The 57,671-nt window shown below is 43.6% G+C and carries 60 protein-coding genes; 11 read left to right on the top strand and 49 right to left on the bottom strand.

The window, feature by feature from the left end:
• Positions 1–122: 122 nt before the first annotated feature.
• The 10 genes from AC4G46_RS32370 to AC4G46_RS32325 form a co-directional block, all read right to left on the bottom strand.
• Positions 123–830, bottom strand: coding sequence for an ATP-dependent DNA ligase (locus AC4G46_RS32370; RefSeq protein WP_491129088.1), 708 nt, complete (start codon positions 828–830; stop codon positions 123–125).
• Positions 831–1,830: 1,000 nt separating this feature from the next.
• Positions 1,831–2,286: a hypothetical protein gene (locus tag AC4G46_RS32365; RefSeq protein ID WP_491129087.1), complete on the bottom strand. Its 456-nt coding sequence runs from the start codon at positions 2,284–2,286 to the stop codon at positions 1,831–1,833.
• A 283-nt stretch (positions 2,287–2,569) separates the two neighbouring features.
• A complete protein-coding gene (locus AC4G46_RS32360) occupies positions 2,570–2,941 on the bottom strand; it encodes a DUF6618 family protein (protein ID WP_491129086.1) in 372 nt (123 codons plus the stop codon).
• 69 nt (positions 2,942–3,010) lie between these two features.
• A complete protein-coding gene (locus AC4G46_RS32355; RefSeq protein WP_491129085.1) occupies positions 3,011–3,550 on the bottom strand; it encodes a hypothetical protein in 540 nt (179 codons plus the stop codon).
• Between the two features lie 305 nt (positions 3,551–3,855).
• Positions 3,856–4,035 (bottom strand): hypothetical protein, encoded by a 180-nt coding sequence (locus AC4G46_RS32350; protein ID WP_491129084.1) that lies wholly within the window; start codon positions 4,033–4,035, stop codon positions 3,856–3,858.
• Between the two features lie 331 nt (positions 4,036–4,366).
• Positions 4,367–4,798, bottom strand: coding sequence for a hypothetical protein (locus AC4G46_RS32345; protein WP_491129083.1), 432 nt, complete (start codon positions 4,796–4,798; stop codon positions 4,367–4,369).
• A 118-nt stretch (positions 4,799–4,916) separates the two neighbouring features.
• Complete coding sequence (locus tag AC4G46_RS32340) at positions 4,917–5,522, bottom strand: recombinase family protein (protein ID WP_491129082.1); 606 nt, start codon at positions 5,520–5,522, stop codon at positions 4,917–4,919.
• A 298-nt stretch (positions 5,523–5,820) separates the two neighbouring features.
• Complete coding sequence (locus tag AC4G46_RS32335; protein WP_491129081.1) at positions 5,821–6,300, bottom strand: YhjD family protein; 480 nt, start codon at positions 6,298–6,300, stop codon at positions 5,821–5,823.
• 751 nt (positions 6,301–7,051) lie between these two features.
• A complete protein-coding gene (locus tag AC4G46_RS32330) occupies positions 7,052–7,462 on the bottom strand; it encodes a hypothetical protein (protein ID WP_491129080.1) in 411 nt (136 codons plus the stop codon).
• 158 nt (positions 7,463–7,620) lie between these two features.
• Positions 7,621–8,049 (bottom strand): hypothetical protein, encoded by a 429-nt coding sequence (locus AC4G46_RS32325; RefSeq protein ID WP_491129079.1) that lies wholly within the window; start codon positions 8,047–8,049, stop codon positions 7,621–7,623.
• 330 nt (positions 8,050–8,379) lie between these two features.
• On the opposite strand from AC4G46_RS32325, the gene AC4G46_RS32320 reads away from it, so the two are divergent.
• Complete coding sequence (locus tag AC4G46_RS32320; protein WP_491129078.1) at positions 8,380–8,907, top strand: hypothetical protein; 528 nt, start codon at positions 8,380–8,382, stop codon at positions 8,905–8,907.
• Between the two features lie 1,016 nt (positions 8,908–9,923).
• Here the strand turns inward: AC4G46_RS32320 and AC4G46_RS32315 are convergent.
• The 21 genes from AC4G46_RS32315 to AC4G46_RS32215 form a co-directional block, all read right to left on the bottom strand.
• Positions 9,924–10,766 (bottom strand): hypothetical protein, encoded by an 843-nt coding sequence (locus AC4G46_RS32315; RefSeq protein ID WP_491129077.1) that lies wholly within the window; start codon positions 10,764–10,766, stop codon positions 9,924–9,926.
• A 12-nt stretch (positions 10,767–10,778) separates the two neighbouring features.
• Complete coding sequence (locus AC4G46_RS32310) at positions 10,779–10,976, bottom strand: hypothetical protein (protein WP_491129076.1); 198 nt, start codon at positions 10,974–10,976, stop codon at positions 10,779–10,781.
• Positions 10,977–10,980: 4 nt separating this feature from the next.
• Entirely contained in the window at positions 10,981–12,054 is a 1,074-nt protein-coding gene (locus tag AC4G46_RS32305) for a Fic/DOC family protein (RefSeq protein ID WP_491129075.1), read from the bottom strand.
• Positions 12,055–12,089: 35 nt separating this feature from the next.
• Entirely contained in the window at positions 12,090–12,722 is a 633-nt protein-coding gene (locus AC4G46_RS32300; RefSeq protein ID WP_491129074.1) for a hypothetical protein, read from the bottom strand.
• Between the two features lie 51 nt (positions 12,723–12,773).
• A complete protein-coding gene (locus AC4G46_RS32295; RefSeq protein ID WP_491129073.1) occupies positions 12,774–12,938 on the bottom strand; it encodes a hypothetical protein in 165 nt (54 codons plus the stop codon).
• Positions 12,939–12,979: 41 nt separating this feature from the next.
• The gene (locus tag AC4G46_RS32290; protein ID WP_491129072.1) at positions 12,980–13,315 is read right to left on the bottom strand and encodes a hypothetical protein; all 336 of its coding nucleotides are present in this window, start codon (positions 13,313–13,315) and stop codon (positions 12,980–12,982) included.
• 44 nt (positions 13,316–13,359) lie between these two features.
• Positions 13,360–13,863: a hypothetical protein gene (locus AC4G46_RS32285; protein WP_491129071.1), complete on the bottom strand. Its 504-nt coding sequence runs from the start codon at positions 13,861–13,863 to the stop codon at positions 13,360–13,362.
• Positions 13,864–13,904: 41 nt separating this feature from the next.
• The gene (locus AC4G46_RS32280) at positions 13,905–14,333 is read right to left on the bottom strand and encodes a hypothetical protein (protein ID WP_491129070.1); all 429 of its coding nucleotides are present in this window, start codon (positions 14,331–14,333) and stop codon (positions 13,905–13,907) included.
• Positions 14,326–15,477, bottom strand: coding sequence for a CHC2 zinc finger domain-containing protein (locus AC4G46_RS32275; RefSeq protein ID WP_491129069.1), 1,152 nt, complete (start codon positions 15,475–15,477; stop codon positions 14,326–14,328). Before AC4G46_RS32275 ends, AC4G46_RS32280 begins: the two co-directional genes overlap by 8 nt.
• Entirely contained in the window at positions 15,477–15,779 is a 303-nt protein-coding gene (locus AC4G46_RS32270; protein WP_491129068.1) for a helix-turn-helix domain-containing protein, read from the bottom strand. The genes AC4G46_RS32275 and AC4G46_RS32270 overlap by 1 nt, the downstream gene beginning before the upstream one ends.
• Before the next feature lie 207 nt (positions 15,780–15,986).
• Complete coding sequence (locus AC4G46_RS32265; RefSeq protein ID WP_491129067.1) at positions 15,987–19,808, bottom strand: glycoside hydrolase family 78 protein; 3,822 nt, start codon at positions 19,806–19,808, stop codon at positions 15,987–15,989.
• Positions 19,802–22,084, bottom strand: coding sequence for a PKD domain-containing protein (locus AC4G46_RS32260; RefSeq protein ID WP_491129066.1), 2,283 nt, complete (start codon positions 22,082–22,084; stop codon positions 19,802–19,804). Before AC4G46_RS32260 ends, AC4G46_RS32265 begins: the two co-directional genes overlap by 7 nt.
• Positions 22,085–22,090: 6 nt before the next feature.
• Positions 22,091–22,738, bottom strand: coding sequence for a hypothetical protein (locus AC4G46_RS32255; protein WP_491129065.1), 648 nt, complete (start codon positions 22,736–22,738; stop codon positions 22,091–22,093).
• 299 nt (positions 22,739–23,037) lie between these two features.
• Positions 23,038–23,532: a hypothetical protein gene (locus tag AC4G46_RS32250; protein ID WP_491129064.1), complete on the bottom strand. Its 495-nt coding sequence runs from the start codon at positions 23,530–23,532 to the stop codon at positions 23,038–23,040.
• 12 nt (positions 23,533–23,544) lie between these two features.
• Entirely contained in the window at positions 23,545–23,925 is a 381-nt protein-coding gene (locus AC4G46_RS32245) for a hypothetical protein (protein WP_491129063.1), read from the bottom strand.
• Between the two features lie 478 nt (positions 23,926–24,403).
• Positions 24,404–25,258 carry a hypothetical protein gene (locus tag AC4G46_RS32240; RefSeq protein WP_491129062.1) on the bottom strand — a complete coding sequence of 285 codons (855 nt, stop codon included), beginning with the start codon at positions 25,256–25,258 and terminating at the stop codon, positions 24,404–24,406.
• Between the two features lie 39 nt (positions 25,259–25,297).
• Positions 25,298–26,350, bottom strand: a complete 1,053-nt coding sequence (locus tag AC4G46_RS32235) for a hypothetical protein (protein ID WP_491129061.1) — start codon at positions 26,348–26,350, stop codon at positions 25,298–25,300.
• Between the two features lie 3 nt (positions 26,351–26,353).
• Positions 26,354–27,835, bottom strand: a complete 1,482-nt coding sequence (locus AC4G46_RS32230) for an ATPase, T2SS/T4P/T4SS family (protein WP_491129060.1) — start codon at positions 27,833–27,835, stop codon at positions 26,354–26,356.
• Positions 27,832–28,905 carry a P-loop NTPase family protein gene (locus tag AC4G46_RS32225; protein ID WP_491129059.1) on the bottom strand — a complete coding sequence of 358 codons (1,074 nt, stop codon included), beginning with the start codon at positions 28,903–28,905 and terminating at the stop codon, positions 27,832–27,834. The genes AC4G46_RS32230 and AC4G46_RS32225 overlap by 4 nt, the downstream gene beginning before the upstream one ends.
• Positions 28,906–28,916: 11 nt before the next feature.
• Positions 28,917–29,630, bottom strand: coding sequence for a CpaB family protein (locus AC4G46_RS32220; RefSeq protein ID WP_491129058.1), 714 nt, complete (start codon positions 29,628–29,630; stop codon positions 28,917–28,919).
• A gap of 13 nt (positions 29,631–29,643) precedes the next feature.
• Positions 29,644–31,017, bottom strand: coding sequence for a hypothetical protein (locus AC4G46_RS32215; protein WP_491129057.1), 1,374 nt, complete (start codon positions 31,015–31,017; stop codon positions 29,644–29,646).
• 344 nt (positions 31,018–31,361) lie between these two features.
• Between AC4G46_RS32215 and AC4G46_RS32210 the strand changes: the two genes are divergently transcribed.
• Positions 31,362–31,739, top strand: coding sequence for a helix-turn-helix domain-containing protein (locus AC4G46_RS32210; RefSeq protein WP_491129056.1), 378 nt, complete (start codon positions 31,362–31,364; stop codon positions 31,737–31,739).
• Here the strand turns inward: AC4G46_RS32210 and AC4G46_RS32205 are convergent.
• From AC4G46_RS32205 to AC4G46_RS32185, 5 genes are read right to left on the bottom strand one after another with little or no spacing between them, the layout of a single operon-like run.
• Entirely contained in the window at positions 31,733–32,764 is a 1,032-nt protein-coding gene (locus AC4G46_RS32205) for a M23 family metallopeptidase (RefSeq protein ID WP_491129055.1), read from the bottom strand. The two genes, AC4G46_RS32210 and AC4G46_RS32205, sit on opposite strands and share 7 nt — an antisense overlap.
• Positions 32,764–34,653 carry a VirB4 family type IV secretion system protein gene (locus AC4G46_RS32200; RefSeq protein ID WP_491129054.1) on the bottom strand — a complete coding sequence of 630 codons (1,890 nt, stop codon included), beginning with the start codon at positions 34,651–34,653 and terminating at the stop codon, positions 32,764–32,766. Before AC4G46_RS32200 ends, AC4G46_RS32205 begins: the two co-directional genes overlap by 1 nt.
• Positions 34,646–35,341: a TraC-like domain-containing protein gene (locus AC4G46_RS32195; protein ID WP_491129053.1), complete on the bottom strand. Its 696-nt coding sequence runs from the start codon at positions 35,339–35,341 to the stop codon at positions 34,646–34,648. The genes AC4G46_RS32200 and AC4G46_RS32195 overlap by 8 nt, the downstream gene beginning before the upstream one ends.
• The gene (locus AC4G46_RS32190; RefSeq protein ID WP_491129052.1) at positions 35,319–35,681 is read right to left on the bottom strand and encodes a PrgI family protein; all 363 of its coding nucleotides are present in this window, start codon (positions 35,679–35,681) and stop codon (positions 35,319–35,321) included. The genes AC4G46_RS32195 and AC4G46_RS32190 overlap by 23 nt, the downstream gene beginning before the upstream one ends.
• A gap of 4 nt (positions 35,682–35,685) precedes the next feature.
• Positions 35,686–36,756, bottom strand: a complete 1,071-nt coding sequence (locus AC4G46_RS32185; protein ID WP_491129051.1) for a conjugal transfer protein TrbL family protein — start codon at positions 36,754–36,756, stop codon at positions 35,686–35,688.
• Positions 36,757–36,999: 243 nt separating this feature from the next.
• Here AC4G46_RS32185 and AC4G46_RS32180 point away from each other — a divergent pair, with 243 nt between their 5' ends.
• Positions 37,000–38,244 carry an IS110 family RNA-guided transposase gene (locus AC4G46_RS32180; protein ID WP_491129050.1) on the top strand — a complete coding sequence of 415 codons (1,245 nt, stop codon included), beginning with the start codon at positions 37,000–37,002 and terminating at the stop codon, positions 38,242–38,244.
• 211 nt (positions 38,245–38,455) lie between these two features.
• Here the strand turns inward: AC4G46_RS32180 and AC4G46_RS32175 are convergent, their stop codons facing one another.
• The 6 genes from AC4G46_RS32175 to AC4G46_RS32150 form a co-directional block, all read right to left on the bottom strand.
• Complete coding sequence (locus AC4G46_RS32175; RefSeq protein ID WP_491129049.1) at positions 38,456–38,824, bottom strand: hypothetical protein; 369 nt, start codon at positions 38,822–38,824, stop codon at positions 38,456–38,458.
• Between the two features lie 102 nt (positions 38,825–38,926).
• Entirely contained in the window at positions 38,927–40,852 is a 1,926-nt protein-coding gene (locus AC4G46_RS32170) for a VirD4-like conjugal transfer protein, CD1115 family (protein WP_491129048.1), read from the bottom strand.
• Positions 40,809–41,303, bottom strand: a complete 495-nt coding sequence (locus AC4G46_RS32165; RefSeq protein ID WP_491129047.1) for a hypothetical protein — start codon at positions 41,301–41,303, stop codon at positions 40,809–40,811. The genes AC4G46_RS32170 and AC4G46_RS32165 overlap by 44 nt, the downstream gene beginning before the upstream one ends.
• A 26-nt stretch (positions 41,304–41,329) precedes the next feature.
• Positions 41,330–42,361, bottom strand: a complete 1,032-nt coding sequence (locus tag AC4G46_RS32160; protein ID WP_491129046.1) for a ParM/StbA family protein — start codon at positions 42,359–42,361, stop codon at positions 41,330–41,332.
• Positions 42,362–42,553: 192 nt separating this feature from the next.
• Positions 42,554–45,223 carry a MobP3 family relaxase gene (mobP3, locus tag AC4G46_RS32155; protein WP_491129045.1) on the bottom strand — a complete coding sequence of 890 codons (2,670 nt, stop codon included), beginning with the start codon at positions 45,221–45,223 and terminating at the stop codon, positions 42,554–42,556.
• Positions 45,216–45,638, bottom strand: coding sequence for a hypothetical protein (locus AC4G46_RS32150; RefSeq protein ID WP_491129044.1), 423 nt, complete (start codon positions 45,636–45,638; stop codon positions 45,216–45,218). The genes mobP3 and AC4G46_RS32150 overlap by 8 nt, the downstream gene beginning before the upstream one ends.
• Before the next feature lie 1,601 nt (positions 45,639–47,239).
• On the opposite strand from AC4G46_RS32150, the gene AC4G46_RS32145 reads away from it, so the two are divergent.
• From AC4G46_RS32145 to AC4G46_RS32130, 4 genes are all read left to right on the top strand, one after another.
• Positions 47,240–47,650 (top strand): hypothetical protein, encoded by a 411-nt coding sequence (locus tag AC4G46_RS32145; RefSeq protein ID WP_491129043.1) that lies wholly within the window; start codon positions 47,240–47,242, stop codon positions 47,648–47,650.
• Between the two features lie 33 nt (positions 47,651–47,683).
• Entirely contained in the window at positions 47,684–49,144 is a 1,461-nt protein-coding gene (locus AC4G46_RS32140; RefSeq protein ID WP_491129042.1) for an FtsZ/tubulin family protein, read from the top strand.
• A 272-nt stretch (positions 49,145–49,416) separates the two neighbouring features.
• Entirely contained in the window at positions 49,417–49,653 is a 237-nt protein-coding gene (locus AC4G46_RS32135) for a hypothetical protein (protein WP_491129041.1), read from the top strand.
• A 230-nt stretch (positions 49,654–49,883) separates the two neighbouring features.
• On the top strand, positions 49,884–50,018 hold the full coding sequence (locus AC4G46_RS32130; protein ID WP_491129037.1) for a hypothetical protein: 135 nt from the start codon (positions 49,884–49,886) through the stop codon (positions 50,016–50,018).
• Positions 50,019–50,079: 61 nt separating this feature from the next.
• On the opposite strand, the gene AC4G46_RS32125 is transcribed toward AC4G46_RS32130, so the two are convergent.
• Complete coding sequence (locus tag AC4G46_RS32125) at positions 50,080–50,511, bottom strand: hypothetical protein (RefSeq protein WP_491129040.1); 432 nt, start codon at positions 50,509–50,511, stop codon at positions 50,080–50,082.
• Between the two features lie 152 nt (positions 50,512–50,663).
• Between AC4G46_RS32125 and AC4G46_RS32120 the strand changes: the two genes are divergently transcribed.
• On the top strand, positions 50,664–50,798 hold the full coding sequence (locus tag AC4G46_RS32120; RefSeq protein WP_491129037.1) for a hypothetical protein: 135 nt from the start codon (positions 50,664–50,666) through the stop codon (positions 50,796–50,798).
• Between the two features lie 69 nt (positions 50,799–50,867).
• Here the strand turns inward: AC4G46_RS32120 and AC4G46_RS32115 are convergent, their stop codons facing one another.
• Together AC4G46_RS32115 and AC4G46_RS32110 are read right to left on the bottom strand one after the other, a co-directional pair.
• Positions 50,868–51,023 (bottom strand): hypothetical protein, encoded by a 156-nt coding sequence (locus AC4G46_RS32115; protein WP_491129039.1) that lies wholly within the window; start codon positions 51,021–51,023, stop codon positions 50,868–50,870.
• A gap of 51 nt (positions 51,024–51,074) precedes the next feature.
• On the bottom strand, positions 51,075–51,290 hold the full coding sequence (locus AC4G46_RS32110; RefSeq protein ID WP_491129038.1) for a hypothetical protein: 216 nt from the start codon (positions 51,288–51,290) through the stop codon (positions 51,075–51,077).
• A 152-nt stretch (positions 51,291–51,442) separates the two neighbouring features.
• On the opposite strand from AC4G46_RS32110, the gene AC4G46_RS32105 reads away from it, so the two are divergent.
• The 3 genes from AC4G46_RS32105 to AC4G46_RS32095 all read left to right on the top strand — a co-directional run bounded on the left by AC4G46_RS32105 (position 51,443) and on the right by AC4G46_RS32095 (position 55,069).
• Positions 51,443–51,577 (top strand): hypothetical protein, encoded by a 135-nt coding sequence (locus tag AC4G46_RS32105; protein WP_491129037.1) that lies wholly within the window; start codon positions 51,443–51,445, stop codon positions 51,575–51,577.
• A 1,949-nt stretch (positions 51,578–53,526) separates the two neighbouring features.
• Positions 53,527–54,066, top strand: a complete 540-nt coding sequence (locus tag AC4G46_RS32100) for a MerR family transcriptional regulator (RefSeq protein WP_491129036.1) — start codon at positions 53,527–53,529, stop codon at positions 54,064–54,066.
• A 58-nt stretch (positions 54,067–54,124) separates the two neighbouring features.
• Positions 54,125–55,069, top strand: a complete 945-nt coding sequence (locus AC4G46_RS32095; protein ID WP_491129035.1) for a hypothetical protein — start codon at positions 54,125–54,127, stop codon at positions 55,067–55,069.
• 140 nt (positions 55,070–55,209) lie between these two features.
• Here AC4G46_RS32095 and AC4G46_RS32090 read toward each other — a convergent pair whose 3' ends face one another.
• The 4 genes from AC4G46_RS32090 to AC4G46_RS32075 all read right to left on the bottom strand — a co-directional run bounded on the left by AC4G46_RS32090 (position 55,210) and on the right by AC4G46_RS32075 (position 57,505).
• Positions 55,210–55,476, bottom strand: a complete 267-nt coding sequence (locus tag AC4G46_RS32090; protein ID WP_491129034.1) for a hypothetical protein — start codon at positions 55,474–55,476, stop codon at positions 55,210–55,212.
• Positions 55,477–55,494: 18 nt separating this feature from the next.
• Entirely contained in the window at positions 55,495–56,532 is a 1,038-nt protein-coding gene (locus AC4G46_RS32085; protein ID WP_491129033.1) for a zeta toxin family protein, read from the bottom strand.
• A gap of 123 nt (positions 56,533–56,655) precedes the next feature.
• Positions 56,656–56,994, bottom strand: coding sequence for a sigma factor-like helix-turn-helix DNA-binding protein (locus AC4G46_RS32080; protein WP_491129032.1), 339 nt, complete (start codon positions 56,992–56,994; stop codon positions 56,656–56,658).
• 94 nt (positions 56,995–57,088) lie between these two features.
• Positions 57,089–57,505: a hypothetical protein gene (locus AC4G46_RS32075; protein ID WP_491129031.1), complete on the bottom strand. Its 417-nt coding sequence runs from the start codon at positions 57,503–57,505 to the stop codon at positions 57,089–57,091.
• Positions 57,506–57,671 lie beyond the last annotated feature (166 nt).

Raw genomic sequence — 57,671 nt, 5'->3', positions numbered from 1 at the left:
CTCTGTAAATACCGGACTCCTGAGCATACCCGATTTAGTCCAGTTCCTCATTCGTACTTTGGCCCGCAGTCGGGGCTCCATATGCACAAACTCCTTATCTTCACCGATGACAAGCTGACCAGCTACGCCGCGGAATACCTGTTTATGCAGTGGGGTTGCCCCGAACTCAATAACTCCAGCGGACCGCAAGCTGCCGGACGGACCGGACACCGCCGCAAGCCAAATTCCTTTTTTCGATAGCCGGTGATGTACACCTCGGCATACGTCCAGTTAATGATCTTTTGCCATGCGTGAGATCTTCGGCCTGTTTCATACACGCTGTTCATGCGCTTGCAGACAACCCCCTCCATCCCCCGCGTCTCGATCTGCTGGTACAAGGCTTCCCCAGCACCCTCCACAAATGGAACGTTACCAAAGCTGCAGGTAGGTAGCGTGAGCCCCGCCAAAATCTCCTTACGCTGCATCAGGGGAAGCCCTCGTAAATCTCGCCCTCGATACTGCAGCAGATCAAATATGGCGTAGTAAGCCGGCAGCGCGGCTGTGAGCAGTTCTATTTTCTCTGACTTGCGTGCCTGGAATCTGCTCATGACCGCCTCAAAATCCGATACTCCCGTTGCCTGATCGACGCAAGCGACCTCTCCGTCCAGAATGATATCATCATCAAACGGCAGCTGTAGCTCGGGATATTGTAGAGTGCATTCATTATTGTGACGAGTATATAGCTTTACGTTCCCGGCCTGCTGCGAAAAAACCAGCCGGTGTCCATCTATCTTAGGCTCATATATATAATCACTGTTGCTAAACGGCCCAGGAGCCGTCTGCAGCAGCATTGGGGATATAAACATAGTTTCACCTCTACTTCATTATAAAGGGCAAAGCGAGAGGAAAGGTCAGGGAAGTGTTGGGTAAAATACCCGCGAACCTTTACTTGGTCAGCAGTTTTTGCATAGATAAGACAACGAAACTAAAAAAGATCAAATTCGCCGCCACAATTACCTACATGTAGCGATATTAAAGGATAGGGAGATTGAAAGAAACCCACTTAATGGACTGGCATCGAAAATACTAATAAAAACAGAAAAATGTCGTTCTGATCCAGAAAATGAAATTAATGGGCTCACAATGACTATGAGTAGTAAGGAGGTAAACAAACGGGCCTGAAGGTAACCACCGGTGGACAGTCATTGTAAAGCCTATTAGGGTAGGTTCGACCCTTCATCATGATTAAACGCCGTTATCTTGTATATGATAAAAAATCGATAAACGTTTGATAGATTTTTCACTTTTCGTTCTACTCTAAGTTTTGATGAGACTTTTGAAAGGAGAGTTTCGGTAGAGGGCGCACGTTTAAATCTTCATCGTTACGAAACCAAAAACTAAAGGAGGAATTCAATATGTTACACGTTGTTCATGAAATCATTAATACTCTGGGGGTCTTTATCCCTCTTATCAATTGGGGGGCAGTCATTTCTTTGATAGATTCGGGATTGCAGGTGGTATCTAATTGGCTGAATTATAAAACCGCTTGTAAAAATGCGGAAGCCAAAATGTACCAACCACCAGTTCATTCGAACTCACGGAGAAGAAACCCAAGACAACAAACCAGGGTTCGTCGAAGAAGAAATCATAAGTCATCTATTTAGCCAACAAACGGTATTCTGGATGGTATGGTTCTTCAGTTTAATAACTGAAGAATCTACCCAGATCCGCTGAAGGATCTTTCCTGAAGAGGTTCGATGAAACTTTTAAGCCGGCAGTGTACTCTATTTTAAAAAAGGGGCCTCTTGGATTTTTCCATAAGGCCCCTTCATCATATGATTATTATCTTTGCTATGCTTTTTTAATAGACTTCCACGAAGCGCCACCATATGCATGTCGCTTAGGATCCCACTTCATCGTTACTTCCAAAATTGAATCAAGCGATGTATCCCCGCGGCCTTCGCCATTCCCTTGCGAAAATAGATGTTGTTCAATCCAACGGATGCTATCCTCCGGAACAACGGGTTTATCCCAATGATTCTCATGAAAGATATTATCGAAAAATGCAATCCGCACTTTGGTTGCAATGCGTTCGATGAAGCTTTGAACACCTGGTGCAGCATAGGACGTAATAATGACTGTAATCAACTTACCTTCACGCAGGTCTTCTTCTTGCCCTACTCTCAACTCTACTTCACATTCATATACCTTAACTTCGCCATTATCATCGGGAAGCAAATGCGCACACAAATAAGGCCAAGTAAAGCGATAGATCCCAGAATGCATACGTAATTCGCTGTTCTTCATTATAACACGATCCCTTTTTTAGATTTGAGTACCCGTTTATTTTATGTATTTCATTTTGATTCCCAGGCTAATCTCTCGCCGCATTGCATAGCATAAACTTCGCATATATGATGATCGTCTAAGGTAGTTGACTTCTCATGATCGGTAACAGGTAGTCCACAATAGAAGCACTTTTCCTTTTTGACAATTGGCTCGTCTATCAAACAATCCCCCCTATTCTTTTTAAGCCTCGTTCCGACACTTATCAACTCCGCTGATATTATCCGCCCCCAAACACCAGGAGTCAATCTACATTTTCAAATCCCGCCGATTTCAAAATATCTAAATATTCCTTCGTACTGTCCTCTTCTTGAATTTTCATTGCTTCAGCAAAAACGAATAAAGCCTTAGCAACAGAATGCCCATCGATCTCATTTTCCATTGCTGCGCCAATTTTTCCGGCGTTGTAATCAATTTGTCTAAGATCGCCAATGATCAAGCCGGCATTCCAATCAGGTATGCAGACAAACCATTGACCAAAACTTGCCCTACCGAAGTAAAGAGAGATACCTGAACCCTTTGCACTTATTTCCAGCGAATAATGATTGCCATACTCTTTATAACTTTTAATTTTTCCAGTCCATGTCGTTTTTCCATTTGCACAATTAAATTCCATAATTAATCACCCCATATACCTATTTTATGTCGAACTGATCGACTCCATGGCAGCCTGGACTGCAGGACATTATCGGTCTGCCTCTTCTTCGATCTCAACCACAAATGATGTTTTCTTCTGGTTCGAATCCTGGTTAATTCGCATCACGGTAGCCACAGAAAACCGTTCCATAATCCAGTCCGGTACTTTCGCATCCGGATCTGGTGAAGAGATATTGAGATAGCGTTTTTCTGGATCATATACAAATCCCATGTACTCATCATTGGTCCTGCCTCTGTATTCATCCGGAGCAAAATTGCAAGTCAATACCATAGCTCGGGGAACTACCATTCCTGCAAAACGATAGGTCGGTTGAGTGATTATAGATTTTAACGCCTGGTATTGATCCTCGTCCGATTTCCCTCTTGGATAAACAATTCCAGCAGCCCTCAGCGTATCTACTTCATCGATGCCCGGCAAGAGCTCTCCCTTGGAATGTGACTCTTCTTCGCCGGTGCTCCAGGTTATTAAATACATATCTTCATCTTCCGGGTCTACACCGTCAAAGGTAAAGGACCATATCTGTCCATTCACCACGGTTTCATATTTCTTGCCGATTTCGAATTGCATAGTACACTCTCCTTTTTCATTGCCTTTCTATATTCAATTTCTCATGCGCATTCGTTTTCGAACTGCGCAACAAGCACTAAAAAGTTACCTTACCGATTCGCTTCATCCAATCATGGACATTCTGCATATCCTCTGGCGTTCGGCACTTAGTTGGACAAGTTAAGCACTCCGAAACATCCCCATTGCATTCAGCACAAATGCGACTTGATACACAGGGGAGATAAGTACCACAATTCCCGCATTGACCTTCCACATTAATCACCCTTCCTGATAACCTATCTTCGTACTGCGCAAGAAACAAACAACTATTTGAGCTTTCTCTCTCTTTCTTTCCTGTCAAAAATTTGTTTGTAATATTCTTCAAACGCCTCAGCTTCTTGTTTCAAAAGATCATCCTCATGATCCATGCCGTGTCCAGCATTACACCCAGCGCTGAAAAAATTACTAAGCAAAAATTTCAGATCATCCTTTTTGATGTAGGGCATTACCTCACCTCTCTGATATTCTGCTGCGCTATATGCGTCTTACTGGCACTACGTCTTTGTAATATTCAGCTATCAGCACTGACCGAGATCGTCGACTGCTTCAGCCATTTCAACGATAGCCACTTTCCGCTGGATCTTTTGCAAGGTCTTTTAACTAAATTGTGATTTCACCAAATAAACTATATAAGCAAGTGCAAGTACAGTGAAAATAATAGTGATTAAACATCCCATAGGCTTAAATCCATCATTTCTCGGCAACTAAATCCCCATCCTTCAGATTCTTAGATTTGATCTTGACCATACATAAATGTTTGGATCTCCTTTTTTTTTGCTATCTAGTTTCTGGTGTAGCATTATAATCGGCAGCGAGATTTTTTATAAAATTAACATGATCTTCTTTATCCTTAACATTGAAATTTGAGGTTAACACGTTATTTATAAGCTTATTTGTGAGTTCTTGAGCATCCTTATACCCCACCCTAAACAACTGATCATAATAGTAATAGCTTTCCCGATCTACAATACCTTCCTTAAAACGCAATTCAACCAGTTCCTCAATGAAGACTTTTTGTCTTTCTTCCAGTAATGAATTCAATTCATTTATTTCCTCTATATATGGAACAAATGTAGGGAAATCTTCTTCCTCAAACCAACCATGTTCGTTCTCGGCCTTAATATTGAGATCTTGGATGCTTGGCAGATCCAACAGGACTTTTCTATACATTTCCACTAAATATTTAAGTTGTTCCTCGGTCTTTTCCATTAAACAGAGCTCCTCACATTTTATTCAGGTACATTATATCCGGCTGATAGGATCCTAACGTAACCCTTTAACATGGCCACAATATCATGGCATTTTCACTTCATAAACTCCACGGTGTTTAAATCTCTTTCTCAAATTCCTTAACTCTCCGGTAGAAAGTAGTTCTTCCCATACCAACGATCCTCATAGCTGCGGTTGCGGTCAAATTCCCTTTCTTCCACTGATTGTACACATCCAGAAACTTATCATTGATTTCCTTCTTCGGTCTCCCAAAGGTTACGCCGGCTTTTCGCGCAACATCAATTCCCTCTGCTTGTAATCGCCGATTATCCTTTCTCTGTTTCTCAGCAACATAAGCCAGCAGGCTTAAGAACTGATCCTCCATTAATTTCCCTAACTCACCCATCGACTTGAATTTCCTGGAATCAAACAGTGCTTCGTTGTCCAAACAAACAATGTCGGCATTAACTTCCCTGGTGATGTACTTCCATTCAGAGATAATGCCATCATAGTCCCGCCCCAGTCTATCTAATGCATCAAGATATAGCAGGTCACCTTCTCTAATCACCAAACGCATGGCTTGATACTTAGCCCTTTGAAAATCCTTACCACTTTGTTTATCAACAAATATGTATCGTTCCTCTACCCCACGCTCCCGAAATTTAATTATCTGTCTCTCTGGATTCTGATCCTTGGCGGATACTCGCCCATAAGCAATTTTCATGAAAGGTGCTCCTTGATGTTTCAAAATATAGTCTTCACTTTCGGAATATCCGTAAATTAATTATACCACATTTTGGAACACCTTAACAAGTGATTTTCTACCATCCGCATAAGCATGCTTTTACGGCCACGTAAAATTTCTAAAGTTAAGGCTCTGAAGGATCCGTGACGGTTTCCCGAGTTAGGTAATGATGCTTGTGAAGGAAAGCTGGCTAGTTCCAGGAGGGTTCATCAGCAGCTGCATGGGATTTATTTTGGGCATATAAATGCCCCGTCAGTGCAATCGCTGACGGGGCTGTTTATTTAAGATTATCTTTTAATGTTCCTCCAAGATCCGCCGTATAATTTGTTAATCGTAGGCTAATCTCTGTCCGAATTACGTCTCGGGTCATACCAAACCGTTCCTGGTAACCTCGAAAAAATATTTTATGATAAACTACAAAGTCCTCTTGTACATCTAGCAACACCTTTATATTTTTTTGTCTAAGCTCTTTTTGAAGTCGATAGGTATCCTGCATCACTCTATTATGAATATATCGGCCAGCTAACAAGTACACTCTTTCCAGCATGTTACCCGAATGTTCAATCTCTTCGATACTCTTGCTTACCATCGAATCTATATATGGTAACAATATGAAGTCCCGAATCATCGTTCGTTCCGGAATCGTAAGCATTTGCCCGCCGGCACTCTCTTTTTTATCCGAATGCTCAAACTCATCAACATATTCGGGCATGATCATCTTTGTCTTCCATCGCTCATTGGCATCCAACTTACTCATAATATCGCCTCCTAATGATACAACCAGTAATCTATATTTGTCCCTTCACTGCCTCTCTGTACGCTTCTCTGCTGCGTTTTATCAAACGGAACGTCTCTTTCCCATTGCGCTATTATGATGGCAGTCTCTATCGCCTCAGACGCGCTCCATAGTATGTAATGTTCGTCAGCTAGAACGCTGAAACCCTTCTTTATCTCTACCGATCGTCTTCCGCTTAATCTTTTGAGCTCCGTCAGCGTGGGCATTCGTTTAAAGTGATATCGAAATTGAGATATTATTCTAAGTAGCTTACGCGGAGTATCATCTAACATCGCGCAGTCTCCTTTTCCAGCAGCTCCACCTCATCCACCCCTACGATAAGAACATTTGTTTGTATTATAACCATTTTGAGCTAGTTTTATCAATGGAAAAAAAACGCAGTGCGGCCAAAGGGGTTACACCTTTGCTGCACTGCGTTGCCTTCTCCAAAAGTTAATCATTTATGTCTATAGGATTCCGAAATTTTGTGTTGGTTAGTGAGATCCACAACTGAGTGTAAGGATAAAATACTCATAATCACAAAAGTAATAACTACAACAATAATAATCTTATCTTTCCTATCCTTCATGTCTTCCCCCATAGCCTGTATTTCTATTTATGAAACATCTTTATATAGATCAATAAGATCATGTCGCTCCCTCTCCTGGAATATAGAATAATCATGCGAAGTCATCCTTATATAGATGGAAAAAGCCGTACTAATTTGTACTAGTTACCACTTGGATCCACCAGAAGAATGATCATCGCCACTTCCATCATTATGGTGGTGATGGTTACTATTATTGTCATGAGAGTGATGGCCACTATCGGTATAATGCGTGTGAGAATGGTGGTGCTTATGGTTCGTGGCGTGATCAGAATCCGATTTATTACTTGAAACGGCGGTAAAGAAAAATGTTCCATCATCCCTTTGAAGCCTCCTTAACTCAGATGATGCTTGCCCAGAAGTTCGTACTCCTTTGAAATAGTCATAAGCGCTCATTTTTTCCGAATTCGTTGAACCAATATACGGAGGTTCCTTTTGAGAATATCTCTTCTTTTCAGATGCTCTGTAATTTCGAATGGCAATATAAACTACAAATATAATTACCGACATGGCTGCTATTCCTAAATTAATGCCCATAGACATTCTCCTATCATTCCTGGTGTTTGCCTGATCCAGCCGATTAACTCTACGTAGTTGATGCTGTCCTAAGCTATTCTCTCCACAGATCCTTCTAGCAGGCTAGGAGCAAGTTTCTTCGTACTGCGCAATATGATCATTAGATTTTGGAAACAACTTTATAAAATTTTTTTCAAATTTGTAGAACCAACGATTTGGACGGTTTCATAATCTAATTGATATGCACCTCTGCGAACGAGAGCTTTGTAAAAACCTTGAACCATACCCACTACTATAGTAGTGAAACGATGCTTTTTGGCTACTTGGTACGTGATATCTATTAATTTCAATACAATTCCATTGTGTCTAACTTCAGCAGGCAAAAAGAGTGTATCCAAAGCAATCTGCCCTTGTCCTTCCTCATCTTCATCAAATATGGAGAAGAAAAACATTTTGAAATTACCTGTTTCTACTGTTTGCCCCCATATCTCAAATCGATTATCCTCAATATCAAGAGAGTACTTTAACCCGTATTGATTTTCTAATGTATCCAAATAAGATGTTAATTGATGTTCGATTTCTTCTATAATAATTTGCATATTAGACATTCGTATTCACCCTCGTCCATTTATTTAAAAGAATAGAGCTGAATATACATATCCGGTAACCGATTAAAAATAGCCGATTACCTTTTCCTTTTAATTATACCAACCTAGCAAAAGCCCTGCTTCCTCCTTTGTCGTATCTGGACGCATAATATACAACACGAATCCTTTTTCCGCTTTAATTTCTCGACTCATAATACCTCCGTTTTAAGCCCTTTGGCTATTAAATAGTTTGCGTCTTACTTCAGAGAAACAATATTGTTAATAGCACTTGCATGTCTTATCATTTAATAATGAATATTTGAGTACACTCTTTAGGAGGGAAATAGTATAATGCTCGATAACATCCGGATTAGAAGAATAATTAGATATTTCGATGATTTTAAAAACTATCCAATGTACTCTCCATATGAGTTAAGACAAAAAATTCAAAAGAATATAATTGAAACATTATCTACTCCAAACCATTCACCAAAAGAAATAAAGGACCAATTCACAATAAAAATACTCCCAATCTTCCTTAAAAACTCAATGGTGAATTCAGATATAACCGTCTTTTTAGAGGATTATAAATCGGAATTCGACCCGAAAATGAGTGACCAATTGATCATAAATGAACTTATATTTAAGTACTCAACATTCTTAACCGAAAAATATACAACCATAATAGAAGAATTAATATCTTTAATTGACGAAAAAATGATTTCTAAAGTTATGCATTTAGATTCAAAAGAGATCGATTTGAGATTATTAGATTCTGATATATTCCTTGAATGGAGTATACGTCCAAAAGGAATAGGCAAGTATTTTTCCATTTTTCAACAATTGAAATACGAATCAGCAGCTGCCTTACTTAATTAGTTGGTATGATTACTAGATGTATTGTATATACTGATTTTGAAAGCTGCTACTTCAGGGGGCACGTCCCCCTGTTTGTCTAAATCCATCTACTAACCCCGCATTCTTCTATGAAACATTATTCTCAAAATAAGAAAAACAACAAATACTATGCAGAAATACCCAGGTGTAAGATAATTGACTGGGTTACTACTATGAGATCCCGCCCAACCGATTACTAGCCACATTAACATCGATTGCACTGATGTTTCCCACGCGATTTTTTTCCAATTCATTTTTTTAATCCTTCCCGTATCTCCTGATTGCTCCTGTTCAAATAGTTTCAAATCTTCCGGCACTTCAATTTGCTGGTTTTTGAGGTCTGCACTCAACCAGAACGATACACATGCTCTGGCTTACTCCGGCTACTGTTTGCCGGCTGCACCCAGATGCTCCTAAATCATTCAGACGGTGAGGCTGAAGCTACGCTGCCGGCCGCGACCAGAACGCTGCAGTTCCTCACAAAAGGGTTCCTCTGGCTGTTTGCCTGCTTCATCCAGGTTAAATCCTACTTCCTTCAGACAATTAGGCCGGAGCCGTGCCACCCGCCACGCGACCAGAACGCTGCAGATCCGAACGTTCCTCCGGCTGTCTGCAGGCTGCACCCAGTGTGCTCCTACTTTCTTCAGGCGGTGAGGAAGAGCTGCGCCACCCGGCGTGCAGATCCGAACGACCAGGGTTTCTATAACAGCTGCTTACCGGCTGCATCCATGGTGCTCCTACTTCCTTCAGACGGAGAGGCTGGAGCCGCGCTACCGGGGTGCGACCAGAACGCTACGCACCCGGTCGGATATGCTTCCTCCTGCAGCTTGCCGGCTACAGCCAAGTTGCTTCTACATTCCTCCCGCAGAAGGATCCGCCCGTCCAGTGCGTGGCATCGATTGTTCACATCTGAAAACCATCCTCCCCTGCAGCTAGACGGGGACATTGTTATTTATAAATCCCCAGTCATTTATCGACCGGGGATCTTTCACCTCATATTATCCTCCATTGTAGAGCCTTTCCGTTCGTTCCATAATGCATTCGATGCCAAACTCTTTGCTATAGAAATATCCATCATTTAATCCTTTGCAAACGGAATGAGCTTCTTCCATGGATGGGAATACATCGATTACTTCCTCCTGCATCACTTCCGCCTTAACCATCCTGCTGACTAGAAATTCTCCCTCCCTCTCACTAATAAAGTATTCCGGATCCGTTGAATGCCACTTTCTTCTATTTACAGCAAACGAATTCGGAAGATTAAAACCGACTATCTCAATATCTGTAGCTATAGAGATTGAGATATGCCGGGAATGCGTATGCTCCTTTACAAGCATATCGGCAAGCGCGATTACCGCATTTAATTTTTTGACTCGTTTGGCATTGGCACTCTCGCTTTCTAACATGCCGTCCTGTGAAGAATTAAATAGATAGGTGTTTTCTCTCTCTTTGCAATAAACTCGGATACCGTAACCAAAAAGGGGCAACTCATCTTCTTTCACCGTATTTCGCAAGAATTCAGCGAAAACTTCAATGCGATCTGCTTCCCTGATAGATAAATAAAATTCTTCAGGCAGATACCCCCACATTTCGGTTGGTGCCGGTATGACATCGTGTTTGTTCAGCGTAACTTCTAATTCTTTTAGCCGAAGGAACAAGGAATCTCCTATTGCCTTTGGTAATACCCTTAGCTCTTCAAATAACAAGGAAAGGTCATTTAGAGTATATTCCAAAAGGACTGAGGGCAGAGGCCCCTCCTTCAACAAAGCACACAGCAGATCAATCCGCTTTTCCAATAGTTCAATTTGTTTTTCTTGCGCTCTAGCTGCTTTCCAAAACATTTAAATTCTCCTTCACTCATGTTTCTGGCGGAAAAATCTTCGAAACGCCAGAAATTTACTTATTCCCGTTTTTACAATGTCAAATAGCATGTATCCTATAAACAGAATGACCTCAATACCCAATACCCAGTTAAGGATATTAAAGATATATCCAAGTGCAGCCATTGCTGCAAAAATGATAACTATAATTAATGCATAGATTACCTTCACATGATCACCCTCCCTGTTCCATAATTTTATTGATCTGTTTGGGCGTTGTAGAGCTTGCCGCCTGGTCCAACATTTGATTCCTTTTTTCTGCAGAAAGATACGGATGTTCCTCCAAAGAAATACTTCTAACCGTCTCTCCCCCGGCAAACTTAACCTTCAGGGCTTTCTTATTTTTACTGACGGCAAATTGATGTACAGATTGGTTTAAGTCCTCCATGCTTACATGGGAATTTGCTGCAGGGAGCCTTTCTGTTACTTTGAGAACTTCCTTCAGCAGCATTGGCTGCTCCGGTGTCTGCCAGATGACCGCCTCCTGCTGCTTTCCTGTTATTGGAGTGAGGCACTTCTTGAAAACTTCAACCAGTTCACCTCTTTGCTTCGGATCGTCCGTTAGCTTTACCGCATGGAAATATTCTTCTTTCGAGACATTCTGCCAATCTAGCTCATATCCAGCTGCCTTTGATAATTGGCCAAAAAATTCGCGGATTGCTCTGCCGTTCCCTTCACGAAAGGGATGCATATAATTGATTTCGGTGTAATAATAGGCAGACTTTTCAGCAAAGACCTCTTTCGTCAGCCCCCTCAAGTAACGATCGTCTTTTAGTTCAGAGAACACTTGATCCGCGAGACGGGGAATCATGGCAGTATCACAAAAGGCGAAATTATTTTTCCGAATATTCGTTATCCGAATTTGCCCAGAAAACGGGTATACATCTTGAAAAAGATGATTGTGAATATGCTGCAGCTGCTCAAAATTAAATGTAGGGGTAGATGGGTTAAAGCGAAGTTCCATGGCTCTAAACGCTGTATGATACCTTTCCGCCTGATCTAGCGCCTGTTGGTCTCTAAAATCAAATTTATTAATGAGTACGTTAGTTCCTGGGTAACAGTATTGGCTACTCATAAAGGATCTCCCACCATGCTTATATTTTGTATTGAGTTTTGGAGTTTGCGCTTCGGTATTTAACCGTTCGTAGACTTGTTCTTTTTCTTTAATATCTAAACTATTATCTTCTAAAGCCCATGAGGCGTTTAGCCGTTCGAATTCAAGATTGTATTTATCTCTTGAGTACTTCACTGGCCACTCCTGTCTTAAGACTTTTCCCTTACGGTCTAAAGTCCACGATTATATTGGCATATTTTTTGGCATACCGGACAAAGGGGGATTATCCTATCTTTATTTGTCTTGTCGATATACTCACAAAAGCAAGCCTTTGCGTCTACCTTATATGCCTCTAAGCAGTTATAAGGGCAGGCGTCGATGCAATCTGTGCATTTACCGCATAGATCTTTATTCATTTTGCCTGGATAAACTTCCGGAGCCCAATCTGTGACGATCGAGTCAAACCGTAACCGGGTGCCAAATCTTTCATTGATAATGAGAGAGTTTTTCCCCCACACCCCGATTCCAGCGGCTACTGCAGCATTCTTTTGGCTCAAGTTATGCGCAATTTTCGCCTTATAGCCCATTCTCTTCAGGAAGTCTTTGATTTCTTTAGAAAGCTGATAGGCTTTCCCATAGCCGGGGTACCCATTAAGTAAAAGCCCCTTTTTATAGACATCCTCACTGAAATCAACACAGCTTCCGACGACGACGACACTTTTTGCTTCAGATAAATAATGCGATGGCTTCTTTGCCATACCTACTGAGAATGCTTCAATTCTTATATCTAATAACTCTAATTCCCCTGCAGGGCATGCCCCGATGACGGTTGTATCTGACAAGAATTCATCGAATAGGTTCAAATGTGTCCCTCCATTTTTATTTCACTAGCTCATAAAATAATATGGAGATAGCTACTTCATCAGCTTTTTGACCGCTTCTTCGAATTCCTCCTGTGTAATTTCATTGGACAATCTTTTGTAAATCAGCTCTTTCCCTTTATCATCCAGACCCGCATCCTCAAAATTCCAGGATGCATTTACCTGTGCAAAATCACGTTCGAATTTTTCTTTATCCAATTCAAATTCCTCCTTGTATATGCTTTCTTGTTACAGGGTATTTAGCTAGAAGCTTTCTGTCTAATTCCTAGTGAAAATTGTAACAAATCACTATAAGCAATAAACTCCCTTATTTCCCCCGCTGTCATCCCTTGGGTTACTACCTCTGATTTTTCTTCATTGGCCGAAACAGCAAGTTTATGGAGCATATAATAATTTCCAATCTCCAGAAAAGCCAAATACAAAACCCTTGGATTTTCGAGACTTTCCACGTAGGGCGTGTTCTCCCAGTTCTGAATGGATAATATCCGAGCATTCGGATCCTTGGCCAGCGAATGGGATACGGCGTCTTGCAGCAGTTTTGGACAATCAGTTAATTTACATGTTGGGTAACTCATTGGACTGCACTCCTTCATTGAGATCCTTATGGATCCATATGATCTTAATTAGCCTCTACAGACAGAACGCCCTTTTGGAACTCTGTAACAGCTGGCGGGTACTTGGAACGCAAAAATTGCTCCGTTATGATTTGATAGTCAATCTTTCCCCGATCTTCAGCAGCTGCATAAGAAGATAGCCCCTCTTTTTTGGAGATCCAATCGGCCAAGTCAATAAAGTCCGTTGTCTCATTCAAAATAGCTGATTTGGGAATATAGCATTCCTTCACTGAGACTTTTTCTTGTTGCTCAAACTCATTAATATCTTTGAATATGTATCCCTGATCGATTGAATGCCCGGCAGGGGCTATGTAGGCGTTATAATGTCTACCAGCAGCTAAGCGGAAAATGAATTTATCCTTTGTCTCAGTAATTTTCATTTTCACTGCTTTGCTTGTTTCATGAATTTTAGTGACTTGAATGGAGTATTTATAAACCTCCATACGTTTCATTCCGCCTACTACTTTTCTGTAAACGCGCACTTCTGACTGGCTTTTGGGTATCTTCATGCAACTATCCCCCTTAGTCAATAGTTGTAAGCTGTGAACTACTAATTCCGAGCAGCTTTCTCAAGTAATTCCTCGTATTTGCGAATTTCACGAACCATAAACCTGGAGATAGTATCGACCAATCCTGCTTTGAGCTCACCTGCTTCTTTTTCACTTCTGCATTCATAGACAAGTCCATCCTCTGACAGTAGATCCGATGCAAATTTTCTTCCGGTAAATGCTTTCCCTTGAAAAGTGGATAAACAATCATCACTGACTATTTCAACTTTAACTGGGGAAGACATTGATATCATGGATAATAACCTCTGTACTATAGGGTAACTGAAGAAGATATTATGTTCTTCCAGGACATTGCGCACCCGCTTTTCCAATCCGCCATCCGTAATTTCTAGTTTTGCAATAATAAGAAATGGAGTAGTTGATTCTGGATGAACCTCCTTGTTCACATGCAAAGAATAAGCATTAAACATTAGCTGTGGCCCCTTCCTTTTGGATATTTCGTCCCTTCATTTCTGAAACATATTTCTCAATTTCAGCGATCGGGTACTTGGATAATTCCTGATACATTTTAAATTGCGCAAAAGTTTTAGGGTTACGAATGGCTGCCAGGTACGCTGTTTTCCCCTCTTCGTTCAGCAGTTTGGCGGGATCTTGCTTCTCCGGCAGCTCACCGATCCATACATTGATACCGGCTTCTACAAGGAATTGTCCTGAAGCCAAAGCACCGGCCCGGCCGGCTTTGTCACCATCATAGACCACCAGAACATTTTGCACGCCCTTTTTACGCAGTTTACGAGCATGATTTGCAGTGAATTTATGAGCGCCACCCGAATCGACTCCATTTTCGATGCCGTGACTCTCAGCGACAAGACGATCAATGGCTGCTTCATATAAGACAACGAATTTATCCGGATCAAGGTCATCAAAACCTCCCAGGATATTATCTCCATAGAGGTAGAAATGTTTTACGCCACTCTTACTGTCATCAATAGATCGTCCGTATAAGTCGATAACCTTGCCGTTCATATAAACGGGCACTACCGCTCGATAAAAGAAGGAATCCAGACCTTTAGAGTTGATCAATCTGTATTCCAGCAATTCAGACTTAGTGTACCCGTACTTTTCCAAGTGGCTACGCAAAGCCCTTCCGCCCGGCGCATAACCCACTGTACGCCGTTTTATGACCTCTTTCGAAACTCCCCGGCCAATTATGTAATCATTGTTCTCTTGAGCGCTGTAGAAGGCAGCAGCCAGCTTAAGCGCCTTTTCTTTACGGACTTCTTCTTTCCGTTTTTCCGTGTCATATGCCGGCAGTTCAACCCCATACATTTCTGCCAACATAGTGACTGCTGCAGGATAACTGAGATTGGCCACCTTCATCAGGAAATGAAGAGCGTTGCCTCCCGTTTTGCAAGCCTGGCACTTGTACGTTTGAGTTGTCTTACGAATACGTCCGTTTTCAAAATCGGATTTATTACAACAGAAGCTAGCTTGGTAGAAATTATTGATCCCTGTACCTGGTTTGACGCGGATACCGTACTTCTCCATAATCTCCATCATATCAACGTGTTTTAATAATTCATCGATGAATTCAGTTGTGAAATGTACACCCACTAGATCCGCCCTCCCTGCTCTTTATGTTTCACCTTGTTCTTCAAATATTGAAATGCCTTCTCATCGGTTTGGATGACTTCCTGGAAGTCCTTCGGCACTTTCCCCGCATTCACAATCATCCGATGGTAATCCTCATTTAAAACGGCTGCCATACGAATGAGCACAGCTTCAGAAGGAGCAGGTACTTTTCCTTTTTCAATCTTGCTAAGATAAGGAGTTTTTATGCCCGCCATTTCAGCCAGCTGCACTTGACTTAATCTATTCGCTAATCGCAACTCCCTGATGTATCGATTGAAGTCCATTTGTTTCCTCCGCTTAAGCTTTATTCATTAGTATAATTATACCATAAAAGTTGCATATAAACTCAATAAATATTGAATAAATACGCAATTATTTTCAACTTAAACAGTTTCTGCGCAAAGCTTTGTTACCCAATACTAAAAAAATGGCCGATGGTATTTGACCATTGAAATCAGTCAATTGCCACCGGCCACAAACAAACTTTTTTTCTATTTTACGCGATGAGTTTGGATATACTCAGTCCAATCCCCTTGAATCGTGACAGTCTTAGTATCAACCTTAGTGTGATAGTCATTTGTCGCCGTAAATGTAAAAGTAATCGGCCCATCTGGCAGATTCTCAAAAGTAGAATCGTAGAGCTGCCCCGTCCATCGCAACCGATCACTGCTGGTCGCAGTGAGCTGTGTGCTGTAGCCGCCCGTCATAGTCACTTGGACCGTATTCGGCATACCGGTCGTATCAGCCTGAAGAACAAATGCTTCGCCTGCCCAATACACGTTATACCCTCGCGGACTTTCAGCATTTCCACTCTTTTTGAGATTGTAGGCTTGTCGGTTCTCATTCCACTGTGTTGTGTGCTGCACCCGGCCCACTACACTAAGAAGGTTAACCATGAAATATTTCCGCGGAGATATGTTACTCCAGCCGTAGCCATCGTATGCCTCTACCTCCACTGCATATTTCACATTTTCCGCAAGCGCGCCAGCCGGCACCTGCCATTGCTTGACGCTGGATGCTTGATCGCCAGATTGTGCTGTTACTGCACCAGTGCTTAGATTGATAATCCGCACCTTATACCGCTGCTGCAGATCCCCATCTTCATCCTGGTAATCCCACTTGATGATCGGGGTCAGGGTACTGGCTATTGTTGGACTGCTTGTGCTGCTGCTGCTCGGGTAGGTAATGCTGACAGTTGGGATCCGGTTTACTACCGTGACTACTTGTGACAGCTCTCTACTGAGCCCCAGGGAGTCTGTTACAACCTGTCGGTACGTAAAGGCTCCGTTTGTACTGAACTGTTTGGTAAACGTACTCAGTGTGCTGGCTAACCCCTCTGTTCCTCCGGCCGGCTTCAGGTAATATTTATAGCTGATGGTGTCTCCATTTACTATATCCGCATCCGTAGCCGTCCCATTAATCGTGAGTGTATCCGTCCGGTAAATGGGCACCTGAGCTGCATTGCGGCCAGTGTCAGTCATGAGCATAAAGCCCGGTTGTGGCGGATTGTCGATAATGAACGTCTTCTCATTAGAGATCTCCGACCACGATAGCTTGGAGTATGCCCGGCCGTATACGGTGAAATATTTGAACCGCTCAAACGTCTGGTTCGGCACCTGATACTGCCGAAGCAAGCCGGTGGCATCGGCATTCTCGACGGTGTTGGCCAATAAGCCACTGGCGTCAAAAAATTCGAGTCGATATCTTTCCTGCAGATCATTTTCCGGATCGGCGTAAGTCCACTGTATGAGGGGATCTCCTTGCAGCTGCGCATCGATCACGGTTGGTGCTGTCTGTGTGCCAGTAGGTCTCGTTAAGGTCATCGAGGGCGCCAGATTCCGTGTGACCGTCACTTTGAGTGTGGCTACATTGGATTTCGCACCGATCTGGTCGATTGCCCAATGCTCAATCGTGTATACACCTGGAATATCAAACGCTACATTGACGCTTCCGTTATCTCCGGACCAGCTGATTTGTCCATCGCTGTCCGTCACCTTCCAGTACTGCTTCAGACCGGCTACGTCCGAGGGATCTTCATCGGTATCGGCAGCTGAATAGACGCCGACATCATATTGATAAACAGTGTCTTTGCCATTTATCGCGGCTTCCGGAATATGATTTTTTACGGCAAACTGCCGGGTAGCTGTAGAGCTTAACGAACCATCGGATGCCTTAAGTATCATTTCCCAGTTATCCGACACTGCTTGTTTAGGAGATATTCCGTACCAGCTCATCAGATCACTGATCTTCACCACCTGATTTCGCGTACTGCCGGCATAATAAGATGCTCCACCATTCAGCCTTCCGTTCCATGTATATGATAGGACATCCCCGTCTGCATCCGGATCCGGTGTCTTATTTTCCATTGTCACAACGGTATCCCGATAAATTTCTGCCGGCATGTAAAAGTCTGCAGCTGGTGGAGAATTAATCACGGTCACGGTCTGGCTGTAGTAATCCGACCAAAGCCCGCGATTATCTCGTACCCTTAAGGTGACTACATAGCTGCCGATGCCGTAACCGGCGATATTCGGCGGCGTTGTCCCCCCCCCAGAATATGACCATACTGTCTGACTGCTATTTTTTACAATGCTCCATTGATATGTATCTAGCGGATCGTTATCGGGGTCGAACGATCTGTCGGTAATAGTTGTTGCCCTTCTGTAGGAGACAATATTGGGATCAACAATGAACATGGCCACTGGTGGCAAGTTTCCTCCACTGGCTACGGTACGCTGGCACCAATCACTCCACACTCCCAGCCCCGTCTCGCCGTCAACGTCTCTGACCCGAAGGCGGACTTCATACTGATCACTGGTCGGTAGCTGCGCGGGTGGTTGGCCCTCTGTCCAGGTTTCATTCGCCGTTTTTTTGTATTGCCACTGCCAGACTGCGATCCCCTTATTGATGCTGCTCGTATGGTCCAAGTCATAGGAAGCATCTGTTAACTGCAGGCTGCCGTTCACAAGCTTGGCCGAGAATAAGGCAATCGGTTTTCGGTGAACATGGAAGGTCATGGACGATAAATTCTCTCTGCCCCACAGCCGATAATTATCAAACCGGTCATCATTCTTCGGATTGTCCTTCAATTGAAAGTAGGCCCGATATACCCCGCTGTACGGGAAGGATGTATATTGGGACGTCCGCCATATTCCACTGTCTGAAATGATGCCCATAGGATTGTCGAAGAAGTATGGGTCATGATCATACCCAAAACGAATCGCATATTGAGGGTCATTTTCATAGTCCGTGTATGTGTTGCTCAATTGCACCGGAGTATTAATCAGCATAAAGGATTTATTCTTTAACCGAATCTGTACATTAAATGATAGACTTGCTTCAGCTTTTTTATTATAGGGATCGACCACACTTACCTTAATCGGAAACGTCCCTGGAGAGAGAGAGTCTGCTATCGCATCTATCGGTATTGAAAAATAATGTGCTGAAAGTGTATTGGATACTTTTTCTTTTCGGTAATACACACCATTAGGAACCTCAATGATTAGATCTACGGTATCATTATCCGGATCTTGCACATAACCTTCAACGTTTAAAATATTCATTCCTTCTTCATTTTGAATGGTCATATTATTCTGCGTAATGAGGGATAGGCTCGGTGCACTATTTGTTATCAACGGAATTTTATGATAGTCGTTTACGTAATACATCGCTTGTAATCCGTTATACATCAAGTCACTCCATGAGGTACCGACTTCTAAAAATTTTGGATCTCCACTTAGATAATCCCCCCTGAAATCCACTATGCTCAAATCATATGAAAAGCTCCCCCCCACAGCGGTAAAACTGTCCTCTTCATAATCCATAGGCCTATCGTCTATAGTGTTTCCTTCAAACCTCTCATATTTGGCAAACTCCATATCCCTATCCAATCTCGGGCTAAACCCATAAATAGAATGCTTTGTTTGGGGTGCATTGTCAGCCATAACGTTGTAGGTTGGATGATGATCTTCTCGATAAGTTTTTATGGATGAAGTAAATGTACTTATATCAAAAGAAAATATCTTTGTTACTCTATTGTATTGAATGTTGGTAACTGAAAAGGCTTCCCGATGAACGTAACTTTTAGCTATAAAAAGATTATCAAAAAATCCTGAATCTCGGGGCAATTCTGCATAGAGATCTGCTGCAGGCGCATAATAGTCATTGTATTTAACAACAGTTGTATCTAAAGCCAGTGCAAATTGTGTACCAAAACCTCGTAATTCAAAAGGTAATAGCAGTATTAAGCATAAAAGCACTTTGAGAAATCTATCCAGTATTATTATTCGCTTTTCTTTTCTGATCTTTACCACGTCCAATCACCTTCAGGTCCTCGATTTAGCACTTCTACAATGCGTTCGACAACTGGCTGGACTGCACTGCTATATGAATCCGCTGATCTCCGATCTGCAGCAGTAACAAATTCATCAATCGTCGCTTGGCCGAATTCTTCTGTTTCTACGGCACGAACCTCATATCTTCCTACTTGGTTAACCTCTAGATTGAGATGATCCAGATTGGCATCACTGAACGTCACCCAAGATTCATCCTCGAAGCTACCGTCATTGTCCGAGTCGTATCGATACTGCCACTGACGGTACTTAATCAAATCGCCATCTGGTGAAAATGAGAAATCTTCAATAGTGACAGAGGCCTTATTTCCGTTCTGTGGATCCCTGTACACTACCGGCTGCATATAGAAATATACGGTAGGCGGTTGGTCTGGTTGAATTGTAAATGTCACCGACGCGGTATCGGTATATCCCAGGGTGTTCTCGACTGATATCGAGGCCTTGTATATTCCTGGATGCTTGAAGAGAATATCCTTATCTTTAATACCGTTTAAGGATCCACTATATTTTATGTCTGAATTTGTCCCGCCAGATACAACCGAAATGGTGATTTTAGTAAGCGAATCATTGAGCGGATATCGCGCTGGACTACTGCTAGTACTATGTATAGTCACTTTACGATTTTGCTTCAAAATTCCCTTCACTTGCAGGCCGGCTACGGGCTCAGGTTTGATAACGGTAATATATTTGCTTGTATAACCAGTCAAGCCGTCATTATCAGTTACAGTGAGCCCAACCTTATTTTCGCCCAAACTACTCTCCGGATACCAGGTTGTGCTACTTTGTCCGATGACAATATCTCCTATACCCGGAGTATCCCAAGTGTAATCCTTAATAGTCCCATCCGGATCATAGGATCCACCGCCACTCATGATAAATTCTTCTCCTGCTTTAATTGTTGCTGGAGCCATTATTATGGCAACAGGTGGCTTCTTGATACTCTCCGGCTCCGGTGTTACTTCAGGAGTTAGCGGGGGTGGAACAGGAATCGTATAAACCTTAACGGTTTCACCAAGCGTTTGAGTCAACTGCGTAATTGATCCAGTTGGAGTAATGATCGGCTTTGTAAAGCGCACCGTTACTGTAAGCACATAATCCTGGGTAAAAATATCCCCCTTGACATCACCTTTTTTAATTGTGAACGCATCACCATCAAAGGTCTGCATGCTGGTAAGTGTCTTACTATAGCTTTTCTTAATTTTCGCCTCACTTTCCCCTTTCTTTTTAGCGTAGAACACCCACTCTTCTATGTTTGAGGTGTCCATATACACTTGAAGTGTACCTTTAAGAGAAAGCTGCACAAGAACATCTTTTTGCTCGAATTGGGTCGGGTTGGGGTTAGGCTTTAAAACTGCGGAATTACCTACCAGAGTGGGTTCTGTTGGTGGAGAATAATTAAAGGTAACGGTCCCCCCGTAACTGTAAGACTTCACTTTGGCAGAGGCTTCATAATAATATTGAGCAAATGCGTAATATCGCCTTCCCTCCGCCATACCAGATAGACCAGTTTTATCTTCAGCTGTATAAGGAACAGTATTGGGAATATAGTAATTTATAATGACTCTCCCGTTTTTAAATTTAGGTTTTTCATCAACATACTTACTATTAGAGTAAAGCTTTGGTGAGATCGTTGACTGAATAATATCGGCAGGATCAATAACTTCTGTTTTTGATCCGTTATACCATTTTAAGTATTTAGTGTCTTGCCTTGGTCCAGCAGAAACAACTGTTTTAGGAGGATTCTTAGAAGGATTACTGTCTGAAGCTCTTACATCATGGGACTTGTTGTCAGTATCTGTCTTTTCGTCATATTCATTGATTTGCCAACGAGAACCATCTGAATATAGCCAGATGGAATTATATATATTTGCTTCAAACATCGTCTCAAAAGAAGCTTGATAACCCAATATACCGGGGATTGTCTTAGTAGACTCATTACCTTTTAATGTGAGGTTTAGCTTACCATCACTAACAGTAATGCTTCCAATTACTGTGTTGTTTCCGTTATATTTTATTGATCCCGGTATAATTGAACCACTATTTACACCTTCAGGGAGTCCTAACGAGAATGACTTAGCGCTGTTATCAGATCCCGTTAATCCTGTTGAAATAGGGATAGATACCGTACCACTTTTGGCACTGTCTGCATGGGCTAATTTGTAAGCAGGAGGATATACCGTCAAGAAGATTATTACTAAAATCAGTAACCAAGTAAGAATTTTTTTTCTGTTTTTCATGAGATTCTATGATTCCTTTACTACAAATTTTTCAGAGAACTCCCCATTGAAGCGAACCTGAATTAAGAAATACTTAAAATCTTCACCGTACATATATGCTTGATATGTTGTTAATTGTTCCCCTGGATTTAATTTCATCCTATTTACCGCTAATTTATCATTTATTTTATTTATTCTGGACCAGTTATACACTGGTTCTAAAGTAGTTTTACCTTTAAATCTAAGGCTCCACTTTTCTCCAGTAGTAGTATCAAATATCTTTTTACTATTATTTTTAACTGTAATTTTGGTCCAAACAAAATATTTAGGTTTACTTAACATTCCAGATTCTTCAGCATATTGATATGTTTTACGCAGTGAAACAGCTTCTTTAGAGTTAAAGTCATAAACCATAATTTTTTCAAGCGTATAGCTCAGACCTCCAGCAGTAACAGTCACTGGGAGTTCCACGTCCTTCTTCAGTCCAAATTTCGAGAGATTATCTGTCATTATTGGTACTGCAGTAGGTTTAGGTGCTGACGTTGGTATCAGCTTTACTGCGGATGCAGCTGCCGGCTTTGACGTTGCTGCAGCACTTACAAATCCTACTTGCTCCAAAATAACACTAGTAAACATTCCAGCAGCCAACACAATTTTCAAAACGTTATTCTTCATGTCAGTCTCTCCTTTGAATTTTTAATTTGTGATGCGTCCTGCTAAGGCTCGCCTCGGGGCAGGATTACCATTTCGAATACGCTTCAGCCGAATACAGATCACCGGGTAGTTCAGCGGTAGGGGCCCCACCCGAGCGAAGCTTGGGAAGGGGCCGCTGAACTTGAAGGGCAATAAAAGTGAGGATTACCGGACCGGCAACGCCGGGAGGATATGCCGGAGCGTTATTGCGGTTCAAACCGGTAATGGTAAGCTTGAACAGGGGCGACCTGAGCCACTAAAGGACGCATCGGCATCATTGACTATTCATCCAATTTTAGTTCCTGGACAGCCGGTACCTGGATGTCACTTGGTGTGTAGATCCGGGTAATATAAACGGGGTGCTTCGTTTTTATCACGGCCACTACGGCCGGCCCCGTTAAATATTTCGTGATGCCATTAGCAGTGTCTTCATATAATATCGGAAAGGTTGTATTCGAATCGTCCAAAATTCGAAAATCTACAATCTCTACCTTAGATCTCATCCGGCTGCCGCTTTTGGGCGTCAGGCTAGCATCAAGACCTAGATTAGCTTCCAGTGATTCTCTAAATGTTTGGAGTGCTTCGTCTGGATCGATGATGACATCCCCTTGTCCAAGGGATAATTCATCTATTTCCAGAGATGCGTCATGTACAGCCATATTATTCGCGTCTTTGAGCATAGAACGGGTGATATCCCATTCATCGTTCTGTAGTTGGAAAAACCAGGTTTGAATGAAGATGAACAAAACAAATACTAACTTAATTATAAAATCCATGACTCTTCACCTTCAGTTCAAGTATTCACTCATGATTGAACTGTGACCGTAATACTCTTTTGGCTGAGCGACTGAACCAAAAGTATAGGGAAATAAGTTAATACGGGGAGCGCGTATGTATACGTCCAGCCGCGTTTTTCGGTCCTGAACGGTTGTAGTTGAGCTCGTGATTTGAATCTCATCTGCGCTAAATCCTAACCGCTTAAGGTTATTTATGACTTCATTTTTAAGGCTAGAAGTCACCATCCCCTCGGTTGCTGCCTTTTGTGCCAGATATGAGGTGTTTGCCTTCACTTGCACATCAAGTAGTGAATCTATGTAAGAAAATATCGGCTGCAAGAGAATAAATAACGCAAACCACAAAAATAACGCCCGGAGGATGGTTTCCTTCATGTCAAATCTCCTTTAATAATTCTCTACTTTTTTCGTTTCCGTCATAACAGTGTCCTGGCCTGATCCAATATAATTCACAGCTGCATTTATAAATATCCCAGCGATTACTAGCCCCAAAGCTAGGTATACAGCTTTTGCAATGGTCTGGTTCATTTACTCTATGCAGCCAAAGTAGTGTGATTCCCTGGCGCTTCCTGAATTTGAAGGTAGCTAGTTGGAATTACAGGCGGATTGGATGTGGAATTGTTTACAGTAGTACGTGTATAGTTAGTGAAAACTGTGATACCAATGATCAAGCAAAGTAGTGTGAAAACCAAGAAGAATGCTTTAGCTATTGTCATATTCATGTTATTATTATCTCCCTTTTTGTTTGTGTTTTTTTTGACTTTTGACCTAGTGGATATTTCTTTCACATCCTAACCACTCCTTTCAAAATGCATCTTCATCCCCCCTATACGTAGTGAATGTATGATTAATTTTAAAGGCCCACGGTACCGTATTGATTTTTGATGATCATCACATACATCAGTGATAGAACAACAATCATCAGAAAAGTAGTCATTGCAGGAGAAAGCGTAATAAATGTTGCAATACTGCCTATGTTGCCCCATCTACGCCCATACTGATCTGAAGAGATTTTGGAAATAATCTTACTCTGATTATTTAAATAACTGATAGCATCCTCGTCTGAACTCATACTTTCTGTCGCTAACATAATACTTCGAATATCTGCAATGAAAGGATGGTTTGAAGGAAATTGTTCACAAAACCAATCGATTGCTTTTTCGACGCCTTCATCGATTGAACGCTGAGACAGCTCGTATAATTCCTGGCGAATGTATTTAGAGTGTGCTGCAACTTGGGCACAATAGGCCGAAAACTCTGTATGCCCTCTCTTTTTCATCCGATTATTTTCGTATAGCTTCAAAAAAGAGATTAGCTCGCCATCTTTTCTTGAGATTTTGTTTGCATGCATTTTCCGTAGGAAAGCGCCTAATGGAGCAAATTTCGCACTGCTTGTAACCGTAATAATGGCTGCAGGAATAATAAAGTCTGAAACTGTCGGCGGATCCTTTCGAATATAGCTGACTGAAAGCTGTAGGATTAGATATAACCCGGCTGCCCCGTATCGGAAAAGATTGATATTTCCAGAAGCAGAAGGAATGCCCGCTTTATCAAGAAGATCCTGTAGCTTTTCTGATTCCAGCTTGTTTCGAACATTTTTCATTGTTAACTGTTTGCGCAGCAAGTTATTAGTTTCTCTTTTCCCGCCGCTTAAAAAGACCACAAAGGCAAGGTACACGATTCCAACAATTGTAATTAAAACAAGCACTCGCTCCAGAATTCTCCACCTCCCTTATTTACGATATTCTTAATGATAATCCAGTCTCGGTTTTGCCAAGACAGTGCTGATTGCAATAGAAATGAACATTGTACTTACGATGACCGCTAAAAATGTAAGGCCGACTGTCGTTTGAAATTGCAATTTGAAGTATATCGAAGGCGTTAGCAATTGAATGAATGTACCAATTGACATTGCAATTACAATTACATTTCCGAATAACCCCAGCTGAATAGCATCACGATTCTTTGATTTCACATTGATGATCGTTTCCCGCTGCTGCTCCATGGATTGGGTCAATTCTAATAACGCTCCAGCCAGCTGATGATTACTTTCTCTTTCAGCGAACATAAGATTGGAGACAAAGATGTTTGAAAATGTGGTATCAACGGCTGCAGAAAAGCGATCGATCCCAGCATTCAACTCGTATTCATCGGTGTAACTGGCGAAAACATCACTTAATATAAATACTGGCCGCTGGAGTACATTTTTAGGTGTTAGCAAACTGGCCGTTTGTGCAAGGGCACCACTTACATTTAAATAGCCAAACTTGGCATAAATCTTTATAACTTCTAATAGATCATAGCTCGCTTTATTTTTCTTCTGCACGAATTGGTAACGGAGCCTTAAATAAGGAAAGGTTCCTGCAATAAAGGATAGCAGCAGCGAAACTCGCCAGATGGCTTGAAGGGGCCTTGTATCCTTGCTGCTGCCGTCATCAATAATGAGACTGTTGCTAAAATTCAAATGCATAGGTAATTCCCGCAATGTCAGTAGAACAATTAAGAAAACAGCAATCATTAGAAAGCCGGTACCGACAAAGAACAAAACAACGCTTGCCCCAGGCTGATAGTTTTTAGTGCTGAGGTACAGCAGATCTTCCAAATGGTTTAATATAAGGCTGGAAGATTTCTTTTGGGTCTTGCTCTGTTGTTTACTAACCACTCTGTTTTTAATGGTTCTACGATAATCAAATCTCTTACTTAGTGTCTGATAGTAGCTATTAAAAAATGGTACTATTAGCATCCATAATCCGTAGGCAATGACGATATGAAATAGCAACTCTACTAAAAATGGAACCATTCCTCACAACCCTTCCTGAAGAACCAAGCGAGATTTAATACTTTCTTTAATTGGATTCTTCATTGGTTTAGCAGCGGTGAGTTTTTTCAGTTCCAATAGAAATAACCTTGTCGCTTCTGCATCTTTTCTTTCCATTCTCTCCAGCATAGCTTTTGACATCATCTGGTCATCGTAGGTCCATTTCCCATCTTCATATCTCATAAGATCATGAGCATACACTGTGTTTCTATCCTCATCATAAAAAATTTCGGAAATACGCATTAGCCGCGGCTGAGTCCGATTTTCCTCATTAACTACCTTGTCAAAAATAAATACCAGCTCACAGGATTTAAGCGCCGATACCAGATGTCCTTTAAGGTTCCCGCCTACTTGTGTAGCTACGGCAAATGCGCCTTGATAAGGAATATCTTCTGCATCAACGGTATGGAAGGTGCCTGTAAGTGCATCATATCCCTTCTCGCCGCACCACAGATAAAAAGCCCATTCGTAATATCGCATTTCCGTCATGTAGAGAATGTCTGGGTCATGTCGTAAAGACTCAATGCCCACTTCCATTAATTCTTCATTCGCTGCAATGATAGGAATAATCCGATGCCCCTTGATTACATTCGGAAGTATAGATTCCGCATGTTTTTCAATCATTACGACTCCCATGCATCTGTCCGCTCCATATAACTGCTCACCTACGACCGTATTGGCAAAAGTTGATTTTCCGGATCCTACTGGACCGGCAATAAGCGTATTCCGGTAGGTCCTGATTAAGTAACGTATTAAGTTAATTGCTTCAGCTGGAAGCGATCCCGTTCCAGCTTGGTCGTCTAAACTTAAATACTCAACAATTTGTCGTCGGCTTGATATCGTGGTGAACCCTGGCCAAACCCGGGGAGGAACCCACAAGGCCAGCCGGATGAAGCGCCCAGGCCACAACGGATCTTCCATATCAAGCTCGGCTGATGGATTCTCCCGATTCAACTTTAAATTGGGGGCGGATGCCATTAGCTGACGAGTTAACTGTTCGACTCGGGTGCTGGAAGACATTTTAAAGGGATAGGGTATAAATCTACCCTTGTGGTTATAGAAAATCTCTTTTCCAATGATCTGCATCCCCGATGATTCGGCAAACTTTTTATCTGTAAACCACTGATAGGAAGATCCAAAGCCTTTCCATTCCTGAAAAAGCGCTTCGTTAATATCATTGTATGCTTCTGGAAGAAGACCACGGAATGGAGTCCGTCGTGTGTGTTTTCCGATTTCATTCATGAAATATTCTACTAACCCAGTTGCAGAAAACAGTGATTGAACGTCCATCTTATTTAGCTTATTTCCTTCTTTGTTTAACTCAGTGCTTAACTCATTTTTCAAATTCTGGAGATATTCCTGGAAATTATCATTCCCGATTCGCTGACGTAGGTGTAACTGCTCTTTAAGACTGAATTTGCGGTATTCACCAAGTGCTTCTAAGGGTTCTTTCTTTAGAATCGTCATGAGAAGAGTCTTCCCCTCTTTTTAATCTGTTGTTGTTCGCTTAATCCTAATGAAATCAATAGTGACTGGATCTTTTCATCAACAGCCTGAATTTCTTTTTTGCCCAAGGGAAGTGACTCGGGCAACCCTTCATAATGCGGAAACTCCAGGAACACTTCACTACCAGTCAAACCCGAAATATTCCCTGATAGCGAAGTAGCTATATTACTCCGGTTAAGAATCAACCGGAAGTCAATAGGTTGCAAATCCACATGCTTAGCCAGCTCTAGCAGATCCAGAAGCCGGTGTGAATGCTTTTGATGCGTGACGATAAATCGGAGCGCGGAATGCTGCATACCTACATACCAGGCTGCGCTTTCCGGGATGCTGCCAAAATCACAAATCACAACATCTGCATACTTTTGACTTTCATCCATGAGGTATTCAATTTCTTCCTCCGTATAGTCATGAGTAGCAAGATAATCGTAATTCCCTGGGAGATACCGATAACCATCTTGGTTGAGCAAATTTTCAAAATCGCTTTCCGTGATCATCCTTCTTGTAATTCTGGAACGCAGCTGGTTCAAACTTATATTTGCTGGTTGATCCAGCCCGGGATCATATAAATTTAGACCAAGCAAAATTGTTTTCTTACCGGTAGCTGCAATTCTTCGAGCTAATACCTTTGCCACGCTTGTACAGCCGATTCCTGGGCCTGATCCGAAAATTCCAAGCACCCGGTTCTGCAGAGCTGCTTCTTCTTCGAGAACGAATTTGACCTTTTCCACCAGAGCAAGCGAAGTTGAACGAGGCGATAAAAAATGGACGTCATTTTCTTGACAAAGTAGATAAATTGATGCAAGCTGTTTGACCTGCTTGAGCTGATACCAATAAAGAAGTTTTGCATCCGGAAAACTCTGTCTTACTTCTCTAATTCTTTGCAAGGGCACGCGCTCACTGGTCATAATGAGCATATTACTAACGAGTTGCGGAGCATCTGGAAGAATATTTTGAGTAATGACTTCGTACCCGGATTCCTTTAAAGTCTGAATGCTGATGTGATCCAGACCGAATGTGAAAATTTTGTTCATTTGAATGCCTCCTAATCTACACGAACGATCCACAACTTATAACCTTGCTCCAGATAGGTTTTCAACTCACTTCCCTGATCATCACTTAAAAGCAGCTCAGGGGCGGCAATTTTCCCGGTTGACGTAACCCGATTTGTTGTCTTGCCATCCGCGGTATCTCTGACATCGTTATTATCATCAGTTCGTACATAATTGACTGATATGTTACTTAAAAATGAACTTTTTAAAACAGAGGAATCTACTTCCGCCTCCGTTACTACACCGGCTGCAGGTGTAGATTGTGCTTTTCTTCGTTGTTCTTCTGTATATACCAGGTACAGATCAACTTTATCTCGTGCTCGTAGAGATCCGTTTATCGCATAAATATCCTCTTTACGGATAGGGAAGATTCCTTCATTGTCCTTGGGTTCCAGATTGTTAACATCTACTAATGAACTTGTGAGAATGAGTCCATCCGTCACATCCACATTCAATATCTTATTTTCAACATCACTCATTCTCTTCACTGCGTTCTCGGGTACATCCTTTGTTTGTACCGAATCCATGTAAAGATCGCTTGGTGTAAGCACATAATTTTTAGGAAGGATGCTCCCCTTGGCTACCTTGATTTTCACTACTTTTTGCGATAATACGTAAGGTTTGAAATATAAGTCGTAGCCTAGCAGCCCCCCAAAACCAATTAGCAGAACCAGAAAGGCGAAAATATAATTACGTTTCAGAATCATTACGAACCTCCATTCACTTTTTGTTACCAAATAATTTAAATCTGCTTGTTTTTTTCTTTTTCTCTTTCGGCAAGAACTCACTGAGCATTTCCCTGTAGGTATTCTCCATTTCGATGCAATCTTCAAAAGGGTCAACTTGATAGGAGTGCTCAATGAACTGAATTTGTAAATTCTCCTTTTCATTTTTCGAGAAGACTTGGGATAGTTTTTTAAAACTAGCCTCGTCACAAAGATTTACCAGGATAGGTATAGATCTTTTCCAACCCTTCGCCCATAATCCATCGATGCATCCAATTAAATGCCCGAAATCCCAAAGCCCGGCAGTCGTTGTTACGATCGGTAGATCTGATCTGAAGAACTCTTGTGCATACTCTCCCAAGATAAACCCATCGTCGCCTTGAGTAATTACTTTCCCCATATCTAAAACCAAGTACTGGTAGCCGGCAGAGTGAATTTCTATGTACTCTTGCATATTCACACCCGTAAAAAAATCGATTTCTTGGTATCGAAACCCTAAATCGACGTTCCTTTCTGTCGCTACATCAGATTCGAAAGTGAAGAATGCCGGGGAGTTCATGGTATTGTCTATCAACTCCACACAAGCGACCGAAAGCGATAATGAACTCAAGAATTTAGCTATGCGGATTGATGTGTGGGTCGTGCCGGTGCGGTTACCGGATCCGGCAACAGCGATTATTACTGTGCCGATGATCCGTTCCTTCACAACGATTTCTTTGATTGGTTGCCTTTGGGGGGGCGGTTCGAGTTCAATACTATGAATGTGCTCGACCAACGATGGATCTGTAGTAACCGGGCGCTCTTTTCTTTCTGGCTTTTCCCTTACCTTCTCTTTTTCTGCGATCTGCTGCTGGACATTGATTTCGATTACGCCATCTGCCAGCGTATCCCAGCGTGCAATGTTACCGTACCCATAGTCTCCTGCTAACTGATTTTTAATTAGAAGTGCCAGATAGGAAAGGGCTTCTGGATCTTCCTCAACGTATCTATCTTCTTGATCTTCGTCATCGTTTTCCTCGTCATCATCTTCATGCTCCGGATCTTCTTCTGGAGCAATAATGTCGTAGATCTGCAATGGCAAGAGAGAGGTAATCGTCGGGTCTCCCGGCTTTCTTCCAGGCGCTAGCAGAATAATACGCGTTTCTCTTCGGGCCTGTCTAAAAATACGAATGCCGCGGATAAAGCTGGCTGGATCCGTAGAATCCAAATCCACTATCAGTACAGATAGATTTACATTTGCAGCTGATTGACAATATTGGAGAAAAACTTCTTGCGTAAAACTGCCAATCTTATCAAACCAAATTTCCTGTCCTTTGATTGCATCATGCGCATCTTTGCTGTGTTCTCGGCTTACAATCAAACCATACATGCTGATAAACGCCCCCTGAAATCGAATTAAAGCATAAAATAGTGACTAAAATCCTAAATAATGACTAAATATTTCCACTCACTTCCTTTTTAAGGATGAATAATTAGTTCCAGGGGTGTGATCTATTTCGACTAATTATTTCAAAAATTAAGTAAATAGTATTATTTTTCTAACTCAATTATAACCTTTAATCAGATGGTTTACAATGATCATCTGTTAAAAGATGAACATTTAACATGTATATCTTTAGGCATTTTGACTAAGGATATGAATATCATTTTTCAGTCAATTAGACCTATGATAGAATATACTTTGACTTTCAAAAAAATTGTGGGGTTGACCAAATGTCTCTTGGAACGAAAATACGTGCCATGCGAAAGGAACGCAAGTGGAGTGCTGATTACTTAGCTGAACGATCTGGCGTTACTCAATCCACTGTTAGTGATATTGAGAGCAATAAACGCAGCCCTCAACTAGATACACTAGAAAAAATTGCATCAGGTTTTGATGTACCCCTAATCGAGATCTTACCTATAGAAGATTACTTCTGTTTATCTGATAACGCTTTAAGTACATATGAGCTAGAAATTATTGAACTTTGCCACGAATTACCTGTGGAACACCGGTCTACTATTGTTTCGTTGTTGAAAACGTTTATTAATGATGAGAGTAATGTATTAATTAACTTGGTTTCTACAATTGTAAAATCTCAAAATCAATAGAACTTCATAGGATCTACAGGCTGTCCATTCACATCAATTTGTAAGTGCAGATGGGGACCGGTTACACGGCCGGTAGCTCCTGCCAATCCTATGAGCTCCCCTGCCCTGACATTTTGCCCGGCATACACATTAAACTGGCTCATGTGCATATATTTTGAAATGATTCCTGATCCATGATTTATGTACACCGCATTACCCCCATTGCCTATATTCCCTACGAAACTCACTGTACCGTCTGCAATGGAATAAATTTCAGTACCGGTACTCGCTCCAAGATCTACTCCCTTGTGTCCAGTTCTAACCCCTGTTACGGGATGTACACGCATCCCAAAGGGTGAAGTTATGCGGGTATTGGATCTGGGGAGTGGCCACACAAACATATCTTCCTTTAAATCAAAATCTCCTTCTACGACCAAACCGCCAGTAGCTTCTTCTTCATCGTCATCATTAAAATCATTTAAGGTGATTTTAAATTTTATGAAGTCTTTGATATCTTCGATTTGATCTGATCTAATAATGTGGTTATCGACGAGCAGCTGCAGAACTTCATCGAATGTACGAGCGTAGTATAGGGTTTTAGTACAGCTAGCTGTAGGCGCAGGCGTAGCTGACGCTTGAGATCCAGATAAACCCACTATTCTCCCTGTAACAATTGTTCCTGTTGCGGTAGCCTGCGTTCCACAAGAGACTGTCTCTGTCTCCGTTCGAATGAAGTAGGATTTATAGTTGTATGCTCTTTGTTGGCTGCTTAATGTGAAATCTTGCTGCAGCAGAACCGCATCGATGGCCATGATTTGTTGATAGTCAACCTCAATGTTTGTCTCTGTCTTCATTTGAGCAGCTGCATTGATATAATACCGGTACTGATCATCCTCCCCGAGTGGTACATGCTTTGAAACCGTACCAGGGCCCGCAAAAAACATCCCTATAAAGAGAATTAGCCCAAGAGGAATGAATACGACAGCAAACAACGCTTTATCCTTTGGTACTGAGGAAAGAGCCGCCTTGGCGAGAAACGACCACATTAGCGGCCGCCGCCCTTTCCGAACAAGGCCAACTCTTCATTAGACACTTCAAAAGTGGTGTGTACTCTGCGATTTCCGGCGAAGAATAAGGCTTCTCCACGGTTTCCGGTCTGAAGGGTCTCGATTTCTTTTTCCGTTAAATGCATGAGCTTTGTCAAGGACTGAATATCGTTTTCCCCTTGGCCCATAATGATTTTGTATACCGGATTATCAAGCAAAGATTGACCGTAGCGCTGAACTGCTGGATCCATAAAGTCATTCATGTTGTGCGTAATAACCCATAAAGCCCCTTCGTATTTTCGGATACGCTTGGAAGTATTACGCGCAAACTTCAGGACTTCCGGATTTTCAGGATCTACATTCAGATAAAATTCGTCTCCGGCAAGAATACATTTCTGCAAACGGTCAAAACTAATCTTGTTCCAGCTCCAGCCTAATACGTTGTAATATTGAGCCTGCTGAATTTCTTTGTCGGCATCCACTAAGTTATTGGTATCCAGGACGATGAAATCGGAATTCGCTTCTACCGTTGTAGGACCGTTCCACAGCGGACTATCTGCACCAACAGCTGCAGGACGAGTTAGCATCATCAACTTTTCCCACACCGGCTTTGTCGATTCCTTAAGAGCCTTCTTTTCAAGCCAGTAAAATAGTTCTTGCATAATCGGGTAATCCTGATTCTTGAGCTGTTTAATATCCGTATCCCAAAGGATCTCTCTTTCGTTATAAATGCTTTCTAAAGCCAGCTCTAAATAGGTAATATCCAGCCGTGAGGCCTCTTTGCCGAAGTATAGGCGGAAAAAGGTTCTCAGCATTTGAAAGTGTAAAGCAAGTGGACCGGCAACAACCTGATTTGTGAGAGGTGAAACAATAGTAGACTTGAAGGCACGTTCTTCTTCAGGAATCTCTTCTTCATCATCGTCATCGTTGTCGTTGGGAACATTGCGAATTTGGAATGGATTAATCCGGCCTTTATCACCACCTACACCGCAATTGATCCAGTCTCCTTCGAGGTTTTGGCATAAATCCTTGTATTCTCGTTCGGGGTCGATAATTATAACCTTAGTATTCCGAGCGTATTCATTCATCAACATTTTTTTAATAATGGTTGATTTACCAACGCCAGGTCTTCCTAGTACAGTCACATTGGAATTCGTGCGGCTGCCTTCGCGGACCCAAAAATCCACCAGCATGATTCCTCCATCTTTGTCTGAACCCAGCAGTATGCCATCGCCGTCATTAATGCCGGAATAGATAAAGGGATACATCGCAGCAATGGTTTCAACCGGCATATTTCTGGCGGCTAAATCCGAGATTTCTGGAGCAAGAATGCGGTATGGGCCGACAGAACGCAATGATTCTTCCTGGCGGAACATCGGTGTTCTACCGCGCATGCCGGCAGCAGATAACATCGACTCTACCTGCTTACAACGCTGCTGAAGAACATCCGGATCGTTAGCTGAAACCAGGAGTACCACTGTAATCATGAATACCCCTTGTTTTTCCTGGTCGATTTTCTTCACTAATCGCTTGGAACTGTTGAACTGTTCTTCGATTCGGCTTATTGTGATATGATTTCCGCCGTTTATAAGCTTTGCCTCCAGATCCCCCATGGAAACCTTGATTTCATCTAGGAGCAAGTACGGATCTGTTGGGGCCGCATGGATACTGGCGACCACTCCTGGTAAGGTGGATACATCCGCGATCCATCCGGCAGCCACGCGGTTAGGATAATCTACGATAGCAATCGACCGCTGATACATTTCACCATTTACTATTTGCTTGTTATCAAATTTCATAGCGACCGGACTAAGAATATCAAGCAAACCTGTTACACTTGGAGCCGGAGTCGCCAGTTTTTTCTTTTTGATTTTTTTTGGTTCACTCATGATAAAGCTCCTCTGTAAATTGGTCTGCATTATATTCAAAAATTGGAGGAAGGAACATACTATCTGCTGGGGCACGTTCAAATGCAGCATGTGCTGGATTTGTGAAAATGAACTGCATTGTCCGAAGCTCACTGTCTCCACATACCGTACTTAAGAGTTCTGCGCTAGATAAATTACTAGACAGCTGGATGGCTCGTTGTAGAAGAATTTGCTCATCCAGCTGCGGCTTTTTCCCAAGTGGAGTATCGATCAAAAAATAAAACTGGCGCTCTAGTGCTTCTCCACTGGTTGCTTTTGCAGCTGCTTGTCGTGAATACATACCCAGCAGCTTCTTTTTAAGCACTCTCTCCGTCGAAGCCCGCTCATTTTCTATTTTTGCGATAAAGGAGTCTAAATCTACCGGTTTACCAATTGAAAAGATTTGAAATTTGTAATCGATCCCGGTTAAGGCTTCTTCCAAACGCTTTACCTTACGAATCTTTTCACGTTCGCTCAGCAGCTTAATATTAACGGGCTGAACCCGGATCGCAGCTACGATATGATTATCTTTACGGTAGACTAAGCTATTTCGGATATCGGTGATCGGTAGCCAATTTTGTGTTGAAGGTGCTTTTGTTGCAACCTGTTGTGGAACTGCAGAGGCTTTCGCCCCTGCAGTCTTCTTCTTACTTTTTTGTAAAAATGCCATTCTCTTCCCTCCAGGAACCATATCGGTAAAAATATCGTTGTGGCTTGGATCTGTAATCCCGTTGGTCTTTTAGAATATCCAGTACGTTGCGTCCTGTTCGGGGGTTAGGTTTTCCGATAAAGAACCCAAATGCTCCTGTTGGAACCATTATTCCGAACCATAGTGGCGATCCTTGGATAAACCAACCAATCGCACCTATGCACGCTCCTATAACTGCTGCGATGATGCTAATTCCGATCTCTCGCATGCCGAATCCCGGGAAGAACTCCATTCGTGTCGTAATGTTCTTCGGGATAACGTAGATACTGTAGTCAGCTTCCTTTTCTTCTCCAAAGTTCATCCAGTTAAGCAACCCCTCTTGTCATCATCTTGCGCATGATGTACATAGATCCAGCTTGTTGTGCAGCTTGTCCACTTGCGCGTCCCAATCCGGTCGAATGTATGTATTGCTTTAAGATGGAAGGTGATTTGTAAGTCACCCACATAAACCCGCAAAATATCATAATTCTTAGTAGAGGGTTATTAGTAGCGACTGAAGGATCTGAAGAAAGAATCGGCATCGTAAGTGTGTACAACGAAATCTTAATCAGAAACATTTGAATCGCTTGAGCCATGGATATGTTGAGCAGTTCCCGCCACCATCCCTGGAAGGCCTGACTGCTTGTATTGGTAAGACCTAAAGCCATAAACGCACCTACTGCTGCAACAACGGCAAGCTCAGCTGCTCGGATGAAGGTTTGAACCAACACGAATAGATAAATCAGGACAGCTAGGATAATGACAATAGCAATCAAAATGATTAGTCCATTAGCTGAACCTGTCAGCAAAGGCAAAAGAAGATTTTTAAGCATTTGGCCGCCCTGCTCGTTTGATACCGTCCCTTGAATGTTCGCTATATCTCCAGCAATTGCCGTTCCCCAGGCATAAACTTCTTTGGTTACCCAAGGGGATGCACTAACCATCGCGGCCGACTGTATCAATCGAACAAACACACCCTGAAGATCTGCTTCAGCATCCCCGCTGTTTCTTAAAATATTGTTGTACCACACCTCATACATAAATTTTGCAACTAAGATGGATCCTGCAAGGGCCTGAGAATAAAGAATCGTTTGATTTACGATATCCATATCTAGCACGGCCATTGGTATGGTGTTCATAGATGTTAATAGACCCAAAAACATGGTTATACAGGCTTCAGCAATATCAGTGAAGAATTTTTCTATAGCTCCACCAATCATATTTCCCAGCATAGATTTCACTCCTCGTATAGTATTTCTTGAAGGCAGTCTTGAACCAATTTCCAGTACCCTAGGGTACTGGCGGCCGCCTTCAAAATTTCCAATTTGCACTTTGAAAATATGAAATTGGGACTGGACTTTTCGTGATGCTTCCAGACAATGAATCTTAGGGTTCATTCGGGGAAATTCTTCTCACTCCTGTAGCATGACTACTCCAAAAGTCTGTTTCTCCGGCACTCGCGCGGCACTTCTTACCCGCTGGCCGTTCCCTTCGGCACCCCATGCCCGAAGATAGCAGCTTCGGGGCAGCTCATGGATCGAAGCGAGTTCTCATACGCGAGGGTGATTGATCGGCGAGCACGCTGGAGGCATCCCGAGAAGTCCATTCCCTGAATCCCAATAGAAAGGAGGAATTTCCTTATGAAGCTGTTTGTCGGGATTGACGTTAGTTCGCAAGACATGAAAGTGTGCATGATGACGGCGGATGGTGAGACTCACCAATCCTTCACCGTGGATAACAATCTAACGGGTGCTCAGCACTTGCGAGACCGCATCGTTGCTGCCTCAGACAAGTTGGTAGTCTCCGAAATTCACGTTGGACTGGAGGCTACATCGGTGTACAGCTGGCATCCCGCCATGTACCTGCATGAAGATGCCGCCCTAAACCAACGCAAGACCAAAGTATTCACCATTAACCCGAAGCTCATTAACAAGTTCAAGGAAGCCTATGCGGATCTGGACAAGACCGATCGCATTGACGCTTGGCTCATTGCGGACCGGCTCCGCTTCGGTCGCCTTCCTATGACTGTGGTGATGCAAGAGCAATACATTGCCTTGCAGCGCCTTACCCGCATGCGGTTCCACCTGGTTCACAATCTCACGCGGGAGAAGCAGTACTTCCTGCAAAACCTGTTCTACAAATGCAGTGCCTTCGGAACCGAAGTCGAGAGCTCCGTGTTCGGCAATGCCATTATGGAACTGCTCTTGGAGAAGTACAGCCTCGACGAAATCGGGGCCATGGACGTGGCGGATTTAGCCGACTATCTTAAGGAGAAAGGGCGCAACCGGTTCCCTGATCCGGAACACGTAGCCCGCTGCATCCAGAAGGCTGCCAGAGCCTCGTACCGGCTGTCCAAGTGTATCGAGGACTCCATTGATCTCGTCCTGGGTACATCGATCCAATCCATCCGCGCCATTCAAGCCCAAGTGAAGGAGCTCGACAAAGCCATTGAGCGCATCTTGAGCGGCTTGCCTGCCGCTACACTGCTTCGCTCCATTCCGGGTATTGATCTGGTCTATACGGCCGGCATTCTCGCTGAGTTGGGTGACATTACCCGGTTCGACGACCAAGCCGCTGTGGCCAAATATGCGGGACTCACATGGCGTAAGCACCAATCCGGCCCCTTCGAAGCTGAAGATACCAAACGCATTAAGTCCGGCAACCGTTTCCTTCGCTACTACCTGGTTGAAGCTGCCAACTCGGTTAAAAACCGCGACCCGGAATTCGGAGATTACTACCGGAAAAAGTTCAATGAAGTACCGAAACACCAACACAAACGTGCCCTCGTCCTAACAGCAAGAAAATTAGTGCGTCTGGTCGATGCTCTGCTACGCAACGACCAAGTCTACACGCCGAAGAGGAAGGTGAATAACGCTAAGGTGTAACGCCTCCTTTAGCCAAGTCCTCCTGAATTTCCAGTAAATTTATGGTAACAACCTCGATTTTTACTGGTCTTCTTTGGTGATGCCATTTTTCGGACTTACAATGGTCCAAGCCCTAATAAAATTTCCAATTCGCTTCATTCAGGCTCTTGACATCATACCGCTGGACTTTCTATGTAGGAGGTTGAGTTAATTATTAGCAGCTCCACTTTGTTTAACTGTTTGTGAGGTAGTAGAAAATGATTTTAACAATGCCGTCTGCCCCAAAAGCAATTGGTCCCCAAAGAAGAACACGCTTCATCGATTTAGTACGTGCCGCCACTTCCCCACCTTCTTCAGCCATCCCTTTCATCCAACTGTGATACATAAAGATGGCCCCAGAAGAGACTGGGATGAAAATAAGCATCCAGCCCGAAAGTTTATTGATAAGCTTTACGCCTCCAGAAACAATTGCAGGGTCACCTGGATTAGCGGTTCCAGCTGCAAATACGCCAGAAACGGTTAGTAGTGAAAATACAGTTAGCATAAGGAACGCTCTGAACGTCTTGCTTGACACCAGTTTTTTTGCTTTTTGAATAATCATTAAAGGGACCTCCTAAGATTCGATAAAAGTTGTAGGTATTCGTTAATAATTCCGGATAATATGTTAGATTTCGACAAATGAAAGGCAAAAAAAAATGGGTTATTACACCTCACTCATATACGATGGTTCTTCTCCTTCTTCATCCCCCTCTTCAGTCCAGGTGTCCTGGTTCTTCTTTTCAAACATGTTCGGCACAAACACTTTGACCGGTTCTATTTTTCGCTTCGTTTCACCTCCATCTGGAATTAACTCATCATTTGCAGGCCAAAGGCTCAAATCGGGTAAAGGAAGATACGCCGGATTCTTTCTCGCACGAATAACTAATGATAAATCTTCGGGCCATCTGAGAATTTCATCTTGGGTTAGTAGAGATCGGCCAGTCAAACCAAAGCTTTCCCCTTTGCTCACGCTTGTCTTGCCTTCGGTGTAGGAACTGCTATCACTTCGAATAGTATATTTTCCCAGCTTATCACTGATTTTTGTAGCAGTTTTATCATCGGTCGTTAACAAATAAATCAGATTGTGACAGTTACCACGAATGACAGTAGATTTCATTTCTCCATACGCAACATCGGTCTGCGTGAAATCCTGAAGAATGATTTTCCACCGGATTCCGCGGCCAAGAGAGACAGTGAGCTTATTGTCAAAATCTTTGAATGGCGGCATATTACCGAATTCGTCCAGGAGCATGTTAACTCGCACCGGAAGACGTCCACCACTTTTATTTGCAAAGTCTACGAGCGCCTGATAGGTCTGATCGACGTACAAGGCAGCAAGTGGATGTCTTGTTTTATCCTCATCGGGAATGATCAGGAAAACAGCCGTCTTCTCTTTACCTACTTCATGAAGGACATGATCCTGCTCAGCAGTTAAAAATTGAATGGCTGGATCTGCAAATAATCTTAATAAAGATGCTACATTCGAGAAAAAACTTCCTCTGGTACGTTCCGGAGCCAGAGCTGCAGTCGCATAAGCATCCTTTGCTGGGTGACTATCTGGCAATTGATCCATGTAGTCATTAAGCGCTACATATTCCTGAATCTGATTTCCCATTCTCACCTTGCGAGACTTTCCAAGTTCGGCCAGTGTTTTATAGACTGAATACATATGCTTCTGACTTTCATCAGGTGCTTCCATGGCGACCACCAGTATAAGCGCTGCGATAACTGACTCTGCACCGTCTTTCCAGATCGAATCGCCGCCTGCTTGATCTGATCCCGGCTTTTGATAGACAAACATATTGGCTATCGTCCATGCAAGGCTGGATGCTTTTGAGATATTGCCTGCATTGATTGCATTAAGGACCGGCTGCATGGCATTCCATCGGCTGCCCCAACCCGGCTCACGGTAGTCTACGACTCTGACGGTGTACCCTTTTTCTCGTAAATAAGGCGCTGATCTTGCATATAGCTCGCCTTTAGGGTCTGTCAGTACGATTGACTCACCTGCATGAGCCAACATCCAAATCGTCGGAAATACCAGTCTTCTCGTTTTACCTGAACGTGTGGTTCCGATAATCATAGTGTTCGTATCTTTATCGTCGATCCAGGCAAACATTTTCCGTCCAGATAATACGGCTCCAAAGATAATCCCACCTGCAACAACCGTTTCTCTTAATTTCCAAACAAAGCTGTTCCGGCTCATCTCAGCTTCGTTCATCCACCGTGCAGATCCATACTCATTGTTTCCCGCGTGTGCCGGCCCCCCGATATCCGGAGTAATACGGTTCGGATTTTTAGAAGAATTATTCTTACCATTCCAAAAAATAAGGGCAGCTGCAGCTAGGATAAGCACTTGCGCTAGTCCAAATGCCTGGCGTAAAAAGGAATCTTCAAAGACTGCCTTAATAGCCCCGAGTGAACTGAATTCATTGAACCAAACATCCGCTGCATTCAATGAATACGTTGTGAGATATTTCGGAAACAATATGATCGATGGAAGAATCAAGATATCTACCAAGATCAGAAATCCAAGAGTAACGAGTTTAGTAATAAGTAGTTTCTTTTTCTTTTGCTGGTTTAGATTCAAATACATCGTCTCCTAATAAGGAACGTAATGTGTACATGGTAGCTTCATCTAAGCCACCACCCATCCACCTTTCATTTCTCGCCTGAACTGCCGCTTCTTTCTGCTGTACCATTTTTCCATCTTGCATCGCCGCTGGCTGCCGTTCGTCAGAAGATTTTACCTCTGTATGAATTGGGATTTGTGTAGTGGCAGAATCATTTGAGATAGGCTCTACAGCGCTTATTCCGGACATTGTTTTGTCATTGTTCACCTCCCTCGCTGAAGTTGTATGCTGCAACAACATGCGTTCAAGGATCTCTAGTTTTTCCAGGATATCAGATTCTCTAACATAGAATTCGATGGCATCCTCAAGAAATTGAGTTTGACCGCCGCTTACCTTGCATGCTTTTAAAAAGCGTTTTTGAGCTGCTGGACTGAGCTCAACCCTTCCACTTACCCGGTGCTTAACCAAGGAATATCACGCCTTTCTTATTCCTCTCATAATGTAGTTTCCTCTGGAGTTAAAGCTTTCATAACAAGGGCTTGTACTGCAAGACAACCATATGTACTGGCAAATTGAATGTTGTCCAATTTTTTTATGGCTGGTATGTTTTCATTTACATATAAATTCACTGCTTCATCTTCAGAACAGAATAAGACTGCGTGAAGACTGGTTAATGCTCCCCCCCATTTTCGTCCTACGACTTCTACGATTTTTTGAGCATAGTTCCTATGCGCATCTTTTTGAATTTCCCGGATGTCATAGGTTCTGCCGGCATAATCAAATTCACCGTCAAACCACAATAGGGATTTTTCAATTTCTAACATATCGGCCTCTGTCTTAATCAGTTGGGAGACTTGGGTCCGCATAACGGTATAGGCTTCATTTGTACCAGGCTGCAGCGATCCCGAAAGATCTTCATGCTGCAGTGTTCCTCGGGAACCTCGCTGCATGTACAACAGTTCCAAGGTCCGATACTCAGGATGAATGACCCCAACTTGCCGGTTAACGAGACTACTATCCTTTACAGATCCATCCACATTGTAGATTGATGAGTAGTAAATACCGACAATCTCAGGAACCACAAGCACTTGATTAAATCGAATCTTTTTATCAACTCCGTCAATACTAACTTCCATTACCAAAGTATCCAGAGCGTCCTTGATTTCATTCTTTTGCAGTTTGTACAAACTCATCGGTAGCCCAACTACTAAATCTACTGGTTCATTGTGCTTCATTAGTCTATGTACGGCTGTGCTTATTACCAAAGAGAGAAGGCTAACCTCTGGTACCTCTTTTTCAAAAATACGTTTGCCCCCAGACGACATACCCGCATTACCCAAATCATAGTACTGTTCTTGGATCCGGACTCTATATTGATCCCGCTGAGAACTTTGGCTGCTGCCTGCAGGTCGCTGGACAATTACAGACGGAAAAGTCATTTCCGTGCCATCCTGATGGACTCCTTTCACATTTTCGTAGCCGAGAACTACAGCAATCCGTTCCCTATTATCCATCTTTTTGTACATATCTACTAGGCTACCATCCTTTTTAAGATCATTTTGGGTAAAAAAAGGGATTTATTTACTTCAATTTTAAAGTTAATAAATCCCTTTCGTTGAAATATCTCTCTTGTTATTATATGACATTCTCGCAGACAGTCCATACCTTTATTTAAAAGGTTCTAAACGTTGTGTGTCGGACAGAGTTGCTGACAACGCTTAATCGTCTCCGCGTTCACGTTCTGCTGCCCGCTGACGCTGACGTTGCTGTTGTCTCTTAAGCATTTCTCCTTCAGCCTGGGCGCGGCTTCTTTCCTGCTCGATGGCCTGCCAAAGAGCTTTCCAGATTTGCTTTGCATTGCCGAAACTAACCTCACTCCTGGAATAATTCTTACCGCTACCCCAGATATAATTCGCATCCGTTCCCAGCGCCTCATTAAGCTCTTTGAACTTGTCCCGGGAGATCATTGGCGATCTTCCCCATGTGGCAGCATCCCTGGAAAATTTATCAGTGTTTAGAATGATCTTATCAAGCATTTCAGGATTTAGGTTTGCCCCTGAGCGCTCGTTCCAATCGTGAATGAAGGTATTTACTTCTTCAGGATCTAAACCGGCAGCAACCAAAACTTTAGTCAGATTACTTACCGTTTCATAGACTGGATCTTTAATTCCTAATTCTTTGCCAATAATTTTGATATCATCGACCCGCTTCTTAAAGAGGTCCATTTCATTAATTTGAGACTCATAAAGATTACCGGTTCGCTTTCCCCATTCCACCAGCTCAGTTTTAGCACGTTCCGGATTATGGTCAAGCAGCAGCCACTTCGCATAAGCTTCGGCGGTCCATTTAATTTCTTCTGCACTTTGAAGGTCTACGGATCCTGTTAAAAGCTCTTGTGTTGCCTCCTGGTATTTTTCCGGATTTAGTTCAAGTGCTCTCGTTGTTACCCAAGGATATTTAATGTCACTTTTTAAATTAGTCATGACCCTTTGCCAGGTTTCTTTTTTCAAAAAGTTGGTCTCTACTTTATTCACACTTCTCAGTATTTCATCAATCCCGCTTAAGCCGTTCTTCACTGCAAAATCATGCATAATAGTTGCTCTCTCCGTCCGAGATACACCCATTGTTTTCAAGGTTACGCTCATGCAGTAGGCCGTATATCCACGCTCTTGATCATCAACGTTTGCAGCAAATTTCCCGTTGCGGAAAGTATCAAGCACAGAGTCCTTCATTTCACTTCTGACCACTGTTGTTTCGGTCATTTCCCAAGGGTATTCGGTTTTAATTCCCATGTTTTGTGCAAAGCGACCCCATTCAGATTCCTTTAACAAAAAGGCCTTAGCGTCCTTTTCGATTTTTGAGCTATCCTTCAGGATCTCAGCAGCTCTTTCTTCAGATACTTCCGCTTTTTCCAAAACCTTTGCAATGTCCTCTGTCGATCTGCCAACCAAACGAAGAATGTTTGCCACTACTCTGGCATCTTTATCTAAGCTGCTGTCGTTATCAAGCCCACCGTCCTCCGGGGGAGATTCCTCTTGGTTCGAATCATAGATGATAGATCGAATTTCGCTTTGAGTGATGCGTAGATCCGCTTTCCAGGCCCATTCCTCATAGATCTGTTCCATGTGCGCATCCCCGTAACCAAGAGCTCTGAGTGCCCCTACGGACCGTTTAATGACTTCTACCGGCTGAGTATCAGCAGGTTTCCCCATCGCTACAGCAAATTTCCGAACTGCTTCCATGCCCTTTTCTTCATTGACTGGAAGGAACACTGCTTTTTTCCCTTCGGCTGCAGCTCGCAACACAACTTGTGAAACGCGCTTCTCCAGGTCCTTCATTGCATTATTAATTGCATTCTCAATATCCTGTTCTTTAAAAGAATAGTGTCTGGTCATTGATTCTACAGCAGCTTTATACCGCTCAATGGATTCATTAAAAGCCGGCTGCTTCAGGAACCACTTTGTCGTATCGTCAATGGCAGCCTTCACTTCCTCGGGCATGAGTTTATAGGCTATCCGACCTTTGCTTGGCATCATGGCACCGATCTCTTCCAGGCGTTTAGCGATTTCACTCGCATCTTCCGGATAGAGTTTTGGTGCCATACCCACGCTTCCATTCCCTCTTGCTTCCTGCTCTTGGGAGTTTTGCTTTTGGTACTTGATGATGTCCCTCACTACACTTGCGGCATCAATGAGTTGTTTCTTGCTCAACTCGCTGATGAGATCCCTCATTTCGGTTTTTTCTTGGAACAAAAGGCTCCGCTCTTCTGCATACACGACATTGTGAAAGGTCTTCTTAATCTCGTCCAATTCTTTAGAGTTGAGCATCCCCTTTCTCCGCTTAGGGTCTTTTTCCCAAAGGGCAATATGTACATGAGGATGACCGGCTTCCTGATGAAAAGCAGCTACCCAGCGTAAATTCGTTTCACCAATCCCCATTTTCGCAGCTGCCTCCGGAACAGTTGCCCTCAAGGTCGTTTCCCATTCACTGCGGGATGTGTGGTTTAGCCGCTTCGCATCCTCTTCAGTCAGGCTAAGCACTACCCGCCAAACCACTCCCTTATGGTCTGCGATTTCCTGTTGGATGTCCTTTACGTTGGGATGTTGATCAGAGGCTGAAAACAGGCCATGAGATCCAACCCGTTCATCCACGTAGCTCAAATATTTTTGCATATCAAATTCCGCTGGCCCACTCAAATTACTTTGGTTTTCCTCGACCGTCTCAACGCCGGGCCGGGTTCCTATGTATTTGATGTGATTTACGTTTTTGGCCACCACCTGTTTATTGACACTTTTAAAACGTGAAGGTGCCGTGAATTCAACGTTACACACAAACGGTGCATTAAACTGCTGATGTTGATTCAGTAGACCTTCCCAGTACTCACTCATCTAACTCACCGTTTTTATCTCCTGGAGTGTCCTTTGCCCGGAGTGCAGCTATGGCTCTTTTCCGTGCCTCTTCAGATATTTGCCGTACATCCTTTTTCCCGAGTTGCCCTATAACCTCTTGAGTAAGGAATAAGGCGGTGAGAGAAGCAATCGCATCTTTGGACCTGATTTTTGCCATTCTCTCTTCAAAAGGCTTGTTGGTTTCAGAAATCGCTTTTCTCATTAGCTTTAACACTTCATCAATGATGGTACTTTCATTCATCAAATCAGCCCTTACACCTTGCTGGATATATTTACGCATCAGTGTGGCTTTTTTCTCTTTGGTCAACTGTGCGACTGTATCTAATAGGATCTCCGTTTCTGAATCTAGCCGCAGGGTCATTGGTTCGCCTAGCTCTGAATATTCTTTTCCCATAGTGAATTCACGCCTTTTCTAGTTTGTATTCTCAATATTCCCCATAATAATAGCATAATATTAGATATTGTAATACAATATCTACCACATAAATACTCATGTAATACAAGATGTAATACATGAAACCCCCCTATTCGCTGGCTTTGCCAGCGATATGTAGTTCTGCGCGGATACGCGCCTTATCCTGCATACTCCCTCGATACACTCCTATCGTCGTTCCACTCTCTCGTTATGCCTTCGGCTTGGTTCTAAAGCATTCAGCGAAGTCCGCCCATCCGATCCCCTGGATCGATAAGTCTGCACTCGCAATGCGTTCGCTTCTGCTCACCTGTCCCTGAATCATTGGGACATAAGGGATCCTGATTTTCAGATCATACGGCTTTTAAGCTTTCCTGATCTCCGGCTATCGAACGATCCCCTACATCTTTGACCTGCCGTCATCAGGAGATCCTTTTCTCTCTTAGTCTCTATAAAGCTGTTCGCGCGTTCCTACCCAGTGATGCCGGCTGCCGTATGCTTGACGGCCGGCTGCGCTCTTACAGAGCTTCTTCAGTTATCCATCTACAATATCCGTTTGATTGTCTGTTGCTGAGCTGCGGTCGGCTTCTTGTACGTATAGAACCATCACTCGTTATCAAAGTAAGAGTATCCTTGTTAATCTAACCAGCTGCGGATCGTTCGAATTTATGGGGAAACTGCTTCGGGGATGAAGAGCAATCAACAAAACTATCATTCAGATATTCAGTGCACTCCCCTTTCTCTAGCCGGGGAATCAAGGAATGAACGTAACCGATTCGCTTCAAAACAGCATATTTCAGAATGAAAACTGCTGACACCCTCTGTAGATATTTTCGATCGTAAGATAAAAACATCGGACATCTTATCAGACAATTTCTCTGACAGTTTGTATCACATTCTATAAGGAATATTGCTACTATTGTCGGACAATTCATCTGACGCATTTGCAGACAGTGAAATTACCTCTTTCTTAAAAAAGAGTAACGTTTGCTGACATTCTGGGCCGAGTTATTCAGAGGGTAGATTCCCTGGATCCGGACGTTCTTCACTGTTAGTCCTTTCTCTCACTAAGTCGATCTAACTCCCTTTGTTGAGAGTCTTCTTATATCACAATCATTGCTCCATAGCTGCCCCGTATATAGACTATCAGATCTTTTCAGGGAGAAATGAATCGAACTTATTCCCTCGCGCTTTAATGATGGTTTGTTTCAAAATCGTATATAGTAACTACAATAGAAGATATAATAGAAACCAAAAGAGTATCTTTAACGGAACATCCGCTAAAAACCCTTTATATTAAAGGTGTTTTTAATAGATACTATAATAGTATCTATTAAAGTATTTTTGTTCTATTCGTTAATAATTACCTAGAACAAACATTGCATTTCAACAGAATACAGTCAGAAAATACGATTTTTTCCGTCAAAATTCGATATGGAAACCAATTTAGAAACCGTAATAGTAACTACAAAAAAAGCTTGATATATAAGGGTTTTTTAGAGGTTGATTATTTATTATTTACTTGATATAATTATTGCAGTAACTGTAATGGTATCTATAAGAACGGAGGTGGTGATTTTTTAATGGAAATACAACTTCACCAAAAGTACATAGGGGTTGAATTCAGTCAGGAGCAGCTGTCTATGTTCACAGATATCGTTGAGTCAGACATAGCTTTGAAGAGAATTCTGCTAGCTATTGGCCAGCATGCGGACTCCCATAAGAATGATGAACTCAATAGTGGAATCTCGATTAAGGAATTGGCGGAGAAGGTAAAGCTCCAACGAAGAGTGCTGAAAAAGGGGAAAAAATACGAAACAGTTGAAGCCAATATTGACCGGAAGCATGCGGAACGTATCGTCGATTCACTGCTGAAAATGACCTTGTGCTACTATAAGTCCTTCCACCCTACCAAGCTTGTTTTCTTGACTCCGCGTGGTCGTAATGTCGCCGGAGAAGTTATTCGCAGAACACGAAGTATAAATTCAAATTAGTCTGAAACCATTCTATATTAAGGAGTGAATAATTTGACATCATATCGTGAAAACACCCCCTCTATTCCAATGACAATCGTAGGATTTGGACAAGCCGGTACACGTATTGCAGACAGGTTCGCAGCATATAAAACTATGGATGGTTCTCCTTCATATACTACGCTTGCTTTAAATTCAAACGATGGAGACTTGGAAGAACTCAAATTTATTCCGCAGGATAACCGGTTGTCTTTGAAGCTTGGGGGATTGGGAAAAAACCCGGAAAAAGCCTTGACCATTCTCGAAGAGAATGCGCAGGTCAAAGAATCTCTAAAATCATTCATCACAACAAAGGTCGGCGTTAAGGATCAGCTCGTACTGTTTATCGCAGGACTTGGCGGTGGTACCGGTACTGCCACCATTATTAAAGCGATTGATGAATTTCATGACCACCATAATATGAGTAAGGTCAGAAAGGAAATGCAAGCAATCCGAACTACTGTTGGTGACCTTGAATTTAGAAAAAACATTAAAACCTACCAGCAACAGGCTTTCATCAAAGTTAAGGATCAATTTGTTAAAATCGGAGTGATTGCCACAATCCCTGTTCGTAGTGATGGTCCCGATGTTTTGCGGCAAGTCAATGATTTTGCTTCCCGGATTTGGAACATGGCTAAGAATCCCACGAAAGGGATCGCCTTCGTCACCTTCCCAGACAACCAGATGTTCTATGATCGTTTTGTTGCGGAACAAGGAACCCTGATGCCAAAGATTAAGAACTATAGGGATTTCGCAAATAATGAAATCAGTTCAATTCTTCATGAACTTAACACTGGCACGAATGGTAGTGGGACGTCAGTCATTTTTGACTCGAATGACTTTAGACGTATTGTGCTTGAAAAGGTTGGATGCTTGGTCATGAATCGGGTAGAAACAAACGTTAAGGCTATTTCCAATAGTGATGACCTGACCAAGTTGTTTGTCGATTCCCTGGATAGTAATAACCTGCATGACTCTATCGCACTTGTAGAGCATGCTGAAGATGGGTCATCCCAGTACGCCAAAATTCAGCATGTTGGACTGTTAGGAATTATTCCTCCAGACCTAAATAAATTTGAAAGCTCCTTTATTGATAATGCGAAAGAAGAAGTAGCAAGTAGGCTGCCTCTGCTTGGAACTATATTTTCCGGTTATTTGAATGAGCCGAATAATTTTAAAGCGACTGCGTTTTCATTTTATAAAACAGAAGCTCTCCCTTCCCGGCTCTCTAAGGGACTCGTAACAGAGTATGAAGAATATATGGCCAAACAAAGAGCTGTGACCTTTAAAGAAGAGTCTATCCAACAAATAGCTGCGGCCCAAGAAGAAGTATTCGATTTTGATATGGACCTCAGTGAATTTGGTATTGATGGTATTGACGATCCAGATGCCCAAGCTACTGAGTCAGATAAATCCAGCGATGACTTAATTGATAATATGGACTTCTCTGATATTGATCCTAACTCGCTCACTTAAAGCTAATAGTAAAATGGCGCACTAAGACTTCCTCTAAGTCTTGGTGCGTCTTTTTATGCATTCTAGGAGTCCTCTTCCCCACCCGCGCATCCCTATCCAAGACTACCCGACATTAATTCATTGGTCTGCTTGTACTCCACTCAATATTTTTATCTAGTCTAGGCATACCATCTGCAGCGCCGGCTGGCCTCCTGGAACTGGACGGTTTATCGGACGCCGGGCGAACGGCTTGATTTGTTTCTTCTGCTGAAGATCTGTGCTGATGCACCTGGATGTATGGATGCAGTTGTGATCGCCGCCTGACGGCCTGCTTTTTTGATCTGGGCACACTAGCTGCAGCGCGGCTGGCCTGCCGGCATTGGACGGGTTACCGGACGCCGGGCGGTCGGCTTGATTTGTTTCTTCTGATGAAGATCCGGCGGATGCACCTGGATGTATGGATGCAGCTGCGGTCGCCGCCAGACGGCGCTGGTTCATCGATCTGGGCACACCAGCTGCAGCGCGGCTGACCTGCCGGCACTGGACGGGTTACCGGACGCCGGGCGGACGGCTTGATTGTTTCTTCGTCTGAAGGTCCGGCGGATGCACCTGGATGTTGGTAGCAGCTGCGGTCGCCGCCAGACGGCGCTGATTCATCGATCTAGGCACACCAGCTGCAGCGCGGCTGGCCTGCCGGCACTGGACGGGTTACCGGACGCCAGGCGGACGGCCGTTTCTGCTGCAGATCCTCTTTGGATGTATGGATGCAGCTACGGTCGCCGCCAGACGGCGCTGGTTCATCGATCTGGGCACACCAGCTGCAGCGCGGCTGACCTGCCGGCACTGGACGGGTTACCGGACGCCGGGCGGACGGCTTGATTGTTTCTTCGTCTGAAGGTCCGGCGGATGCACCTGGATGTTGGTAGCAGCTGCGGTCGCCGCCAGACGGCGCTGATTCATCGATCTAAGCACACCAGCTGCAGCGCGGCTGGCCTGCCCGCATTGGACGGTTTATCGGACGCCGGGCGGACGGTTTGATTTGTTTCTTCTTCAGAAGATCCGGCGGATGCACCTGGATGTTGGTAGCAGCCGCGATCGCCGCCAGACGGCGCTGATTCATTGATCTGGGCACACCAGCTGCAGCGCGGCTGGCTTGCCGGCACTGGACGGGTTACCGGACGCCGGGCGGACGGCTTGGTTTGTTTCTTCGTCTGAAGATCCGGCGGATGCACCTGGGTGTTGGTAGCAGCTACGATCGCCAGACGGCCTGCTTTTTTGATCTGGGCACACCAGCTGCAGCGCGGCTGGCCTGCCGGCATTGGACGGTTTATCGGACGCCGGGCGGACGGCTTGATTTGTTTCTTCTGCAGAAGATCCGGCTGATGCACTTGGATGTATGGATGCAGCCGCGATCGCCGCCAGACGGCGCTGATTCATTGATCTGGGCACACCAGCTGCAGCGCGGCTGGCCTGCCGGCACTGGACGGGTTACCGAACGCCAGGCGGACGGCCGTTTCTGCTGCAGATCCTCTTTGGATGTATGGATGCAGCTACGGTCGCCGCCAGACGGCGCTGGTTCATCGATCTGGGCACACCAGCTGCAGCGCGGCTGACCTGCCGGCACTGGACGGGTTACCGGACGCCGGGCGGACGGCTTGATTGTTTCTTCGTCTGAAGGTCCGGCGGATGCACCTGGATGTTGGTAGCAGCTGCGGTCGCCGCCAGACGGCGCTGATTCATCGATCTAAGCACACCAGCTGCAGCGCGGCTGGCCTGCCCGCATTGGACGGTTTATCGGACGCCGGGCGGACGGTTTGATTTGTTTCTTCTTCAGAAGATCCGGCGGATGCACCTGGATGTTGGTAGCAGCCGCGATCGCCGCCAGACGGCGCTGATTCATTGATCTGGGCACACCAGCTGCAGCGCGGCTGACCTGCCGGCACTGGACGGGTTACCGGACGCCGGGCGGACGGCTTGATTGTTTCTTCGTCTGAAGATCCGGCGGATGCACCTGGGTGTTGGTAGCAGCTACGATCGCCAGACGGCCTGCTTTTTTGATCTGGGCACACCAGCTGCAGCGCGGCTGGCCTGCCGGCATTGGACGGTTTATCGGACGCCGGGCGGACGGCTTGATTTGTTTCTTCTGCAGAAGATCCGGCTGATGCACCTGGATGTATGGATGCAGCCGCGATCGCCGCCAGACGGCGCTGATTCATTGATCTGGGCACACCAGCTGCAGCGCGGCTGGCCTGCCGGCACTGGACGGGTTACCGAACGCCAGGCGGACGGCCGTTTCTGCTGCAGATCCTCTTTGGATGTATGGATGCAGCTACGGTCGCCGCCAGACGGCGCTGGTTCATCGATCTGGGCACACCAGCTGCAGCGCGGCTGACCTGCCGGCACTGGACGGGTTACCGGACGCCGGGCGGACGGCTTGATTGTTTCTTCGTCTGAAGGTCCGGCGGATGCACCTGGATGTTGGTAGCAGCCGCGATCGCCGCCAGACAGCGCTGATTCATTGATCTGGGCACACCAGCTGCAGCGCGGCTGGCTTGCCGGCACTGGACGGGTTACCGGACGCCGGGCGGACTGATGGAACTGTGTTGAGTTACCAGGTACATAGGGAAGGGAGGGAGTCAAAAACTCCTGATTAACAGTAACTACTATCATTCATCCTCCTTGATATACAACTATTGTGAAATATTCATATAATGAAAAATTCACAATAAAAGCAGCCTGTAGTATGTATTAAGCAACTAAGCAACAGGGGGAGCCCCCCAACCAAAACACCTACCCTGTGGATAATTCGATAAGCTGAATTAAATATCCACAATCCGCTGAGAAAAGGTAAAAACGCTAATGCGTTTTCGCCGTTCCGGCTGATTGAAAACATTCTCCCCACGCCCGCCCCTACATTAAAGGTGAATTGAACTGCACAAAAGGCATTTCGCTTTGTTCTTTTGAGAAGGGGTGATGTGGACACAATTCACCTTATCCCGAAAGGTAAGCAACATCGGTGGTCGCTTACTGGGATAAGGTAGGTTTAAACAAACGGGTCAGCACTATCGGCGGCTGACTGCCGGAATTGTTTCTACCACGCGCTTTTAGCGCCTATTGATCGATTACTCTAACTGGTTACGGTTCCTATGACCAGTCTGCCACTACAGCATTCAATAGCTCATTCAAACCGGGGTCTAGCCTCCCCTGAACAGTTTCCAGCAGGGTTCTATCGGCTCTTTACCTCGTACTATTCGGAACGGTCGTTTCCCTGGATGGAGTCACATCCATATGGGTTACACTTCGTTTTGCCTTACGTTGGACTAGCTTTCGCCGGGGTTATGTGCTTGGAGACACGCCCAACATGCCCCCGTCCGTGCGATTGTCATCCCGACTGAAGGTAAACGGGGGCTAGGCCGGCTTCACTTTGCATCTGGTTAGGATGCAAGTGTGAGCCACGGATGAACGTGGCAACCCGGTAATAACCGCACGCTTGGGGTAAGGCTCCCTCCTGTACGATCGACAGTTTTTTTACGTGTTATTCCTGCCCGTTTTGTAACATAAACCACGGAGCTACGCTGTGCTCAGCAAGGATTAATTCCTATTCTTAAAAAAGACAATAGGAAACTAAGCCTTCAAAGGTCGCCAATTTGTTAAAAAATGTAAATCGACAGAAACCCAAGGCGTTATCATATTTTATTATGGTAGAGTTAGCTCGAAAGCCGCTCTCTAATTTTGGCAATAGAAAACCAGACCCCATGCCCTCAAATTTTCAAAAAAATCGAAAAGAGAAGGGGGGTAGCCTATTGATTTTTCACTTTTTTGGCAGCCAATCGGTTATGTACGCTCCTTCCAGCGCGGCCCTGGCCTTGGGGCTGAGTCCCTTAGACAACTAAAAAAGCCCTGTGTCTACCGAAATTGATCCGGTGGACACAGGGCTTTACGTTTGTCAGCAGAATGACCTATGAAACTTCTCCCATTTTGCTTCAAACGCTTGAAAGGACTGCGTTTGATATGCTAGAATAGTGTCATCAAGTTGTATAAACACAACCTAATCAATATTCACTGAAAAGAAGGTCATCGTAAGGCGCCTGTTTCTCCCGAAGGACTAGTTCGGTAGGAGCAGCTGAAGGGTTGGTAGCCCATGAGCCGCTGAAACGATGGCTTTTTTTTATTGTCAAGGGTAGTTAATTTGAAAGGTTACCAGGCATCTATCATTTTAGGACGCCTATTAACATTTACTATAGCACAGCTGCAAAAAATCATAAAGTCGAATTTTGGGTATAATTAAGAACCTTTCTCGAAATTGCCGTAAATTTCTAAATTCTTGATATGATACAATCATCAGTCAGTCCGGCCGATTCTTATATTTTGCGCTGGACGGGCGATAGGAGGGAAGCCGGTAAATGAAGCAAATGTTGCGAAAACGTGAGTTAATCGATGCTGTGAATGTACCCAAAAGCACGGTTTCCGATTGGATCATTGAATTTCATATGTTTATTCCGACGACAAAAGAGGGCTCTATCACCTATTACCGTCCCGATTGCATTGCAGTTCTACTTGAGATCAAACGGCTGCGGGAAGAGAATTACGCAAAACCCGAGATTCTTCGTGAATTAATGAGCCGGTTCCCTATTACCGTAGAGGGAGCCGCTGCGGATGAAATCCGTATAAGTTTAGATAAAGAGCTTGAGTCTACATATCCTGATCCTCATGTGACTACTCGTATGATGGAGGAAATTACAAAAACGGCTCTTGTTGTGGGTCAACATTCTGAGGACCTTCAAAAGCACCAGGAACGTTTGGACGGCCAAGATCTTCAGTTATCCGATCATACAGCTGCCATGCTGGATCTGCAAAGAAAACTAGATGAAGTGAAAGCCGAATTGGCCAGTACCCAGGAGCACTTGCGTAAAAAAAGTCGTTGGTGGAATCGTTGGTTCTGATAGGATAAAGTGGATCCGCTGAAGGTTGGTTTTTTTGAGAAATGAAAGGAAGAGATTAGTGCGCTTATTAAATCGTTCTATTAAAGCATTTCCGATAGAAGGGTGGATCACTCCGGATCCAAAGAATTCAAACCTTCTGGATATTGACGAATCTATAGCGGTTATGAAGTTCCTTAATCCACTAATTGAACGGTCTTTCGAATACGCTGACAATGAGCCGCGAGACCAGCGGAGAACAGGCGGTAACACGAAAATGGAACCTGAAGCCAGTTTTCTTGATGCTGCTAGCGGTGAGCGTGCTATCGTTGAAATCAAACAATTCCCTTACGAAGCGCTTCAAGCTAAGGCAGCTCTATTGTTTAAACATCCTTATTTTTTTAATTTCTTTTTGGAGACTCACAAAAAATATTCTGACTCCGAAAGCTGCATTGTCTTTGATTTTTCTGTTAAAGATGTAAATGTGTCTCCAACATTAGCGATCAACGATCTGATGAAAATAGATCCGTTCGAAGGTGTTTCTAACAAATATCTCAATTTCAAGGCATCTAAGTGGCCTCGGAACACATCATTCACGCTAAATAATGGTGAGAAACTACACTTTGCAGAACATCCCGACAAGTTTTTTGTCATCGAGCATGAAGCAACCCCTATTTCTGAAGATCAGGCCGTCCAAGAAGCTACTAACTTTGAACTTTACGCCGATTTGCTTTACCAAAAATGGATATTAGGTAAATGGGATATGAAGTTTAATCAAGATGAATATAGAGAGTACAAGAAATATCTTTATCTTAAAATTAGAATGGAGAATTCGAAACACTACGCTATATCTACTGGGTATTTTTCGTTACAAGCATTCGGAGACGCTTTTTTGAAGCGTTATGGTAAGACTGAAAGTGTCAGCCAGCTGGACGGTATTCTTTTTAATGTGGGCAATCACTATCAGCTTGTAGATTGCGCTGAAGAGGGGTTTACGTGGAGGGCGCTGCAGTTTCCAGAGTCCTGAGCCCCCGTAAAAGCGTATGTGCGAGACGATTCGCGTTCTAGCAATATTCCTCTCACTTCCTGAAATCAAGAGCTCTAAAGCCGTTTAAGAACGCCTGAAGCTACAACAAAGCCCCGGTCTAATGAGATCGGGGCCTTTCTTTATTCTTCCGGACTTGTAAGATACCGATTCAGGAGAGCCCAGACTTCCTTGTGCGTGTACATATTCGTGTCCGCACTTAATTCCGCCGGCACTTCAAGTCCAAATTCCTTCTCACACCAAATTTTCACCGTTTTGAGCTCTCTGCCTTCACCAACAGTGCCCATTATCTCTATAAGGGATAATTGCTTCTTCTCTGCAGTAAGCAATTTTTCATAATGTGCCTCTTTGTTACCCTCGAAAGTTTCCATCAATTTCTTCATATCCATACTTCTCAGCTCCTTTTCTTATAATTCCATCCCTAAATTTCTTATCGGTTGAATATGTACCTGACTGGCCTGATCTAACATCATATTACGGGTTTGTTTAGACAAATAAGGCGCATTTTCAAACCGTATTTGCTTGATGTCATTCCCGCCGTGCACCTGGTACCGTAATGTTTCATGGCCATTCACCTTCTCATAAAAATAGCGGTCTACCTTTTGATGTAGAAGCTCGGCTGTCACTTGGTTCCCAGTAGGTAGCCCATCGGCTTCCTTCAGAATATGCAGCAGCTGCCGCGGCTCTGCTGGAGTGATCCACTTCTCCTGATTCGTTCCTATATTTGCCTTATTATAAAATTCAGCAAGCCTGGATTCGTTGATCTGCAGGACTTCCCCTTTATCCCTTACATAAAACTGTGAGGGATGCCTTTCCGTTGTGTCGTAGAGATATATCGAATCAACCAGGTTCTCGATCTGCTTAACTGTCTCCGGCACCTTTTGATGACTCTCACGTATGACCGACTCTGGAACGCGGCGCTGTTCGATGATGAAGCGCTTTTCTGCTCTTTGCAGGGCTTCATCCAATGAAACATCCGCAATCACGACAGAGACTTTATATCCATGGCTGCGGGCTAGACCAATCATGCGCTCGGCGCGCCCCGCTGATTTCATTGTTCCATCCAGGAGGATATTAATATTCTTTTCTAAGCCTTTGGAAAATAAGGCCTCAGCAATATCGCTACTTTCTTCATGCAGCCGGCTGGCCGTTGTATTCGGATCCTGCTGCAGAAATGAAGCGTGCTCCGGTAGCATTGATTTTATCGTATCTGAATCGATATGTATGACATGCTCATTGTCGTCTGCAAAGCTCTGCAGAAGTAGTTTAGATATCGATGTCTTTCCGGATGCAGATCCGCCGCCTAAAAAAATAACTAATGACTGGTCTGCAGGTGGCTGAAGGTGAGCCGTAAGATCCTGAATGATACGCTGATGAAGCATTTGGCGAAACTCTGTGTATTGGCCATTAAGAAAATATGCTTCCTTCGTGGTTTGGAAGTCCAATCGGGTTCCCCCATTTCGATGTATAATCTATCAATAATTATATCACCGCACTCAGGTAAGCAACTATAAACAATACCTCAACCTCATTGATTTAGATCACCCTAATTTGCTGCTAATTTTGTATTACTGGCAAATCAATGTTCGCCATTTCGGATGAACCAAACGAAAAAGCTCCAGGAGTGCCTTATATTCAAGTTGTCCCACACGGCTACCCGTAATACCCAGCGCCTGCCCTATAGCCTTCAGCGATTCTTTCTGACCGCCCCAGAGTCCAAAACGGCGGCTAATGATAGATTGTTTCCGTGTATCTCGCATGAAAGAAACATGCGTTTCAAAAATCCCCTTAAAGATCACTTCCTCTTCAGATGTTAACTTTACTGTTTGTTTTGGGTTTGTACGTGAACGGCCATAATACAGATCCTTGCAACCCTTTGTAAATACAATCATTTGCTCTTCGGTCATTGTATTATCCTCCTTAATTGTAGCCGGTCACTGACCGGCTACGTTTTTTATATAGCTTTATTTCAGAGAGGATCCGCAGCCTCCCATACTGAATTCATAATGGTTTAACGGTCCTAGTATCCAGTTTTAGCACTAGATCAATCACTTTTTTACGAATAGTCATGTTTTGGCTCACAGCCTTTTGGAGAATCTCTTTTCCTTTCTCCGGAATTAAACCTAAACCGTATTCCAGCAAGACTTCTTCAGCCTGCTGCAGCGCATCCCGCGCCTCCAGGATGTCAGCCCACAAACCGGAATCTTCAATGAGCTTTGAACAATCCTTCATCGCTTTTTCCCGCTGCTGCTCATCGTTAATAGCCCAGCTCGCCCGCGGAATGCTACCATCCTCATTCCGGATTTGATTCGATGAAATATACGCTTGTTCCATGACTTTATACTGCAGTTCTAATGCTTCATGAATAGACTTGGCCAAAAGGTAAGATTCTTGCTCTTGGTTACTGTTCTTAACCATATACCCGCCTCCCCTTAAACCCGCCTTCAGCTACTGACCCAGCTGCAGCAGGAAGATTTAAACTTACACGTTAGTCCGATGCTTCGCCGGGGTTGAAATCACCTCGATGAGCAGCAGCGCTATGATTAATAGTAAAGATAGGACTCCCCCAACCAGGAGAGATCCG

The organism is Paenibacillus sp. fava2 (genome assembly GCF_058313675.1).
Note: the sequence above shows the minus strand (reverse complement) of the source record. Positions and strands in the feature narration are given on the sequence as shown.

What these genes read in the sequence shown, in the direction of transcription:
- AC4G46_RS32370 (WP_491129088.1), bottom strand. Translation starts at nt 830, where the DNA reads ATGCTGCTGCAGACGGCTCCTGGGCCGTTTAGCAACAGTGATTATATA.
- AC4G46_RS32365 (WP_491129087.1), bottom strand. Translation starts at nt 2,286, where the DNA reads ATGAAGAACAGCGAATTACGTATGCATTCTGGGATCTATCGCTTTACT.
- AC4G46_RS32360 (WP_491129086.1), bottom strand. Translation starts at nt 2,941, where the DNA reads ATGGAATTTAATTGTGCAAATGGAAAAACGACATGGACTGGAAAAATT.
- AC4G46_RS32355 (WP_491129085.1), bottom strand. Translation starts at nt 3,550, where the DNA reads ATGCAATTCGAAATCGGCAAGAAATATGAAACCGTGGTGAATGGACAG.
- AC4G46_RS32350 (WP_491129084.1), bottom strand. Translation starts at nt 4,035, where the DNA reads ATGCCCTACATCAAAAAGGATGATCTGAAATTTTTGCTTAGTAATTTT.
- AC4G46_RS32345 (WP_491129083.1), bottom strand. Translation starts at nt 4,798, where the DNA reads ATGGAAAAGACCGAGGAACAACTTAAATATTTAGTGGAAATGTATAGA.
- AC4G46_RS32340 (WP_491129082.1), bottom strand. Translation starts at nt 5,522, where the DNA reads ATGAAAATTGCTTATGGGCGAGTATCCGCCAAGGATCAGAATCCAGAG.
- AC4G46_RS32335 (WP_491129081.1), bottom strand. Translation starts at nt 6,300, where the DNA reads ATGAGTAAGTTGGATGCCAATGAGCGATGGAAGACAAAGATGATCATG.
- AC4G46_RS32330 (WP_491129080.1), bottom strand. Translation starts at nt 7,462, where the DNA reads ATGGGCATTAATTTAGGAATAGCAGCCATGTCGGTAATTATATTTGTA.
- AC4G46_RS32325 (WP_491129079.1), bottom strand. Translation starts at nt 8,049, where the DNA reads ATGTCTAATATGCAAATTATTATAGAAGAAATCGAACATCAATTAACA.
- AC4G46_RS32320 (WP_491129078.1), top strand. Translation starts at nt 8,380, where the DNA reads ATGCTCGATAACATCCGGATTAGAAGAATAATTAGATATTTCGATGAT.
- AC4G46_RS32315 (WP_491129077.1), bottom strand. Translation starts at nt 10,766, where the DNA reads ATGTTTTGGAAAGCAGCTAGAGCGCAAGAAAAACAAATTGAACTATTG.
- AC4G46_RS32290 (WP_491129072.1), bottom strand. Translation starts at nt 13,315, where the DNA reads ATGAGTTACCCAACATGTAAATTAACTGATTGTCCAAAACTGCTGCAA.
- AC4G46_RS32285 (WP_491129071.1), bottom strand. Translation starts at nt 13,863, where the DNA reads ATGAAGATACCCAAAAGCCAGTCAGAAGTGCGCGTTTACAGAAAAGTA.
- AC4G46_RS32280 (WP_491129070.1), bottom strand. Translation starts at nt 14,333, where the DNA reads ATGTTTAATGCTTATTCTTTGCATGTGAACAAGGAGGTTCATCCAGAA.
- AC4G46_RS32270 (WP_491129068.1), bottom strand. Translation starts at nt 15,779, where the DNA reads ATGGACTTCAATCGATACATCAGGGAGTTGCGATTAGCGAATAGATTA.
- AC4G46_RS32260 (WP_491129066.1), bottom strand. Translation starts at nt 22,084, where the DNA reads ATGAAAAACAGAAAAAAAATTCTTACTTGGTTACTGATTTTAGTAATA.
- AC4G46_RS32255 (WP_491129065.1), bottom strand. Translation starts at nt 22,738, where the DNA reads ATGAAGAATAACGTTTTGAAAATTGTGTTGGCTGCTGGAATGTTTACT.
- AC4G46_RS32250 (WP_491129064.1), bottom strand. Translation starts at nt 23,532, where the DNA reads ATGGATTTTATAATTAAGTTAGTATTTGTTTTGTTCATCTTCATTCAA.
- AC4G46_RS32245 (WP_491129063.1), bottom strand. Translation starts at nt 23,925, where the DNA reads ATGAAGGAAACCATCCTCCGGGCGTTATTTTTGTGGTTTGCGTTATTT.
- AC4G46_RS32235 (WP_491129061.1), bottom strand. Translation starts at nt 26,350, where the DNA reads ATGGTTCCATTTTTAGTAGAGTTGCTATTTCATATCGTCATTGCCTAC.
- AC4G46_RS32230 (WP_491129060.1), bottom strand. Translation starts at nt 27,835, where the DNA reads ATGACGATTCTAAAGAAAGAACCCTTAGAAGCACTTGGTGAATACCGC.
- AC4G46_RS32225 (WP_491129059.1), bottom strand. Translation starts at nt 28,905, where the DNA reads ATGAACAAAATTTTCACATTCGGTCTGGATCACATCAGCATTCAGACT.
- AC4G46_RS32220 (WP_491129058.1), bottom strand. Translation starts at nt 29,630, where the DNA reads ATGATTCTGAAACGTAATTATATTTTCGCCTTTCTGGTTCTGCTAATT.
- AC4G46_RS32215 (WP_491129057.1), bottom strand. Translation starts at nt 31,017, where the DNA reads ATGTATGGTTTGATTGTAAGCCGAGAACACAGCAAAGATGCGCATGAT.
- AC4G46_RS32210 (WP_491129056.1), top strand. Translation starts at nt 31,362, where the DNA reads ATGTCTCTTGGAACGAAAATACGTGCCATGCGAAAGGAACGCAAGTGG.
- AC4G46_RS32205 (WP_491129055.1), bottom strand. Translation starts at nt 32,764, where the DNA reads ATGTGGTCGTTTCTCGCCAAGGCGGCTCTTTCCTCAGTACCAAAGGAT.
- AC4G46_RS32200 (WP_491129054.1), bottom strand. Translation starts at nt 34,653, where the DNA reads ATGAGTGAACCAAAAAAAATCAAAAAGAAAAAACTGGCGACTCCGGCT.
- AC4G46_RS32195 (WP_491129053.1), bottom strand. Translation starts at nt 35,341, where the DNA reads ATGGCATTTTTACAAAAAAGTAAGAAGAAGACTGCAGGGGCGAAAGCC.
- AC4G46_RS32190 (WP_491129052.1), bottom strand. Translation starts at nt 35,681, where the DNA reads ATGAACTTTGGAGAAGAAAAGGAAGCTGACTACAGTATCTACGTTATC.
- AC4G46_RS32185 (WP_491129051.1), bottom strand. Translation starts at nt 36,756, where the DNA reads ATGAACCCTAAGATTCATTGTCTGGAAGCATCACGAAAAGTCCAGTCC.
- AC4G46_RS32180 (WP_491129050.1), top strand. Translation starts at nt 37,000, where the DNA reads ATGAAGCTGTTTGTCGGGATTGACGTTAGTTCGCAAGACATGAAAGTG.
- AC4G46_RS32175 (WP_491129049.1), bottom strand. Translation starts at nt 38,824, where the DNA reads ATGATTATTCAAAAAGCAAAAAAACTGGTGTCAAGCAAGACGTTCAGA.
- AC4G46_RS32160 (WP_491129046.1), bottom strand. Translation starts at nt 42,361, where the DNA reads ATGTACAAAAAGATGGATAATAGGGAACGGATTGCTGTAGTTCTCGGC.
- mobP3 (WP_491129045.1), bottom strand. Translation starts at nt 45,223, where the DNA reads ATGAGTGAGTACTGGGAAGGTCTACTGAATCAACATCAGCAGTTTAAT.
- AC4G46_RS32150 (WP_491129044.1), bottom strand. Translation starts at nt 45,638, where the DNA reads ATGGGAAAAGAATATTCAGAGCTAGGCGAACCAATGACCCTGCGGCTA.
- AC4G46_RS32145 (WP_491129043.1), top strand. Translation starts at nt 47,240, where the DNA reads ATGGAAATACAACTTCACCAAAAGTACATAGGGGTTGAATTCAGTCAG.
- AC4G46_RS32135 (WP_491129041.1), top strand. Translation starts at nt 49,417, where the DNA reads ATGTATGGATGCAGTTGTGATCGCCGCCTGACGGCCTGCTTTTTTGAT.
- AC4G46_RS32130 (WP_491129037.1), top strand. Translation starts at nt 49,884, where the DNA reads ATGGATGCAGCTACGGTCGCCGCCAGACGGCGCTGGTTCATCGATCTG.
- AC4G46_RS32120 (WP_491129037.1), top strand. Translation starts at nt 50,664, where the DNA reads ATGGATGCAGCTACGGTCGCCGCCAGACGGCGCTGGTTCATCGATCTG.
- AC4G46_RS32115 (WP_491129039.1), bottom strand. Translation starts at nt 51,023, where the DNA reads ATGAATCAGCGCCGTCTGGCGGCGATCGCGGCTGCTACCAACATCCAG.
- AC4G46_RS32105 (WP_491129037.1), top strand. Translation starts at nt 51,443, where the DNA reads ATGGATGCAGCTACGGTCGCCGCCAGACGGCGCTGGTTCATCGATCTG.
- AC4G46_RS32100 (WP_491129036.1), top strand. Translation starts at nt 53,527, where the DNA reads ATGAAGCAAATGTTGCGAAAACGTGAGTTAATCGATGCTGTGAATGTA.
- AC4G46_RS32090 (WP_491129034.1), bottom strand. Translation starts at nt 55,476, where the DNA reads ATGGATATGAAGAAATTGATGGAAACTTTCGAGGGTAACAAAGAGGCA.
- AC4G46_RS32080 (WP_491129032.1), bottom strand. Translation starts at nt 56,994, where the DNA reads ATGACCGAAGAGCAAATGATTGTATTTACAAAGGGTTGCAAGGATCTG.
- AC4G46_RS32075 (WP_491129031.1), bottom strand. Translation starts at nt 57,505, where the DNA reads ATGGTTAAGAACAGTAACCAAGAGCAAGAATCTTACCTTTTGGCCAAG.